The 54938-nt window shown below is 67.7% G+C and carries 60 protein-coding genes and 1 pseudogene (2 of these 61 running past the window's edge); 33 read left to right on the top strand and 28 right to left on the bottom strand.

Features of this window, described 5'->3' with window-relative positions; translation table 11 throughout:
• Positions 1 to 766, top strand: partial view of a protein kinase gene (locus tag AB0F17_RS38155; RefSeq protein ID WP_358033111.1) — the 3' portion only. It extends 695 nt beyond the left edge of the window; the window shows 766 of its 1461 coding nt (coding positions 696-1461); its start codon lies off the left edge, out of view; its stop codon occupies positions 764 to 766.
• A 36-nt stretch (positions 767 to 802) separates the two neighbouring features.
• Here AB0F17_RS38155 and AB0F17_RS38150 read toward each other — a convergent pair whose 3' ends face one another.
• The gene (locus tag AB0F17_RS38150) at positions 803 to 1276 is read right to left on the bottom strand and encodes a MarR family transcriptional regulator (protein WP_358033108.1); all 474 of its coding nucleotides are present in this window, start codon (positions 1274 to 1276) and stop codon (positions 803 to 805) included.
• 127 nt (positions 1277 to 1403) lie between these two features.
• Here AB0F17_RS38150 and AB0F17_RS38145 point away from each other — a divergent pair, with 127 nt between their 5' ends.
• Positions 1404 to 2792 (top strand): DHA2 family efflux MFS transporter permease subunit, encoded by a 1389-nt coding sequence (locus AB0F17_RS38145; RefSeq protein ID WP_358033104.1) that lies wholly within the window; start codon positions 1404 to 1406, stop codon positions 2790 to 2792.
• A gap of 23 nt (positions 2793 to 2815) precedes the next feature.
• On the opposite strand, the gene AB0F17_RS38140 is transcribed toward AB0F17_RS38145, so the two are convergent.
• Positions 2816 to 3646 carry a helix-turn-helix transcriptional regulator gene (locus tag AB0F17_RS38140; protein WP_358033102.1) on the bottom strand — a complete coding sequence of 277 codons (831 nt, stop codon included), beginning with the start codon at positions 3644 to 3646 and terminating at the stop codon, positions 2816 to 2818.
• Between the two features lie 25 nt (positions 3647 to 3671).
• On the opposite strand from AB0F17_RS38140, the gene AB0F17_RS38135 reads away from it, so the two are divergent.
• Positions 3672 to 4535 (top strand): NAD(P)-binding domain-containing protein, encoded by an 864-nt coding sequence (locus AB0F17_RS38135; protein ID WP_358033098.1) that lies wholly within the window; start codon positions 3672 to 3674, stop codon positions 4533 to 4535.
• A gap of 27 nt (positions 4536 to 4562) precedes the next feature.
• On the opposite strand, the gene AB0F17_RS38130 is transcribed toward AB0F17_RS38135, so the two are convergent.
• The 7 genes from AB0F17_RS38130 to AB0F17_RS38100 all read right to left on the bottom strand — a co-directional run bounded on the left by AB0F17_RS38130 (position 4563) and on the right by AB0F17_RS38100 (position 9751).
• Positions 4563 to 5096 carry a hypothetical protein gene (locus tag AB0F17_RS38130; protein ID WP_358033095.1) on the bottom strand — a complete coding sequence of 178 codons (534 nt, stop codon included), beginning with the start codon at positions 5094 to 5096 and terminating at the stop codon, positions 4563 to 4565.
• A gap of 85 nt (positions 5097 to 5181) precedes the next feature.
• Positions 5182 to 5526, bottom strand: coding sequence for a PadR family transcriptional regulator (locus AB0F17_RS38125; protein ID WP_358033093.1), 345 nt, complete (start codon positions 5524 to 5526; stop codon positions 5182 to 5184).
• Positions 5523 to 6632 carry an NAD(P)/FAD-dependent oxidoreductase gene (locus AB0F17_RS38120; RefSeq protein WP_358033090.1) on the bottom strand — a complete coding sequence of 370 codons (1110 nt, stop codon included), beginning with the start codon at positions 6630 to 6632 and terminating at the stop codon, positions 5523 to 5525. The genes AB0F17_RS38125 and AB0F17_RS38120 overlap by 4 nt, the downstream gene beginning before the upstream one ends.
• 112 nt (positions 6633 to 6744) lie before the next feature.
• Positions 6745 to 7842 (bottom strand): CU044_5270 family protein, encoded by a 1098-nt coding sequence (locus tag AB0F17_RS38115; protein WP_358033088.1) that lies wholly within the window; start codon positions 7840 to 7842, stop codon positions 6745 to 6747.
• The gene (locus AB0F17_RS38110) at positions 7839 to 8378 is read right to left on the bottom strand and encodes an RNA polymerase sigma factor (protein ID WP_358033086.1); all 540 of its coding nucleotides are present in this window, start codon (positions 8376 to 8378) and stop codon (positions 7839 to 7841) included. Before AB0F17_RS38110 ends, AB0F17_RS38115 begins: the two co-directional genes overlap by 4 nt.
• Positions 8379 to 8599: 221 nt before the next feature.
• Positions 8600 to 9031 carry a hypothetical protein gene (locus AB0F17_RS38105; protein WP_358033083.1) on the bottom strand — a complete coding sequence of 144 codons (432 nt, stop codon included), beginning with the start codon at positions 9029 to 9031 and terminating at the stop codon, positions 8600 to 8602.
• Positions 9032 to 9103: 72 nt separating this feature from the next.
• Entirely contained in the window at positions 9104 to 9751 is a 648-nt protein-coding gene (locus AB0F17_RS38100) for an SDR family NAD(P)-dependent oxidoreductase (RefSeq protein WP_358033080.1), read from the bottom strand.
• Positions 9752 to 9850: 99 nt separating this feature from the next.
• Between AB0F17_RS38100 and AB0F17_RS38095 the strand changes: the two genes are divergently transcribed.
• Positions 9851 to 10252, top strand: coding sequence for a MerR family transcriptional regulator (locus AB0F17_RS38095; protein ID WP_358033077.1), 402 nt, complete (start codon positions 9851 to 9853; stop codon positions 10250 to 10252).
• Here the strand turns inward: AB0F17_RS38095 and AB0F17_RS38090 are convergent.
• Positions 10236 to 11687: a DHA2 family efflux MFS transporter permease subunit gene (locus AB0F17_RS38090; RefSeq protein WP_358033075.1), complete on the bottom strand. Its 1452-nt coding sequence runs from the start codon at positions 11685 to 11687 to the stop codon at positions 10236 to 10238. The two genes, AB0F17_RS38095 and AB0F17_RS38090, sit on opposite strands and share 17 nt — an antisense overlap.
• A 56-nt stretch (positions 11688 to 11743) precedes the next feature.
• Between AB0F17_RS38090 and AB0F17_RS38085 the strand changes: the two genes are divergently transcribed.
• Genes AB0F17_RS38085 through AB0F17_RS38070 form a run of 4 tightly spaced genes read left to right on the top strand, consistent with a single transcriptional unit; the run spans position 11744 to position 14494 of the window.
• Entirely contained in the window at positions 11744 to 12256 is a 513-nt protein-coding gene (locus AB0F17_RS38085; RefSeq protein WP_358033073.1) for a MarR family transcriptional regulator, read from the top strand.
• Positions 12246 to 12434: a hypothetical protein gene (locus AB0F17_RS38080; RefSeq protein ID WP_358033071.1), complete on the top strand. Its 189-nt coding sequence runs from the start codon at positions 12246 to 12248 to the stop codon at positions 12432 to 12434. Before AB0F17_RS38085 ends, AB0F17_RS38080 begins: the two co-directional genes overlap by 11 nt.
• A 22-nt stretch (positions 12435 to 12456) precedes the next feature.
• On the top strand, positions 12457 to 13368 hold the full coding sequence (locus AB0F17_RS38075) for an NADP-dependent oxidoreductase (protein ID WP_358033068.1): 912 nt from the start codon (positions 12457 to 12459) through the stop codon (positions 13366 to 13368).
• Between the two features lie 40 nt (positions 13369 to 13408).
• Complete coding sequence (locus tag AB0F17_RS38070) at positions 13409 to 14494, top strand: hypothetical protein (RefSeq protein ID WP_358033066.1); 1086 nt, start codon at positions 13409 to 13411, stop codon at positions 14492 to 14494.
• Between the two features lie 43 nt (positions 14495 to 14537).
• Here AB0F17_RS38070 and AB0F17_RS38065 read toward each other — a convergent pair whose 3' ends face one another.
• Positions 14538 to 15422 (bottom strand): NAD(P)-binding domain-containing protein, encoded by an 885-nt coding sequence (locus AB0F17_RS38065; RefSeq protein ID WP_358033063.1) that lies wholly within the window; start codon positions 15420 to 15422, stop codon positions 14538 to 14540.
• A gap of 49 nt (positions 15423 to 15471) precedes the next feature.
• Here AB0F17_RS38065 and AB0F17_RS38060 point away from each other — a divergent pair, with 49 nt between their 5' ends.
• On the top strand, positions 15472 to 15879 hold the full coding sequence (locus AB0F17_RS38060; protein WP_358033060.1) for a MerR family transcriptional regulator: 408 nt from the start codon (positions 15472 to 15474) through the stop codon (positions 15877 to 15879).
• 40 nt (positions 15880 to 15919) lie between these two features.
• Here the strand turns inward: AB0F17_RS38060 and AB0F17_RS38055 are convergent, their stop codons facing one another.
• Positions 15920 to 16621 (bottom strand): GntR family transcriptional regulator, encoded by a 702-nt coding sequence (locus AB0F17_RS38055; protein ID WP_358033058.1) that lies wholly within the window; start codon positions 16619 to 16621, stop codon positions 15920 to 15922.
• A gap of 54 nt (positions 16622 to 16675) precedes the next feature.
• On the opposite strand from AB0F17_RS38055, the gene AB0F17_RS38050 reads away from it, so the two are divergent.
• From AB0F17_RS38050 to AB0F17_RS38035, 4 genes are read left to right on the top strand one after another with little or no spacing between them, the layout of a single operon-like run.
• A complete protein-coding gene (locus AB0F17_RS38050; RefSeq protein ID WP_358033055.1) occupies positions 16676 to 18055 on the top strand; it encodes an alpha-L-fucosidase in 1380 nt (459 codons plus the stop codon).
• Positions 18042 to 19394: an extracellular solute-binding protein gene (locus tag AB0F17_RS38045; protein WP_358033053.1), complete on the top strand. Its 1353-nt coding sequence runs from the start codon at positions 18042 to 18044 to the stop codon at positions 19392 to 19394. Before AB0F17_RS38050 ends, AB0F17_RS38045 begins: the two co-directional genes overlap by 14 nt.
• Positions 19394 to 20317, top strand: a complete 924-nt coding sequence (locus AB0F17_RS38040; RefSeq protein WP_358033051.1) for a sugar ABC transporter permease — start codon at positions 19394 to 19396, stop codon at positions 20315 to 20317. Before AB0F17_RS38045 ends, AB0F17_RS38040 begins: the two co-directional genes overlap by 1 nt.
• Positions 20314 to 21186 (top strand): carbohydrate ABC transporter permease, encoded by an 873-nt coding sequence (locus tag AB0F17_RS38035; RefSeq protein ID WP_358033048.1) that lies wholly within the window; start codon positions 20314 to 20316, stop codon positions 21184 to 21186. Before AB0F17_RS38040 ends, AB0F17_RS38035 begins: the two co-directional genes overlap by 4 nt.
• A 70-nt stretch (positions 21187 to 21256) precedes the next feature.
• Here the strand turns inward: AB0F17_RS38035 and AB0F17_RS38030 are convergent, their stop codons facing one another.
• The 5 genes from AB0F17_RS38030 to AB0F17_RS38010 are packed head-to-tail and all read right to left on the bottom strand — an operon-like array spanning position 21257 to position 26565.
• Positions 21257 to 22429: a hypothetical protein gene (locus AB0F17_RS38030; RefSeq protein ID WP_358033046.1), complete on the bottom strand. Its 1173-nt coding sequence runs from the start codon at positions 22427 to 22429 to the stop codon at positions 21257 to 21259.
• Positions 22430 to 22456: 27 nt separating this feature from the next.
• Positions 22457 to 23542: an enolase C-terminal domain-like protein gene (locus AB0F17_RS38025; RefSeq protein ID WP_358033043.1), complete on the bottom strand. Its 1086-nt coding sequence runs from the start codon at positions 23540 to 23542 to the stop codon at positions 22457 to 22459.
• A 17-nt stretch (positions 23543 to 23559) separates the two neighbouring features.
• On the bottom strand, positions 23560 to 24444 hold the full coding sequence (locus AB0F17_RS38020; RefSeq protein WP_358033041.1) for a carbohydrate ABC transporter permease: 885 nt from the start codon (positions 24442 to 24444) through the stop codon (positions 23560 to 23562).
• The gene (locus tag AB0F17_RS38015; protein WP_358033037.1) at positions 24441 to 25286 is read right to left on the bottom strand and encodes a sugar ABC transporter permease; all 846 of its coding nucleotides are present in this window, start codon (positions 25284 to 25286) and stop codon (positions 24441 to 24443) included. The genes AB0F17_RS38020 and AB0F17_RS38015 overlap by 4 nt, the downstream gene beginning before the upstream one ends.
• Positions 25273 to 26565 (bottom strand): extracellular solute-binding protein, encoded by a 1293-nt coding sequence (locus tag AB0F17_RS38010; protein WP_358033035.1) that lies wholly within the window; start codon positions 26563 to 26565, stop codon positions 25273 to 25275. Before AB0F17_RS38010 ends, AB0F17_RS38015 begins: the two co-directional genes overlap by 14 nt.
• 107 nt (positions 26566 to 26672) lie before the next feature.
• On the opposite strand from AB0F17_RS38010, the gene AB0F17_RS38005 reads away from it, so the two are divergent.
• The 6 genes from AB0F17_RS38005 to AB0F17_RS37980 all read left to right on the top strand — a co-directional run bounded on the left by AB0F17_RS38005 (position 26673) and on the right by AB0F17_RS37980 (position 34891).
• Complete coding sequence (locus tag AB0F17_RS38005) at positions 26673 to 27329, top strand: GntR family transcriptional regulator (RefSeq protein ID WP_358033032.1); 657 nt, start codon at positions 26673 to 26675, stop codon at positions 27327 to 27329.
• Positions 27330 to 27627: 298 nt separating this feature from the next.
• On the top strand, positions 27628 to 28251 hold the full coding sequence (locus AB0F17_RS38000) for an NADPH-dependent FMN reductase (protein WP_358033028.1): 624 nt from the start codon (positions 27628 to 27630) through the stop codon (positions 28249 to 28251).
• Between the two features lie 175 nt (positions 28252 to 28426).
• Positions 28427 to 30355, top strand: a complete 1929-nt coding sequence (locus tag AB0F17_RS37995; RefSeq protein WP_358033025.1) for a hypothetical protein — start codon at positions 28427 to 28429, stop codon at positions 30353 to 30355.
• Positions 30352 to 32220 carry a GTP cyclohydrolase II RibA gene (gene ribA, locus AB0F17_RS37990; RefSeq protein WP_358033022.1) on the top strand — a complete coding sequence of 623 codons (1869 nt, stop codon included), beginning with the start codon at positions 30352 to 30354 and terminating at the stop codon, positions 32218 to 32220. The genes AB0F17_RS37995 and ribA overlap by 4 nt, the downstream gene beginning before the upstream one ends.
• Positions 32217 to 33920: a WD40 repeat domain-containing protein gene (locus AB0F17_RS37985; protein WP_358033020.1), complete on the top strand. Its 1704-nt coding sequence runs from the start codon at positions 32217 to 32219 to the stop codon at positions 33918 to 33920. Before ribA ends, AB0F17_RS37985 begins: the two co-directional genes overlap by 4 nt.
• Complete coding sequence (locus tag AB0F17_RS37980; RefSeq protein ID WP_358033017.1) at positions 33917 to 34891, top strand: SUMF1/EgtB/PvdO family nonheme iron enzyme; 975 nt, start codon at positions 33917 to 33919, stop codon at positions 34889 to 34891. The genes AB0F17_RS37985 and AB0F17_RS37980 overlap by 4 nt, the downstream gene beginning before the upstream one ends.
• Positions 34892 to 35146: 255 nt before the next feature.
• Here the strand turns inward: AB0F17_RS37980 and AB0F17_RS37975 are convergent, their stop codons facing one another.
• The gene (locus AB0F17_RS37975) at positions 35147 to 36364 is read right to left on the bottom strand and encodes an MFS transporter (RefSeq protein ID WP_358033015.1); all 1218 of its coding nucleotides are present in this window, start codon (positions 36362 to 36364) and stop codon (positions 35147 to 35149) included.
• Positions 36365 to 36393: 29 nt separating this feature from the next.
• Here AB0F17_RS37975 and AB0F17_RS37970 point away from each other — a divergent pair, with 29 nt between their 5' ends.
• Positions 36394 to 36990, top strand: coding sequence for a CGNR zinc finger domain-containing protein (locus AB0F17_RS37970; RefSeq protein ID WP_358033013.1), 597 nt, complete (start codon positions 36394 to 36396; stop codon positions 36988 to 36990).
• A 17-nt stretch (positions 36991 to 37007) separates the two neighbouring features.
• Here AB0F17_RS37970 and AB0F17_RS37965 read toward each other — a convergent pair whose 3' ends face one another.
• Entirely contained in the window at positions 37008 to 37829 is an 822-nt protein-coding gene (locus AB0F17_RS37965; RefSeq protein WP_358033010.1) for a nitroreductase/quinone reductase family protein, read from the bottom strand.
• 207 nt (positions 37830 to 38036) lie between these two features.
• Positions 38037 to 38813: a TetR family transcriptional regulator gene (locus AB0F17_RS37960; protein ID WP_358033007.1), complete on the bottom strand. Its 777-nt coding sequence runs from the start codon at positions 38811 to 38813 to the stop codon at positions 38037 to 38039.
• 91 nt (positions 38814 to 38904) lie between these two features.
• Between AB0F17_RS37960 and AB0F17_RS37955 the strand changes: the two genes are divergently transcribed.
• Genes AB0F17_RS37955 through AB0F17_RS37945 form a run of 3 tightly spaced genes read left to right on the top strand, consistent with a single transcriptional unit; the run spans position 38905 to position 40854 of the window.
• Complete coding sequence (locus AB0F17_RS37955; RefSeq protein ID WP_358033005.1) at positions 38905 to 39231, top strand: sulfotransferase; 327 nt, start codon at positions 38905 to 38907, stop codon at positions 39229 to 39231.
• The gene (locus AB0F17_RS37950) at positions 39228 to 39617 is read left to right on the top strand and encodes a hypothetical protein (protein ID WP_358033003.1); all 390 of its coding nucleotides are present in this window, start codon (positions 39228 to 39230) and stop codon (positions 39615 to 39617) included. The genes AB0F17_RS37955 and AB0F17_RS37950 overlap by 4 nt, the downstream gene beginning before the upstream one ends.
• On the top strand, positions 39604 to 40854 hold the full coding sequence (locus tag AB0F17_RS37945; RefSeq protein ID WP_358033001.1) for an FAD-dependent oxidoreductase: 1251 nt from the start codon (positions 39604 to 39606) through the stop codon (positions 40852 to 40854). The genes AB0F17_RS37950 and AB0F17_RS37945 overlap by 14 nt, the downstream gene beginning before the upstream one ends.
• 177 nt (positions 40855 to 41031) lie before the next feature.
• Here the strand turns inward: AB0F17_RS37945 and AB0F17_RS37940 are convergent, their stop codons facing one another.
• The gene (locus AB0F17_RS37940; protein ID WP_358032998.1) at positions 41032 to 41391 is read right to left on the bottom strand and encodes a hypothetical protein; all 360 of its coding nucleotides are present in this window, start codon (positions 41389 to 41391) and stop codon (positions 41032 to 41034) included.
• A 104-nt stretch (positions 41392 to 41495) separates the two neighbouring features.
• On the opposite strand from AB0F17_RS37940, the gene AB0F17_RS37935 reads away from it, so the two are divergent.
• Together AB0F17_RS37935 and AB0F17_RS37930 are read left to right on the top strand one after the other, a co-directional pair.
• Positions 41496 to 42431, top strand: coding sequence for a Clp protease N-terminal domain-containing protein (locus AB0F17_RS37935; RefSeq protein WP_358032996.1), 936 nt, complete (start codon positions 41496 to 41498; stop codon positions 42429 to 42431).
• 49 nt (positions 42432 to 42480) lie between these two features.
• Positions 42481 to 42648: pseudogene (locus AB0F17_RS37930) on the top strand (FAD-dependent monooxygenase); the annotation flags it as partial.
• 144 nt (positions 42649 to 42792) lie between these two features.
• On the opposite strand, the gene AB0F17_RS37925 reads toward AB0F17_RS37930, so the two are convergent.
• The 3 genes from AB0F17_RS37925 to AB0F17_RS37915 all read right to left on the bottom strand — a co-directional run bounded on the left by AB0F17_RS37925 (position 42793) and on the right by AB0F17_RS37915 (position 44606).
• Positions 42793 to 43170 (bottom strand): hypothetical protein, encoded by a 378-nt coding sequence (locus AB0F17_RS37925; RefSeq protein ID WP_358033392.1) that lies wholly within the window; start codon positions 43168 to 43170, stop codon positions 42793 to 42795.
• 422 nt (positions 43171 to 43592) lie between these two features.
• Entirely contained in the window at positions 43593 to 43970 is a 378-nt protein-coding gene (locus AB0F17_RS37920) for a hypothetical protein (RefSeq protein ID WP_358032994.1), read from the bottom strand.
• A gap of 216 nt (positions 43971 to 44186) precedes the next feature.
• Positions 44187 to 44606, bottom strand: a complete 420-nt coding sequence (locus tag AB0F17_RS37915; protein WP_358032991.1) for a hypothetical protein — start codon at positions 44604 to 44606, stop codon at positions 44187 to 44189.
• Positions 44607 to 45264: 658 nt separating this feature from the next.
• Between AB0F17_RS37915 and AB0F17_RS37910 the strand changes: the two genes are divergently transcribed.
• Complete coding sequence (locus AB0F17_RS37910) at positions 45265 to 45516, top strand: hypothetical protein (protein WP_358032988.1); 252 nt, start codon at positions 45265 to 45267, stop codon at positions 45514 to 45516.
• 488 nt (positions 45517 to 46004) lie between these two features.
• On the opposite strand, the gene AB0F17_RS37905 is transcribed toward AB0F17_RS37910, so the two are convergent.
• The 3 genes from AB0F17_RS37905 to AB0F17_RS37895 form a co-directional block, all read right to left on the bottom strand.
• Positions 46005 to 47501 (bottom strand): FAD-dependent monooxygenase, encoded by a 1497-nt coding sequence (locus AB0F17_RS37905; protein ID WP_358032985.1) that lies wholly within the window; start codon positions 47499 to 47501, stop codon positions 46005 to 46007.
• A gap of 82 nt (positions 47502 to 47583) precedes the next feature.
• Complete coding sequence (locus tag AB0F17_RS37900; RefSeq protein ID WP_358032981.1) at positions 47584 to 48186, bottom strand: TetR family transcriptional regulator; 603 nt, start codon at positions 48184 to 48186, stop codon at positions 47584 to 47586.
• A 9-nt stretch (positions 48187 to 48195) separates the two neighbouring features.
• Positions 48196 to 48525 (bottom strand): NUDIX domain-containing protein, encoded by a 330-nt coding sequence (locus AB0F17_RS37895; RefSeq protein ID WP_358032979.1) that lies wholly within the window; start codon positions 48523 to 48525, stop codon positions 48196 to 48198.
• 188 nt (positions 48526 to 48713) lie between these two features.
• Between AB0F17_RS37895 and AB0F17_RS37890 the strand changes: the two genes are divergently transcribed.
• From AB0F17_RS37890 to AB0F17_RS37865, 6 genes are all read left to right on the top strand, one after another.
• Positions 48714 to 49142 (top strand): hypothetical protein, encoded by a 429-nt coding sequence (locus AB0F17_RS37890; RefSeq protein ID WP_358032976.1) that lies wholly within the window; start codon positions 48714 to 48716, stop codon positions 49140 to 49142.
• A gap of 225 nt (positions 49143 to 49367) precedes the next feature.
• Entirely contained in the window at positions 49368 to 49901 is a 534-nt protein-coding gene (locus AB0F17_RS37885; RefSeq protein ID WP_358032974.1) for an NUDIX domain-containing protein, read from the top strand.
• Positions 49902 to 50376: 475 nt separating this feature from the next.
• A complete protein-coding gene (locus AB0F17_RS37880; protein WP_358032972.1) occupies positions 50377 to 50961 on the top strand; it encodes an RNA polymerase sigma factor in 585 nt (194 codons plus the stop codon).
• Positions 50961 to 51995 (top strand): CU044_5270 family protein, encoded by a 1035-nt coding sequence (locus tag AB0F17_RS37875; protein ID WP_358032970.1) that lies wholly within the window; start codon positions 50961 to 50963, stop codon positions 51993 to 51995. The genes AB0F17_RS37880 and AB0F17_RS37875 overlap by 1 nt, the downstream gene beginning before the upstream one ends.
• A 96-nt stretch (positions 51996 to 52091) precedes the next feature.
• A complete protein-coding gene (locus AB0F17_RS37870) occupies positions 52092 to 52964 on the top strand; it encodes a hypothetical protein (RefSeq protein ID WP_358032967.1) in 873 nt (290 codons plus the stop codon).
• Between the two features lie 119 nt (positions 52965 to 53083).
• The gene (locus AB0F17_RS37865; protein ID WP_358032964.1) at positions 53084 to 53359 is read left to right on the top strand and encodes an oxidoreductase C-terminal domain-containing protein; all 276 of its coding nucleotides are present in this window, start codon (positions 53084 to 53086) and stop codon (positions 53357 to 53359) included.
• Between the two features lie 128 nt (positions 53360 to 53487).
• Here the strand turns inward: AB0F17_RS37865 and AB0F17_RS37860 are convergent, their stop codons facing one another.
• On the bottom strand, positions 53488 to 53745 hold the full coding sequence (locus tag AB0F17_RS37860; protein WP_358032961.1) for a hypothetical protein: 258 nt from the start codon (positions 53743 to 53745) through the stop codon (positions 53488 to 53490).
• A 566-nt stretch (positions 53746 to 54311) separates the two neighbouring features.
• Here AB0F17_RS37860 and AB0F17_RS37855 point away from each other — a divergent pair.
• Positions 54312 to 54938 carry the start of a S8 family serine peptidase gene (locus tag AB0F17_RS37855; RefSeq protein WP_358032959.1) on the top strand. The gene runs 2517 nt beyond the window's last position, so 627 of the gene's 3144 nt are visible here — the first part of the coding sequence; the start codon lies at positions 54312 to 54314; its stop codon lies off the right edge, out of view.

Below are 54938 nucleotides of genomic sequence, written 5' to 3'. Positions count from 1 at the left end.
CGTCGATCCCGATCTGTCCGGGGTACCCGCGCAGATCCGCGACCTCGTACGGAGCGCGCTCGCCAAGGATCGGGCGGCCCGGCCCGCCGCGCCCGAGTTACTCGCCCGCGTCACCGCGCTCAGGGCGGGCACCACGATCCCCTTTCCGCCGCGCGACAAACGCCTGGTGGTGCCGCTGTGGTCGGCCGCGGCCGTCATAGCGGCGGTCGTAGCCGTCGGCGCGGTCTTCGCGGCGAACTCGGCGGGAACGCCAGAGGCATTCCGGAGCCCGAGCGACTCTCCCTCGTCCACACCCGCGGAAACCCAGACCCCGGACACGAGCGAGGACCCGGTCGAGACGCCAACGGCGAGCGATCCCCCCAGCACGAAGGAGACCCCCGAGGAGACGCCCAGCACAAAGAAGACCACCGAGAAGACGTCCCCCACGAAGAAGAAGGCGAGCGCGCGCCCGAGCCCGCGCCGCTCGGCCACCGGCGTACCGTGCGCGTCCGACGACTCGATACTCCGGCAGGCCTCCGTGCTGAACCACGGCAGCATGCCGGAGGACGCGGTGGTCGCGCGCAAGCGGTGCGTCGGCTTCTGGGTCGCGGCCGAGATCAACTCTTCGAGCGTCGGCGGAGTCGAGCTGATCGCGAAGCGGAACGCGACGCGATTCCTCAACGCCGAGATCGGCAGCAACTTCTGCTCGCTGGAGGACGGCCCGGCACTCCTCGCGAGCGCACCGGCCAGCATCAGAACCTTCCTCTGCCCCAACGGCTTCAGCTGAACCGAGGCGGTCGCGGCACTGGCCCAGCGCATCCGATCATCGCCCTCGCTGCTGGATCAGGTGATCACACTCTTCGGTGGCGTCTTCGTAGCTGCTCAGCAGGAACGCGTGGATCGTCGCCAACTGGTCGCCGGAGAAGGTGGCCATCAATCGGCGACTGCGGGCATCGAGCCCTTCGTAGAACGAAGCGATTCGTTCGAGTCCCGGGGCCGAAGCCTCGACGAGGACGCGGCGACGATCCGTCGGGTCAGGTTGGCGCCGGACATACCCCGCCTTCTCCAGGCGGTCGATCATGTGCGTGACCGCGCCAGTAGTCCGCCCGAGTTGCGAACTGAGCGCGCCGGCCGTGGAAGCTTCCGCGCGGTTGAGCGCGTGCAGGCAGAGCAGATCGGTCTGGGCGATGCCGAGGTGCTGGGCGATCAGGTCGTTCAGACGTCCAAGGGCTCCAGCGAGGTCCGTCATGGACGCGACGATCCGGTCCGCGTGGTCGTCATGCGGTTTGACGGGCATGCGAGACTCCATTTATCTTCGCGGTTCAGATACTTAGCGATGCAGCTAGTGTATCCGATGCCAACTTCTGCGAACTGGAGAGCCTCCGGTGTCTACCGACGCGCCAACCACACCCAGAGCTCGAACAGTGGCACTCGTCATCATCCTGCTGGCGAGCTTCATGGACCTGCTCGACGTCACCATCGTCAACATCACTCTGCCCTCCGTCAGAGCGGAGCTCGACGCCTCGCCCGCGCACCTGCAGTGGATGCTCGCCGGCTACACGCTCGCGTTCGCCTTGGGCATCATCACCGGCGCCAGGCTCGGCGACCTGTACGGCTACAAGCGCGTCTTCCTCGCGGGGATCGCGGGCTTCACCGCCGCTTCCGCTCTGTGCGGCGCCGCCCCCACCGCGGAGGTGCTGGTAAGCGCGCGCATCGTCCAGGGCCTCTTCGCCGCGGCGATGGTTCCCCAGGTGCTCTCGCAGATCCAGCTCATGTACGCCCCGCACGAGCGCGGCGGAGCCATGGCGGCCTTCTCCTCCCTGTCCGGGCTGGCGGCCGCCACCGGGCCGATCCTCGGGGCGGCCCTGCTGGAAGCCGACTGGTTCGGCCAGGGCTGGCGCACCGTGTTCTGGCTCAACGTCCCCGTAGGCATCCTCGCATTCCTCACCGCCGCCGCAGTCCTGCCGGAAGCACGGAGCACCACCCGGCCGCGCCTTGACGTCGCCGGCGTCCTCATCTCATCAGCAGGTCTGATCCTGGTCCTCTACCCGCTCATCAAGGGCAGCGAGGAGCTCCCCTGGCCTCTATGGGCATATGTGAGCATGATCCTGGGCGTCATCGTCCTGGCAGGATTCGTCCGGCATCAGCAGCACCTCTCTGGCCAGGGGAAGTCCCCTCTGATCGAGGTTGCGCTCTTTCGGGTGCGGTCGGTCGGCGGTGGCCTCCTGATCCAGTTCCTCTTCTTTCTCCCGGTGATGGGCTTCTTCCTCACCTTCATGCAGCTCCTTCAGCCCGGTCTCGGCATGACGCCCATGAGCGCCGGTCTGACGATCCTGCCGTGGCCGATCGCCACCACCATCGCCGCCGGACTCGGAGCAGCGGTGCTGCTTCCGCGCCTTGGGCGCACCACAGTGCAGATCGGGCTGGTTGTGCTGGCTGTCGGTTTTGTGCTCCTCGCGGCGGCCGCAGGCACGAACTGGATCAGCTTCCTGCCCGGTGTCGTCGTCGGTGGCCTGGGGATGGGGCTGACCGTGGCACCCCTGGCCCAACTGACTCTGGAGAAGGTCCCCGCCAGGCACGCGGCTTCCGGATCCGGCCTGTTCAACACGGTCGCCCAGCTCGCCGCGTCCGTGGGCGTGGCCCTGTTCGGCACTGTCTTCTTCGCTCAGCTTTCCGCACACAACGGCGGATACACCACGGCCTTCACCGCCACCATCTGGGGCAGCCTCCTCTTGCTCGCCATCACCTTCGCCGCCAGTTTCCTGCTGCCGCGAAAGGAGACCGCATCCACAACCGCACCCGCGAAACCCTGACGAAGGCGGCCGAACCCTCGGCGCTACATGCTCCCGAGCTTCCGCAGCGCCCGCTCAGATGCCGAGCCCGGCTCGGCGGCGAACAGGTCCAGCCCGCAGCACGACGGCCCGTCGGGCAGCGCGATGAGCTCGCCGTGCAAGGTCAGTTCGCCGACGACCGGGTGGTGCAGCACGTACACCCGGGACCGGACCCGCGCGACCGGGTGCTCCGCCCATATCCGGGCGAAGTCCGCGCTCAGCTCCCGCAGGTGGTCAATGTGCGCCGCGAGTCCGACGTCCCCGCGATAGCGCCCGAGCAGTACGCGTAGGTGCGCCACGTGCTCGCGGGCCGCCCGCTCCCAATCGGTACGGTGCAGCTCACGCAGGTAGGGCTCGGCGAACAGAAGGTGCGAGAACGTGCGGCGGTCCTCCGGCAGCCCGGTGAAGTCGCCGAACACCGCCACGGCGAGCTGATTCCAGCCGACGATCTGGGTGTGCCGGCCGACCACCAGCGCCGGCGTCATCACGAACGACTCCAGCAGGTAGCGCAAGCCCGCGGGCACATCGGACGAGGCCGCGGCCCCCGCGCACGCCTGGGGACGCCGCGCGATCCGGTGCAGGTAAGCCAATTCATCCGTGTCCAGGCGCAGCGCTACGCCGATGGCGTTCAGGACCTCGTCGGAGACGCTGTCGCCCTTGCCCTGTTCCAGCCGCGTGTAGTGGGCGATGCTCACGCCCGCCAGCTGGGCCAGCTCCTCACGCCTCAGGCCGGCGACCCGGCGCATTCCGCCGTAGTCGCGCAGCCCGACGTCCTCCGGGCGCAGGCGGGCGCGGCGTGACTTGAGGAACCCACTCAGCTCGGCCCTGTCGTCCACCCGACAACCCTACGGTGATCACGCCGTGAGTACGCAGAACACGGACCTGGCCGGGCGGCCGCGACGACTCCACGCTGTCAGGCGAGCCACCCACGCGCGACCTGCGCTCGCGGCTCTCCACACGAACGTACGGAGACAAGCCATGCCCCAAACCCTCGGACTCATCGGCAGCGGAATGATCGGTTCTTCCGTTGCCCGCCTGGCCGTCGCGGCCGGCCTCGAGGTTGTCCTCAGTAATTCGCGAGGCCCTGAGACACTCGCCGACCTTGTCGCCGACCTGGGCGAGCTTGCCCGAGCGGCCACACCGGCAGAAGCGGCACGCGCCGGAGACCTGGTGGTGGTGGCCATCCCGCTGAAGGCCTGCGAACACCTCCCCGCCGAAGCTCTGGCCGGCAAGACGGTGCTGGACACGGCGAACTACTACCCCGAGCGGGACGGCCACCTGGCCGAACTGGATGCGGGCGAACTGACCTCCAGCGCTCTGCTGCAACGCCACCTCGCGGCCTCCCAGGTGGTCAAGGCCTTCAACAACATCACCCCGCACCAGCTGTTCTCCCTCGCCCGGCCCACGGGCGCGCCGGACCGCAGCGCCCTGCCCATCGCCGGCGACGACCCGGGGGCCAAGGCAGGGGCCGCCCGGCTGCTGGACGTCATCGGTTATGACGCGGTGGACATCGGCACACTCGCCACCAGCTGGCGCAGCGAACCGAACACACCGGTATACGTCCAGCCCTATCTCGGTGAAATGCCCGCCATGAGCATGGAGGACTTCTTCCGCTGGACTCTCCAGACACCCGGCATCGTCGTTCCGGCAGCGCAGGTCGGCAAGCTCATCGAGACCGCGGTCCGCCGGCCGGCAGGCGAGGCCAGGATCCCGAACGACGACTGACCCTGGAACCTGGCCGGGTCACCATGCTCACCGACTGGCGCGGGCGTCCCGCCGCAGCCAGAGCGCCGCGGCGACGGACAGAAGAAGGGCCGCGAGGAGGACGTGGTAAGCCAGCTCCTGCGAAACCGGTGTCTTATAGACGACGGCGGTGACCTGGATCGGCAGCACGTACATCGCGGCGGCCATGATCCAGCGCGGGCTGCGGGCGACGGCTGTGGCCCACACCGCCAGGAGCAGGAGACCGGCTTCCAGCCCCGCCCGCATGACCTGCGCCAGCACGCCGTACGGCGCATCGAGCACGTAGGTGACGAGCACGGCGGCGACCGGGATCGCGGGCCAGACCCACGAGCGGCGCCGGAGGTCTCGCGGCCGGCGGACGGCGAGGACGGCCGCACCGGCCGCCAGCAGCCCGTACGGGATCAAGGACACCCAGTTGTGGTAGGACGGGCCGAGCAGGCCGGTGCCCCACGCGGTCACGTCCCCGCCGAACATCATGACGCGGCCCGTCGACACAGCGACGGCCACGGCGAGCGGCAGGGACACCCGTGCCCAGCCGCGCATCAAGGGTCAGCAGCAGCACAGTGGAGGCAGTCCTTGGGGTACGTCAGCAGGACGAACTCGTACCAGCGCTCCGCGAGCGAGCGGCTCATGCCTGCGCCGTCCCGGCCCGGAACGCCGCGCGGTGGGTGACGACTCTGGCCGCCTGTTCCATCCGCGCCGCCTCCTCGGACAGGGCTCGGTGACCCTCCTCGGTGATGCGGTAATAACGGCGGGGTCGTCCCTGTACGGTCTCCTCCCGGTCCACGACGACCAGCTGGCTGCCCGACATGCGGTTGAGCGCGCCGTAGAGGGTACCGACGGCGAGTCGCACCCTCCCGTCGGACAGCTCCTGGGCCCGTTTGATGATCCCGTAACCGTGCAGGGGACCATCGAGCAGCGCGGCCAGCACGAAGTAGGCCGGCTCGCTCATCACGGATGAGTCTTTGATCATACGCGCCACGATATATCGGGAAACGAGCCGTCACCGAACAGGATCCGCGCTGCCAAGGCACGACCGGCACGACCACGGAGCATGGCCACCGCCGCCTCTGCCGCGGCTGGGGATCGGATGCCGCCGAACACGCGGCGCAGCAACAGCCGTCCTCGGAACCGGGACCGCAGCGCGCCCCCGTCGTACTGGCTCAATACGCGTTCGTCGCCAGTACGCAGGTACCTGGCGGCAAGCCCCGCGGCCAGTTCGGACATGCGTAAGCAGGGGTCCAACCCGCCGGCCGTCAGCGGCGACACCGCGCCCGCCGCGTCCCCCACGAGCAGCCCGGCGGGGCACGCCAACCGTCGCAGCACGCCGCCGACCGGGATCGGGCCACCTCGACGCTCGACCGGACCGGTCGGCACCGCGCGGCCGGGCGCGTCCGCGGCGAAAGCGTCCAGCAGGTGGCGGATGCCGGCGCGCATCGCGGCCGGATATCCCGCGACGCCGACATGGGCGTGCCGGCCGTCGTCGATGACCCACCCCAGGTACCCCGGAGCGACCCGGGGATCCAGCACGCAGTGGAACACCGGGGTGTCCGTGCGCGACGCGATCGGATGGACGATCTCGGCACCGACCAGGAAGCGCCGGTTGACGTCGAGGCCGAGATCACGGGCCACCTGGGAACGGGCGCCATCCGCGCCGACGATGAACCGGGCCGTCACCGGTTCCGCACCCTCGAACCGCACAGAACCCATCGACGCGCCGACATACCGTACGCCCAGGAGGACCCGTGCCCCGGCCGACTCCGCCGCGCGATGCTCGTGCTCGTAGACGGCCGCCATGTCCGCCACGCGATACTCGTCCCGGTCGCTGGTGAGCCGGATCGGTGCCCGCCGCGACGGCGGATACAGCAGCACGTCCCGAATACCAGGCCCGAGCAGGTGGTCCGGCAACTCGAAGTCGTCGAGCGTGCGCCGCACGAAGATGCCCGTCGTCCGGATGCCCGCCGACAGCGACCTGCGGCGGTCGACGACCATCACCTTCAGTTCCCGTCCCGCGAGCAGGCGGGCTGTGCGCAGGCCGGCCAGGCCCGCGCCCACGACCAGTACATCAACGGTCCGCATACTCTAGGACGGTAGAAGCGGCATTCCACCCATGCGACCGTCTGCACGGTACCCGCCCCTTATCTCTACACCGCTGCCACACTCGGGACCGCCGGCTGCTCGTCCGCTCTCATCAGTCGCCGCCCACGATCGTGTTAGGCAGCTTCGGGCGTACGTCCGTCCAGCCGGATGCGGTCACAGCGGTCCACGAGCTCAGCGTTCCCGTACGGTCAGAGGATCGCTCTTGTACGGCAAGCAGCCGACCTGAGGACTCATCGATGATGATCTGCTGTGCCCCAGCGAATTCGATCCCTCTTCCAACCCGCCCCAGGGGATCGGCAATGGTCCCGATGCTCTTGACGCTCGAAAGACTCGCGAGCACGCGGTAGAGCGCGGCGCGTACTTGAGGAGTCGTCGGCAGTTGGGCGAGCAGGCTGACGGCCTGGGCGTACAGAGACTCCTCATCGGCCGGGTAACCACCTCGCCGGTCCCACGCCTGGAGGACTTCCCTGAGTCGCACCGGGTCCGCCGGCAAGGCCATGACCTCTTTTGTCGTGACGTGTATGGCCCCGACCTGGGGATAGGAAACCTCGGCGGCATGCTGGTCGTCGATTCGCAAGGCGAACGGCGGTTGCGGCACCACACCGCCGATGCTGGGAACGCCGGGCCCCTCACAGGCGCCGAGCCGGTACGCACCCTCTTGGCGCCAGATCGCCTCATCGGCCTCGGCAAGCGGCTTGCCCGACTGAGCGGTGACCAGAAGCCAGCTCGGCTCCCGCTCCGACTTGGCCATCCAGACTTCATGCGTGCATGTCACCTGATATTCGAGCAACTTGGGTGTCATGCCGGTAGGTGCGCGTCCTTCCTTTCCCGTTGCCATGCTCTGGCCGACAGAGTGCCAGTAGCGACCCGTCGCCGCGCTGGTGGTCTCGATCCGATCTGCGGCGGAGAGGAGGACGGTACGGGCGGATACGGGCTGAGACGTCAGGGACTCAGTGCCCGGACTCCGGACCAGCATGGCCGTCACGACCGTGACGGCCATCGCGACGGCAGCGATGCGAATGGCGGTCATGACGTTCGACCTCGGCCGTGACGGCCTGCGCGCCGGTCTTCTCGCCGGCTCGTCGCCGGCCTTGATCAGCAGGTCATCGGCGGAAAGGCGCGATCCGCGATCCAACGAGTCCGGACGGGCCATGGCGAGTAGTCGCATCGCGTCGGGCTTGCGGCTCATCGAAGTTTCCCTCCGGGGATGATCACGGGCTTTGGAGATGGGGTGGTACCTGGGGTGTCGATCGCCGATCGCAGCCGGCGGCGTGCGCGATGCAGCCGGACGAAGAAGGTGGCCTTCGTACAGCCCAGCACTTCGGCCGCTTCCGCGGCAGACAGGCCGTGCCAGGTGGTGAGGGTCAGGATCTCTTTGTCGTCTTCGGAAAGGGTGGCGAGCGCGCGAAGTATGGTGAGTCGTTCGGTGGCGTGTTCGCCCACGTCGGTGACGGCCTGCTCCATCCACGTACGCAGGTCGGCTGCCAAAGATTCACGACGGGCGATCTGCCGGAAGTTGTCCCGCAGGATGTTCCGGGCGACGCGGAAGAGCCATGGCAATTGCGCCTGCTCAGGGATGTCGTCGAGTCGTCGCCAGGCGACGAGGAAGGTCTCGCTGACCACTTCCTCCGCGAGTTGATGTCCGGCTCGACTCACCGCATAGCCGTACACCCGCGCCTGGTAGGTGTTGTAGAGCGTGGTGAAACGCTCGTGAGGGTTGGGCAAGCCGGTTCCTTCGGTTGGGAGGCACGTTGTCCATGGAGCATGTGGTCCGCCGGAAGGCTTTCTTACATCTCAATTTCGCCTTTTCCGCGCAGAACCTGCCCGCGCCACAGGCAGCCGCCAAGTCGACCGTCCTCCCGCCCACACCCGCCGGGCTCACAGGCTGATCCCAGCCGCGGCCTGCCCTCACTCCTGAAGTCGTAGCCCGGGTGGTGGGGTAGCGGTTATTTCTCGGGGCCGAACAGTTCGGCCACGACGTACAGGTCGTCCGGCGCCGCCGTCAGCTCGAAGTCGTCGAGCTCGGGGTGGACGCAGAGGAGCGCCACGTACATCGAGTACGGGCGCACCTCTTTCCGTTCCGACTTCTCGAGTTCGCGCCAGGACCTAACGGACGCGCCGGTCAGGTCGAGCTCCTCGTAGGGGCCGCGCCAGGTGATGCGGCGCTCGACGTGCCGGAAGGTGCCCGTCTGCCACAAGGCTCCCTCCCGTACGGCCACGGCGACGACGAGCCTGAGCGAACCGACCTCGGCACCGATGGCCAGCGCGCCCTCAACCTTCGCTCTGGTGGCGGCGGCGCGGCGGCGCACAAGTACCGGCATCACGAATGCGGTGAACAGGACCGCCGTCACTTCAAGGGCGCGTAACGCCACATCCATCCGGCCATCGTCGCACCCGCCTCCACAACTGAACAGGCCAGGAATGCGCAACGTCTGTGGCCCCGGCGCCGGTCATCGCGGGGAACCCGCGTGCAGAGCCTCCCGCGTCCACTGGTGTCGTGGCTGCGTGTGCAGCTGCCAGTAGTGCTCGGCGATGTCGTCAGGGTCGAAGTCGGTACCCGGGGCGACCGGACCGGCCACGGTGACGCTCGCCACGTGCACCCCGGCAGGTCCGTACTCTTGGTCGAGCAGCGTCACCAGGGTACGGACACCTGCCTTGCCCAGGGACAGGCTCACATACTGCGGCTTGGGCTCGGGCATGCCGCCCGTGATGATGATCGTTCCATGCCCGCGTGCCGCCATGGCGGGTGCGACGTGAGCCGCGGCGTTGAGCGCGCCGACCACGTTCACCGCCCATGCCTCCATGTGACCGCGTACCGACAGCTCGCCCGGCGCGTCCGCCTGGATGATCGCGGCGTTGTACACGACGACGTCCGGCACGCCCTGCTCGCGGACAACCTCGTCGAGCGCGGCGTTCAGCCCGGCCTGGTCCGTACTGTCGGCCTCCAACGTGACAACGGGGACTCCGCTGGGAGCAACCGCCTTGGCCGCGGCACGCAACGTCCGGTCGCTCCGGGCGATCAGCGCCATCGGCAGCCCTTCCCTGGCGAACCTACGAGCCACCGCCTGCCCGATCCCCGGCCCTGCACCAATGATCACGGCACCCGACATTGACATACTCCTTGCTTTCCAGATCAGTGATACTCGGGACGCTAAGGCATCACATCCATGTGAAGGTCAAGGGGAGGAAGAAACCGAATGCGGATCGGCGACCTGGCTCACAAGACCGGGGTGAACAGGCGGCTGCTGCGCTACTACGAGGAGCAGGATCTCCTCAGGCCGGTCCGCCTGGACAACGGCTACCGCGAGTACACCGAGGCGGACATCTCGGCAGTACGCCATATCCGTGCCCTGCTCGCCGCTGGGCTTTCCACCGCGGTCATCGCCCGGGTTCTGCACTGCGTACACGGAGATGACGAACTGACAGTGCCGTCCGGCTGCCCGACCTTCATCGAAAACTTACGGCGCGAACGCGCTCACATCGCCAAGATGATCACTCAGCTCCAGAGTTCGCAGGGGATCCTGGACTCGATTCTCGACGCGGCGCTACAACAGGCAGCAGGTGTGACCGACCTGCCGACGCTCAGCGCCCGTGTCTGACGGCTTTCCGGGGCAGGAGGGCGGCGAGCGGGAGGACCAGGACGGCGAACCCGACGGCCCACCAGAACGTCCGCACGTAGGCGTGCGTCTGGATCTGGGCGGAGGCGGCGCTGATCACCTGTTCGCCGGCCTGCTGCTGGAGGATGACCGCGACCACGGCGGTTCCGAAGGACGCGCCGATGCGCTGGACGACGTTGGTGGCGCTGGTCGCCCGGGGGATCGCGGCGGGCGGGAGTTCCTGGTAGGCCGCCGCCATCGTCGGGATGCCCACGACGCCCAGGCCGATGCCGCGCACCAGCAGGGACGCACCGAGGAGGACGTCGTCCGGGTGAGCGGGCAGCTGGGTGTAGGCGAAGGTCCCGGCGGCGGTGAGCAGCGCACCGAGGGCGACCAGTGGCCTGGCTCCGATGCGGTCGGTCAAGGGCCCGACGACCGCGAGGGCGAGCGCGGTGCCGAGTCCTTGGGGGGCGAGCGCGAGTCCCGTGGTCAGCGCGTCGAATCCGCGAAGCTGCTGGTAGTAGAGCGGCAGCAGGAACAGGGGACCGTAGAGCGCCGCGCCCGACAAGAACATCAACGCGGCGGAGGCGCTGAACGACCTGTACCGGAAGAGGCGTACGTCGATGATGGGCGTCTTGACGGTACGCAACGCGTGCGCGACGAACGCGCCGAGCAGTACAAGACCGATCGCGACAGGCACGGCCACGCCGGTGGCGGCGAGACTCGACTTCTCACTCCCCTGGGCCAGGCCGTAGATCATGGCCAGCACGGCCGGTGAGAGCAAGGCGAGGCCGAGCACGTCGAGAGCCTGCTCACCACGGAGCGAGTCGGCGGGCAACCTCCACCAGGCCAGCACGATCGCCAGCACGCAGACGGGCACGTTGAGCAGGAAGATCCACCGCCACGACAGCTCGTTGAGCACGACACCACCGAGCACCGGCCCGACGATGGGGATGAGGTTGCCGGGAACGGCGACCAGCGCCATGGCCCGGCCGAAGCGGCGAGAGCCGGCGGCCCGAGCCAGGATGATCTGCGCCAGAGGCAGGATCATGCCGGCGCCGGTTCCCTGGACCACACGGAAGGCGATCAGGCTTCCCGTCGACCAGGCGCCGCCGCACAGCACGGAACCGGCGAGGAACAGCGCCAGGGTGGCCAGCCAGGTCGCTTTGGCCCCGAACCGATCGACGCACCATCCGGCGAGCGGGATGACCAGGGCCATCGCGAGCAGGTACGCCGTGGACACCCACTGCACGGTGGAGACGGGCGCCGCGAACTCCTGGCAGAGCCGGTCGAGCGCGACGCTGACGATCGTGGTGTCCAGCAGCGCGGCGAGCGCGCCGACGAGCACGATTCCGGCGAGCTTGAGCAGGGCTGGATCGAGTCGCTCCGCCGTCCCGGCGGAACCGGGCAGGGGGTGTCCTTCTGTCTCGCTCGTCATGTCCTTGCCATCCCGTCATCTTGTTGGCATACCAACATTATTGATACTTTGTTGGCATGCCAACAAATGAGCGCACCCCTCACGTGGGAGTGAGCGTCGCCCAGGCCCCGCTGAGCTCACTGCTGCTTCAGCTCGTCCGGGCGCACGCCGCGCTCGCGACCGCGATGTTGCAGCGGCTCGACCTGGTCGCTCCGCAGGAGCTGGTTCTGCTGTTCCTGGAGGAGCACGGGCCGACCCCGCAGTCGAAGCTCGTCCACTTCCTCGGACGTGACCGCTCCACCGTCACCAGCACTCTGCAGACGATGGAGCGCGCCGGCCTGATCACCAGGGCTCCGTCCACTGCCGACAGGCGAGCGGTGATCATCACGTTGTCGGACAAGGGCCGCGGCCTGTGCCTGCCCATTCGCGAGATCTGGTCGGAGCTGGAGCGCCGGACGTTCGGTGGCCTCACCGACGACCAGCGCGCCGGCCTGGCCCGGACTCTGGTGGATATCCGACAAGGGCTGACGGCAGCGGCGATCCACAAGACCGATGACGACCATGAAAGAGCAGCGGCCGATGAACGCTGAGGCCGTCGGGATCCGCGAGAGCGTGAGCTTCCACATGGCACACGGCCAGTTCGACGCCTCCGGAAGGCTGCTCGACCCAGGCCCGGCCGACACCGCCGCTGCCGCCCTTCTGCGGCAACTCGCCTGGTGGGCGCGGGCGCTGCGGACCGCACGCACTGCCCAGACGTACCCCGCCTGACCACCATCCACAGGAGCCGCTCATGGCCATGGCAATCGCGTTCTCCGCCTACGGCGGCCCGGACGTCCTGCATCCCATCCACATAGACCCACCCGCCGTCCAGGCCGGGCACGTCCGCGTACGGGTCAGGGCCGCAGGGGTCAACCCCGTCGACGCGAAACTCCGCCGCGGCGACTTCGCCGCCACCATTCCGGCGACCTTCCCCTGCCGCCTCGGCAACGAATACGCCGGGACCGTCGAGCACGTCGGCGAGGGCGTGACCGAGTTCGTGGTCGGCGACGAGGTTCTCGGCTCGGCCACCGCCCAGAGCTACGCGGAATACGTGGTCGCCGACGCCGCCGACGTGGTGCGCAAGCCCGCCGCCATGCCGTGGACGGCCGCCGCCGGTCTGCCCGCCGCGGGCCAGACCGCCTACACGGCGCTCCGCCAGATCGGCGTCGCCGCTGGTGAGACCGTACTCGTCCACGCCGCCGCCGGGGGCGTGGGCACCCTGGCCGTGCAGCTCGCCCGCCTCTGGGGCGCCACCGTCATCGGCACCGCGAGTGACCGCAATCACCACCATCTCCGCTCGCTCGGGGCCATCCCGGTCTCCTACGGAGACGGGCTCATCGACCGGATCCGCGCACGGGCACCCCGGGGAGTCGACGCCGCACTCGACGCGATCGGCGGCGAGGCGATCACCGCCTCTCTCGCCGTCGTGGGCGACCGGCGGCGCATCGGCACCCTCGTCGACGCCCAAGCGGTGAAAGACCACGGCATCCTCCGCGTCGGCGGCCGATCGACCGCCGCCCTGCGCGAGCTCGTCGCCCTGTACGAGCAGGGCAGCCTGCACATTCCCATCCACGCGGTCTTCCCTCTGAGCGAGGCCGCCCGAGCCCACCTTGAAGTGCAGACCGGACACGTCCGAGGCAAGATCGTGCTGACGGTCGGCTGACGGGCGGAAACGCTCGCCTGTACCGTTCTAGGCTGTGCGGGTGATCAACGTGGTGGAGTGGACCAGGTTGGAACCGTGGCGGGTCGCCCGTGCTCGTACCGATCGCGATGAGACGGTGATCGTCAAGTGGGTGGGCCCTCATGTTGATGACAGCCACACCGAGGCGTGGCGGTTACGCACGGAGGTAGCCGCGCTGCGGTTCCTGGCCGAGGATCTCCGAGTCGATCTGGCACCACGCGTGTTGGCGGAGGATCTTCTCGCGGGGCGCGTCATTCTGGAGGATCTGGCGCCGCGGGTCGCGCTGGACGGGCTGTTGCGCAGGGACGGCGTCGCCGCGCATGCCGTACGCCTGGAGGCTTTCGCTCGCGCCCGTGGCGAGCTCGGCGCGTTCACCGCCGGACGGGTGGAGCTGTATTACCGGCGGCGAGAGCGCCTGGGGCAGGTCGATCCGGAGGCTGACCGGCTTGGGCGTGTTGCCCGGCTGCGCGAAGAAGGGCTGTCGCAGGCCGAGGTGCTGGGAGTGCCGATCAGTGGGGCGGTGGAACGCGAGTTCGCCCTCGCCCTGGCGGAGTTGGCCGATCCAGGGCCGTTTCTGGCGCTGAGCAATGGCGATCCGGAATCCAACAACATTCTGGTTCGTGCGGACGGGCCGCCTGATGCGCGTCTGATCGACTTCGAGTTCGCCGGGTTCACCCATGCCCTGCACGATGCCGTCTGCCTGTATGTTCCAGGTCCGGCCTGGATGCGGGTGGCGATGTCCGCACGGCCTGCCGGTTCCACGCCGCTGCCGCAGGTCGGCGAGGTCTACCGGCGCGCTTTGGCTGCCGGGGTGCCGCAGGCCGAGGACGAGCGGCTCTATGGGATGGCTCTGGCGGCGGCGTGTGTGGCGTTCGCGCTGACCCGTCTCTGGCGTCTGCCGGTGTTGGATGGGCGTCCGACAGGTGACGGCAGCCGCGCCCAACTCGTCGCGACCCTGGAGGCGGCCGCCTCCGCCGCCCGGGAACACCATGCCCTGCCGCAGCTGGCGGGCCTGTGCCAGCGCCTGGCCGCGGCGCTACGCCGCCGCTGGCCCGATGCTGACATGGACATCGCCGCTCTGGCGCCCTATACGCCGCGCCGGCGGTGATGGGTGGGACGGACAACGAGTTGGGCAGGGTGCCGCGTGACGGTCAGTCGTTGCGGGGTTTGCCGAACTCTTCGATCAGCACGGGATACTGCTCCCCACCGTGTCCGGCGGCGATCGAGCGGTCGGCCATCGCCTTGATCAACTTCGGCAGTTCGGCGTTGACGCCCACCGCCTCGCTCTCCTCGATCAGGTGTGCCATCGCCCGCGCGTCGGTCTCCAGGGCCGACACCCCGGCCGGGAAGGAGCCGCTGTCGATCTGCTCGGCGTACCCAGGCAGCCATTCGGCCACAACGGTAGCGATCTGCCGCGCGAACGGCGCATACGTCGCGGCGTCAACGCCGGCCGTCCTGAGCAGAGCGGTGCCCTGGAGCCAGGCGTTCAGGACGCTCCACATCATGGCGAGGCCGGCCACGTCATACAGAGACGCCAGCCCATGGTCCGCACCAAGCCAGGTGGCGGTGCCGAGCGCGTCGAGCGTTGACTTGTGCGCCTCGAAGTCCGGCTGCGGCCCGCTGTGCAGAATCACCGCCTCCGTGGTCCCGATCGCCGGCGGGATGGCCATGATGGCGCCGTCCAGGTAACGGGCGCCGCGCTGCTCGGCCCATTGGGCGGCTTCCCTGGCCTGGGCCGAGTCGCCCGAGGTCAGGTTGATCAACATCTTGCCGTCCAGCTCGCTGTCGCTCGCGCCGAGCAGCTCACGCACGGCCTGGTAATCGGTGACGCAGATGATCGTCAGGGGGCTCGCCTTGAGCGCGTCGCCAACCGTTGGCGCCAGCCGTGCACCCTCGGCCACCAGCCGGTCGGCCTTGGAGGTCGTACGGTTCCATACGGTTGTGGGATGTCCGGCTTTCAGGAACGCGCCGGCGAGCGCCTGGCCCATCAGTCCGAGTCCGATGATGGTCACGGGTGTATCGGTTTTGCGGTTCATGGAAGCATCGTCAACGTTGATACCGGTGTGAAGGTCAAGTGAGGTTTCGATGCTGATCGGGGAACTGAGTCGTCGGACGGGCGTGAACGCCCATCAGTTGCGCTACTACGAAGCCCAGGGCCTGCTGGAGGCAGACCGTGGCGCGAACGGTTACCGCGAGTACGACGAGAACGCCGTGCTGCGGGTGAAGCAGATCCGGCATCTGCTCGGTGCAGGTTTGTCCTCTGAGGACATCGCCTACCTGCTGCCCTGCGCGATCGGAGAGACGCCGGAACTGCTCGGGTGTCCCGAGTTGCTGGCCGCGATGCGGTCACGGCTGCGGCGGCTGGACGACCAGATGGACAGGCTCGCCCAATCCCGCGACGCTCTTGCCGACTACATCGACGCGGCCGATCGCATGGCCGGCGAGAGCTATCCGCCCTTCGACCATGTCGACCAGGAGCCCATCCCCGCCTGAGCCGGCCGCCGCCGCCGCATTCTCCGCGGACCTGGCGGGGTCAAGCTTGGTAGGCGCTCGTCAGCCGTGACCGCGACGCCTCGAGGTGGGCGGTCATGGCGGTCGCCGCCGCCTCGGGGTCCTTGCGGCAGATGGCGTCGAGCACGGCGCGGTGCTCATCGGCGGCCTGAGTGGCGATCCCGTGGCGGAAGTAGAGGCGGTAACCATGGGTATGCGCGCGGAACCTGCGCAGCGTGTCGGCGATGAGCGGGCTGCCACTGGCCTCGGCGATCGCGTTGTGAAACAGGGCGTCCAGTTCCGCGAAGCCGCGGTACGCCTCGTAGGTGTCGCCCAGCAGCGGTGACATCATCTGCTCCAGCGACTCCCGCATGGCGGTCACCTCGGCGGCCGTGGCGTACCGTGCGGCACGCGCGGCAGCCGACGGTTCGAGGAGCAGGCGAACGTCGTACAGGTCATCAAGGGCGGCCCGGTCGAGCAGTGGGGCGACCAGATAGCCGGTGTTCGGCCGGCGGACGACGAGCCCCTCCGACTCGCAGCGCGCGAGCGCTTCGCGGACCGGCGTCTGCGACACGTCGAGTTCGCGGGCGAGCCCGTCGATCGACAGCTTCGTCCCGGGCTCCAAGTCGTGATCCATGAGCCGGGCCTTCAGCGCCTGGAAGACCGATTCGCGGACGCTGATCTTGGCCGGCTCGTCGGAACCCGAGCCGCTGGACGCGCCTGCCACCGGCGCTGAGTCACTCATCGCCCCTCCATCTGAGGCCACCGCGGACCCATCGGTACCGGACATTCACTACTCGTGGTTGACACATGCCCGAAACGCCCTGCATTCTCATGCAAATCGTATCGTATCCGATCTGGGCAAGCCCGCCCGCAGAAGGATGAGCTCGTGACCTTTCCCGACTGGTTCGGCGACGCGGGTTTCGGCCTGTTCGTGCACTGGGACCAAGCGAGTCAGCAAGGCGTGGAGATCGGCTGGCCGCTGGTCGGCCACTCGATCCTGCCGGGCCGGACAGAACCCGAAGCCGACCTGACCATCACGCAGTACCAGTCGAGCGCGGCCACGTTCGACCCGCGACGCTGGGATCCGCGAGGCGTCGCGCGGCTCGCCCGCGACGCGGGTGCCCGCTACGTGGTCTTCACCGTCCGCCATCACGCCGGGTACTCGATGTACCACACGAGGCAGTCCGAGTTCTCCATCGCGGCATCGCCGTACGGGCGGGACATCACCCGGGAGTTCTTCGACGCGCTGCGCGCCGAGGGCCTGCGCGTCGGCGTCTACTACTCGCTGCTCGACTGGAACCATCCCGACTACCCGGCGTTCACCGACGCCGATCGTCCCTACTCGCAGGACCATCACCGGCGGCCCTCGCCGGAGCAGTGGGCGCGATACCTCGACTACGTCAAGGGACAGCTCACCGAACTGCTCACCGAGTACGGGACGATCGACCTGCTGTGGTTCGACGGGGAGTGGGAACGCACCGCGGCGGAATGGCACGCCGCCGAGCTCCGTGAGCTGATCAAATCCCTGCAGCCGGACGTGATCATCAATGACCGGCTGCCGGGCCAGGGCGACTACGCGACACCCGAGCAGGGCATGCCGCGCCGGCCACCGGGCGGACCGTGGGAGCTGTGTCTCACGATGAGTGAGAGCTGGGCCTACCGCCCCGACGACCTCGACTACAAGAGCCCGCGGCTGCTCGCCTCCTACCTGAGCGAGGTCGTCTCCCGAGGCGGCAACCTCCTGCTGAACATCGGGCCGCGGGGTGACGGGTCGCTGGTGCCGACCGAGGTCGCCACGCTCAAGCAGCTCGGCAGCTGGCTCGCCAGTCACGGCGAGAGCATCGTCGGAGCCGCGCCCGCGCCGGAACGCCTCGACTTCTACGGCCCGGCCACGCAGCGCGGCAACAACATCTACCTCCACCTGCTGCTGCGGCCACAGGACGTGCTCGTCGTCAGGAACGTTCCCATCGGCTCGGTCGTCGGCGTTCGCCTGCTCGGCACCGAGCAACCGCTGCAGTACAGCGTCAACGAGGAAGTGCACAAGGCGAACGGCGCGGACGACGAGCCACTCGGCGAACTGTTCATCACCGTGCCACCACCGACCGGCGCCCTCATCGACGTGATCGCCATAGAGCTGTCAGCCCCCTGGAAGGACGTATCCCGTGCGACTCTCTAGAACTCTCAGAGCGGCCAGGCCAGCCCTCGCCGGCGTCCTGCTCGCGGCCGCCGTCGTCGCCTGCGGCACCGGCACCGGACCAGGCGGCGGCGACGGCAAGACGCTGCGGATCCAGATCCCCACCGGACCGCTGGCCAGCGCCATGCAGCAGGTCGGCAAGGACTTCGAGAAGGCCAATCCGGGCACGGTGGTCACCTTCGAGGGCGTCGACTCCGGCAGCTCCCGCGGCCCCAATGTGGCACTGCTCAGCTCGTCCGGCACCCCGGACATCGGCTACCTCCAGCGCAGCACGGGTGTCTGGTCGGCACTGCTGAAGAACAAGCAGCTGACCCCGCTGGACGACGTCTGGAAGGCCGCCGGCCTGGCGGACAAGTACTCCAAGAGCCAGGTCGACTACTACACGACCAACGGGCAGCACCACGGCGTCCTCTACGAGCAACTGCTGATCAACCCCGTCTACTACAACAAGGCGGCCTTCGCGAAGGCCGGCGTCACCGACCCGCCCGACCACCAGGTCGCCTCCGTCGCCGACTTCGAGTCCATGGTGGCCAAGGTCAAGGCCGCCGGTTACGAGGGATTCGGCGTGGGCGGTTCGAGCCCGTACGACCTGGGGCACACGCTGGACGCGCTACTGCCCACCGCGGTGTCGGCCGACGACTACGCCGCCATGCTCACCAACTTCAAGCCCGGATCCCCCACGAACGTCAAGTACACCGACCCCGGCTTCGTGAAGGTGCTCCAGACGATCCAGGACTGGCAGAAGAAGGGCATCTACCAGAACGGGATGCTCGGCATGGACACCGACCAGGCCCAGGGGTTGTTCACCAGCGGAAAACTCGCGATGCTGCAGGGCGGCAACTACAGCTACGCGAGCCTGAAGGAGGCCAAGCCGGCATTCGAGATGGGTTGGTTCCTGCTGCCCCCGCTCACCCCGGGCCGGAAGACGCCGTTCGACGCCTTCAACGGTGACACCCTGGTGGTCCCGGTCAAGGCGGCGAACCCGGATCTGGCCAAGAAGTTCCTTCAGTTCTTCATGACCGACAAGTACCAGGTCAGCGTCGTCGCCGCCACCGGTTCGCTCCCGGTGTTCAGCTCGATCCCCGCATCGAGCCTGTCGAATCTCGGCGACCTGGTGCAGCAGCAGTTCGAGCTGTCGCAGTCCGTCGGATTGGTCAACATCTGGGACTCCACCGTGCCGTCCACCCTCGGGCAGGCGTTCTCGGTGCCGGTGCTGCAGAAGCTCGTGGCCGGCAAGCTGACCCCGCAGGAGGCGGCGCAGCAGTTCCAGTCCGCGCTGGAGGATCTGCAGTCCGGCAAGGTGTCCGGGGCGTCCGACTGATGACAGCCGACAAAGTCGTTCTGGCGATGGCCGCCACCCGGCGGCCGCCGCGCCGGAGGGCACGGATCTTTCCGATCGCGGTGCTGCTCCCGGCCTTGGTGCTGCTGCTCGTGCTCGTCGCCTACCCGATCGCCGGATCCGTGCGCATCAGCCTCGGTACGTGGGACGGCGTCGGCGCGGTCGCCTACCACGGCCTGGACAACTACCGGCGGCTGCTGCACGATGCGCTGGTCTGGGAGTCCATCGGGACCAGCCTGCAGTTCTTCATCGGGACCGTGGTGTTCACGGTGACCTTCGGCTGTCTCCTGGCCAACGCGATCAGCCGGAAGGTCCCCGGCGCCCGGATCTTCAAGGTCGTCTGGTTCCTGCCGGTGATCATCCCGGTCAGCATCGCCGGCATCTTCTGGTCGAACGCCTTCCAGCCCACGACCGGTGTGGTGAACTCCCTGCTCGGCCTGATCGGGCTCGGCGACGATCACGCCTGGCTGGCGTCGTCCTCGACGGCACTGTACGCGGCGATCTTCGTAGCGGTGTGGACGCAGACCGGGTACGCGATGCTGATCCTGCTGGGCGCGATGGAAGCCATCCCCGAGGAGGTGCACGAGGCGGCCACGCTCGACGGCGTCGGAGCGGCCGGCCGGCTGTTCCGGATCACCTTGCCGAACATCGTACCGATGCTGGGCACGATCACGACGTTGACCTCGGTGTTCTCGTTCAACGCCTTCGGCATCATCTACGCGATGACCCGAGGCGGTCCAGGCAACTCCACGAGCATCCTCCCGGTGCTGGTCTACAAACAGTCCTTCGTCGACCAGGACTACGGCTACGGCTCGGCCACCGCGGTCATCACGACGCTGATCGTCGCCGTCATCGGGGTCATGGTCATGCGGATCTTCCGTCAGCAGACCTTGGACGCGCGATGAAGGCGCAGCGGCCGGCCGTACGACGACGATCGGTCTGGCGGCACGGCCCGCTCTGGTACGTCGGCTATACCCTCCTGCTGATCTGGACGGCGATCACGGTCGTGCCGTTCGTGTCGATGCTGCTGCTGTCGCTGCACTCGACCAGCGACATCTACGCCCACCCGTTGGGGCTGGGCGGCGAGTGGGTGCTGTCGAACTACGCCGACGCCTGGCGGGGCGTGGTCGGTGGCGCGCCGCTGTCGACGTACATCATCAACAGCCTGCTGGTGGCGCTCTGCAGCCTGGCCGTCGGCGTGACCTGCGGCAGTCTCGCCGGCTACGGCCTGGCCCGCGCGACCAGGGGCCTGTCGAACGCGGTCAGCCGCGTCATGGTCCTCGCCCTGAGCGTCCCGCTGGTCGTCGCGCTGATCCCGACGTTCGAGCTGCTGGGCAGGTATCAGATGCTCAACAGCGTGCCGGGCATCTCGCTGGTCTATGCGGCGTTCATGACGCCCACCATCGCCCTCATCATGCGGTCGGTGTTCGCCGCCGTACCGAGGGAACTGCTCGAAGCAGCCAAGATCGACGGTTACGGGGAGTTGGCCGCGCTGCTCCGCGTGGTCCTGCCCATCAGCAAGGGCGGTTTCGTCTCGGTCACGATGCTCGGACTCATCTTCGTGTGGAGCGAGGTCCAGTTCGGAGTCGTCCTGCTGTCCCGCCCGCAGGACCGCACGCTCTCGGTCGGCCTGCTCTCCTTCCAGGGCCAGTTCGTCAGCGACCAGGGGGCCTTCTTCGCCGGTCTTGTCATCGCGACGTTCCCGATCGTCATCCTCTTCCTGATCTTCCAGCGCTACGTCACGAGCGGCATCACCCTGGGTGCGCTCAAGTGAGACCGTCATCTCCGGCATCGGGATCGACTGGAATCCCGGTGCCGGGGATGAGGAGTGTCGATCAGCCGCTTCAGGCAAGGAGCGGGGCGAGGTGGTTGGTTCGCGTTCCCTCGGCGGAGATCAGGTAGCCGCGTAGTCGCGCCGCGATGGTGCCCAGTTCGCCGGACAGCGCGTACGCCGGGCCGTACAGAGCGGGTGGCCGGATCGCGGCGACCTGTGCGTTGAGGTTGGTGACCAGGCCGGCGCTGGTGCCGCCGTTGGGCGCGATCCGGATCGTGTAGTCCAGGATGCTGTTCGCTTCCCCACCGATGATGTGGGCGCCGGGCAGGATGCCGATGCCGGTGTCCCAGTCCATCGAGTTGCGCACGTTCTCGAAGACGGCCGAGGTGGCGTACTTCGTGCCCGGGTTCTTGGAGAAGACCACGGCCACGTTGGGCGTGGTCCTGTGCGCGCCCTCCTTGTAGACCATGGCGTAGCCGCTGGTGCCGCCGGTCGGCGTCCACGGGTAATAGGGGATGTTCTCGCCTGCCCGATACCACTCGCTCGGGTCGCCGTTGGCGTCGAGCCGCAGGGCCAGGGCGGTGAAGGCGTCGGCGGAGCGCAGGAACGGCAGCCAGTTCTCCAGGTAGAACTCGACGTTGGCGACCGTCGCCCCGGCGTTGACGACCTTGGGCAGCCGGATGACGCGGCGGATCTCCAGCGCGCCGCTGGACAGCCTGGTGTAGCGGGTGAGCTGTGGGACGGCGTCCGATCCCGCGAAGTCGGCGACGAGTTCGGCGTACCACTGCCTGTCGGCGATGGTCCACACGTCGGTGGTGGCGGAGTTGGTCCGCTCGACGCGCACCGTGCGCTGGTAGGCGCCGGGACGGGTGCCCGCCTGGTTGACGTTCCAGCGCCGGTCGAGGACGTTGGTCGCGGCTTCGACGTTCAGGCCCCACAGGACGGCCTGCATGACCCGGTCGGTCTCTTCGCCCTCGTAGGTGGGCGAGAGCAGCGGCCGGTAGCCGGTCGGGCAGTGCCGCATCTGCGGGACAGAGCCGCCACCACCGAGCCGGAAGTCGAACTGCTCCCCGCCCTTCCAGTAGTTGCGCTGCCACACGTCGGCGCCGTCGGTCAGCAGCTTCCACGACCAGCCCTTGGCCTTCGCCTGGGCGGGCGCCGCCGCCGCCGCGATCAGGGGTAGCGCGGCGGCGGTCGCCAGGACGGCACGTCTGCTCGGGCCGGTGCTCCGTTTGTCGCTCATGTCGATAATCTCCTTTGTTGGGGGGTTTCAGGAGGCGTAGGGTTCCAGCCCAGCCGGTACGGACGTGCGCTCCCATTCGGCCTCGTAGCCGATGCCAGGCGCGGTTCCCGCGTGGACGAGCCCGTCGGCGTCGACCGCTTCCTCCCTGGTGACGGGGTTGGCGGGGACGAACGACTCGTAGTAGGTGGTGTTCGGGATGGCCATGCACAGGTGGGTGTGCACGATGCCGCCGCCGTGGACCTCGGCGCGCATCCGGTAGGCGTCGGCCAGGTGCGCGATGCGCATGGCCCCGGTGATGCCGCCACGCAGGCCCGCGCTGGTGCGTACCGCGGTGGCGGAGCCGTTGGCGATGAAGTCGGCGGTGTTCATGTGGGCGCCGTCGCTGGTCTCGGCGACGATCAGCGGCACGTCCACCTTCTCGGCCAGGCGCTGGTAGGCGGTCGCGCTGAACTCGCGCATCGGCTCCTCGTACCAGAGGTATCTCGCCTCCGACAGGACTCTGCCCAGCTTGATCGAGTCGAGCAGGTCGAACCCGGCGGATCCGTCGTACATCAGCGGCACCGAGTCCCCGACGTGCTCGCGCAGGGCCGCGCACAGGGCGATGTCGCGGTCGACGTCCCCCCAGGCGTGCAGCTTGATGGCCGGATAGCCCAGTTCCAGGCACTGGTCGGCGACATCCAGGTACTCGCTGATGGTGGCGAAGGTCGCGGTGGAGGCGTACGCGGGGATGGCGGAGCGGTACCCACCGAGCAGTTCGTGCACCGGCAGCCCGGCCGCCTTGCCCGCGATGTCCCACAGCGCCACATCCACCAGACCGTGAATGTAGAGCGGCATCTCCTCGATGCGGTCCAGTTCCCAGACGCGGTGCCACAGCCATTCGCGCCGCAGCGGGTCGGCGCCCAGCAGTTCGGAGCGCAACCGCCGGTCGGCGATGTCGGCCAGGATGACGCCGCGCTGGCAGTAGGCGTAGCCGGTGTACCCGTCGTCGGTGGACAGCACGAGCCAGCCGCCGGTGTGCGCGGGCTCGGACCCCGGCAGGCCGTCGCGCCAGCGGAAGACGGGCGTGACGGCGGGCTGCGCGCACAGGACGACGTCGATAGCAGTGATCTTCACATTCACTCCGTTGGGGTTCAGTTCTTGACGGCGCCGTCGAGCAGCCCGCGCACCAGGTAGCGCTGGGCGAACAGGAAGACGAGCGCCACGGGCACCACGGTGAGCACACCTGTGATCGCTGCTTCCGGCCGATGGATGGGGAGATCGCTGCCCCCCAGTGCCGGATTGAGCGCCGGTGAGCCGGAGATGAGCACGCCGAGCCCGACTGGGAGGTTGAAGGTCTCGTCATCGCCGAGCATCACGAACGGCAGGAAGTAGTTGTTCCAGTTGCCGATGAAGGCGAAGAAGGTCAGCAGCGCGATCAGCGGCTTGCCCAGCGGCAGGGCGACCCTGCCGAACAGCGCGGCCTCCGAGCAGCCGTCGATCCTGGCCGCCTCCAGCACCTCGCGCGGCAGCATGGTGGAGAAGTAGATGAAGGCGAGGTAGACCCCGAACGGGTACAGACTGGCGGGCAGGATCACTGACCAGACGGTGCCGGCGAGCTGGACCGCGTTCACCTCCAGGAAGAGCGGGAGCACGAGCGCGGCCGGTGGCACGATCATCGCCAGCAGCGTGGCGATGAGGATGACTCGCCGCCCGGCGATCCTCGTCGCCGCCAGCGCGTACCCGGCCAGCAGGGAGGTGGTCACCGACAGCAGCACCGCGCCGCCGGTGTAGAGCGCCGAGTTGACGATCCACTGGTAGATGACGCCGTCGTTGAAGGTGGCCAGGTTCCGCCAGGCGGACAGGTAGCCGCCGAGCGAGCCGAAGGACAACGGATGCCCGCCGGTGATCTGGGCGTCGGACTTGGTCGGCGCCAGCACCAGCCACACCAGCGGCAGCGCGCAGGCCAGGGCCACCAGGCCGAGGACGACGGACACGGACATCCGCCAGACCCACGCCCCGCCGAGCCGTGCGGTCATCGGTCGATCTCCGTCTCGAAGAACCTGGCCTTGAACACCAGGAAGCAGGCGGCAACGGTGCAGACGGCCAGCAGCATCAGGCAGAGCGCGGCGGCCGCGGCGAAGTCTCCGTTGTCGAAGGCGAACAGCAGGCCGAGCTGGTTCAGCGACCACGACTTGGAGCCGGTGAAGGCGACGCCGTACAGCAGTTGCGGCTCGATGAAGATCTGCAGGCCGGCGGTGAAGGCCAGGATGACCATGTAGACCACGTACTTGGAGATCAGCGGCAACTTGATCCGCACGGCTGTCTGCCACCAGGAGCAGCCGTCCATCCTGGACGCCTCCAGCACGTCGCGCGGCACTCCCTGCAGGGCGCCGTACATGATGACCACCCATTGGCCGAACCCGGTGGCGAAGGCCATCAACGCGAAGATCACCACCAGGTACGACGGTTTCAGCACGTCGTTGCCGGTCCGCATGCCCAGGCCGTGCAGCAGTGGGGCGAAGGGGCTGAGCGCGGGCTGAAGCATGACGTACCAGAGCAGCACGCTGGCCGAGCCGGTGACCGCGCCCGGCAGCATGTAGACCAGGCGCAGCGCCGTGCCGTACAGGGGACGCTGCTCCTGGACGAACAGCGCCAGCAGCAGCACGCCGATCACCATGACCGGCAGGTACAGCGCCATGAACAGCGACACGTTGCCGACCGCGGGCAGGAAGCGGAAGTCGGCGACCGCGTGTACGTAGGCACGGGGGTCGCTCAAGGACTCGTAGAGGGCATACAGAACGGGGCCGATCCCGAAAACCGCGAGCAGGACCAGATACGGGGCCACGCACAGCCAGCCGAACAACTTACCCGACGTCATAGCCCTGGGCCTTCGCCAGGTTCACCAGCTCGGTCTGCAGCGCGTCCAGACTGGCCGCGACGGTGCCGCCGGAGCGGATCGCCGGGACCACCGTCTGGGTGAACGCCCCCTCGACGTCGTAGCGGGTGGGCTGCTGTACCGGGTTGACCTTGGCCGCCTGCTCCCGCATCACCGGGAACGGGTCGGCGGCGTAGAACGGGTCACCGGCCAGCCGCTTGGCCCACGCGTCAGCCGAGGGGCCGTAGGCAGGGTAGGTCGGCGCGCCCTTCTGGTAGCCGGCGTCGGTGGTCATCCACTGGATGATCTCGGCGGCGCCCTTCATGTTCTTGGAGTGGCGCGAGACCAGGTAAACGCCGCCGCCCGCGCTGCCGGACCAGTTGGTCGTCTCGCCGTCCCACGACGGGTACGCCGCCGCGGCGATCTGCCCGTTGGGCGTGGCGAACAGTTCCTTGGGCTTGAACAGATAGTCGCCGAGCCAGGAGGCACCGGGCAGCATGAGGACCTTGCCCTCTTTGCCCAGCTTGGCCATCTCCGGGTCGAAGAGCCCCGCCTTGGTGACCGAGCCGTTCTTGATCAGGGGGTCGAGTACGTCCGCGACCCGGGTGCACTTGGCATCCTTCAGGTCGATGTGCGCTTTGTCCGGCCCGGTCACCTGCTGGATCGGGCAGCCGCTGGACCAGAAGTAGTCGTAGTAGGTGAAGAAGCTGCCCGCGCTGCCGATGACGTACCCGGGGTGCTCCTTGGCCACTCGCTCACCCAACGCCCGGTAGTCGCTCCAGGTCTTGGGGAGCTGGTAGCCGAAGCGCTCCATGAGCGGCTTGTTGTACCACAGCACGGTCTGGGCCAGGTCGTTGCGCAGGCAGTACAGCTTGCCGCCGACCTCACAGGGCGCGTTGGCCGTACCGAAGCCCTTACGGATCTGCTGTGACACCAGCGAGTCGAGGGGCTGCGCGTAGTTCAGCTTCCCGGCGAACTGCGAGACCACGTTGGGCTGCCCCGCGAAGATGACGTCCGGCCAGCCCTTGCCGGTGCGGTTGAACAGCTGAATCTTCGTCAGCAGGCTTTGCCCGTCGTAGGTCTCGACCTTCGTCTTCAGGTTCGGGTGCGTCTTCTTGAACTGCTCGAACCCGGCCAGCCGGGTGGGGTCACTCCACACCAGCAACGTCGCGTCGCGGTCCTCGGTGATGGCCCCGCTGACGGCGGTGGGCGCGTTGGACGAACATGCGACGAGCAGGGCGCCTGCGAGGCACGCCGTTAAGGGGATGCGAAATCTGATCACAGCTGCCTCGGAAAAATCGTGTACGATGTCTTCAGTCAGATGTTGCATGCACGTTACGAAGACGTCAACCCCCATTTGCCGCTATGTTGTGAACACAGGAGGCTTGGATGACCGACACCCCCGCGCCGGCACCGGCGCTCCCCCGGCGGCAGGTGCTGGCCGACGACGTGTACGACGTGTTGCGGGAAATGCTGCTCAGCGGTCACATCCCGCATGGCAGCCGGGTCAAGATCGACGCTCTGGCGACACAGCTGAAGATCTCCAACACGCCGATCCGCCAGGCCCTGGGGCGGCTGGAGGCCGACGGCCTGGTCAGCAAGCATCCCTACCGCGGCTTCGTCGCCGCTGACCTGCCCAACGGCAAGACGATCTCCGACCTGTACGAGTGCAGGCTGCTGCTCGAACCTCCCACGGCCGCCCGCGCCGCCCAGGAGTTCCGCACGGAGGACAGGTCGTTCCTGCGCCGGCAGGTCGACGTGCCCGGCGGCGATCTCACCCTGCTGGCCAAGGCCGACGAGCTGCTGCACGGCAAACTCGCCGAGATGTCCGGGAACCTGGTCGTGGCCGAAACGCTGGAGCGGTTGTTCGTCCGTTCGCGCGCTTTCCGGATCTTCTACGCCCGGGAAGGCGCCGCCGAGCTCACCCGGGACGAGCACGAAGCCATCGTGCGGGCAGTCGTGGCGGGCGACGGCCCGGCCGCGGCGGACGCGATGACCGCCCACCTGCGGGCGGCGGGGGAGCGAATGCTCGCGGCACTTCCGTAGGACTCGGACGCCCCGCCCACAGCGCTGCCTGATCTGCCAGGCGCGGAGCGGCCTCGAACTGCTCAAGCCGATCGCGTCCCCAGACGGACGACGGTCGCCGTCCCGACCACCGTGGCCAGGACCGCCCGTCCTTCAGGTGGCCGAGCCTGGGCCTGGTGGCTGGGCTGAAAGAACTCGGCTCACATCCGCCTCCATTTCCCCAGCGGTTATTCACCCGGAACAGGGATGGAACGGAGCGGAACGCCTTAAGGGCAGGACTGCGTCGCGGGGGGATCCGCGCAATTCGCCGGGGGCTTTCATGTCTGAGTTTCGCGTCATGTTGATTTCGGGGAGCCTTCGCCAGGGGTCATTCAATTCAGCCATGATCCGCACCGCGGGGACGCTCATCGAACAGCGGGGCCTCCAAGTGTCGACCCTTGGACTGCGGGATTTCCCGCCGTACGACAGCGATGTGGAGATCGCCGGAGTGCCGGCGATGGTGCGTGCCGCCAAAAAGGCCGTGGCCGCGGTGGATGTGGTCGTGGTCAGCACACCGGAGTACAACGGCGGTCCGTCGGGGGTGCTCAAGAACGCGCTCGATTGGCTGTCCCGGCCATACCGCCGCAGCGTACTCACGGACAAGGTCTTCGGCATCGCGAGTGTGGCACCCGGGGGTCATGGCGGGCGGCTGGCTTTGACGCGACTGCGCGAGACGTTGGTTCATTGTGGCGCGCGCGTGCTGAACCCCGACCTCGCGCTGGCTTTCGACGCGGACGACCATCTTGACGACGCGGGCGAGATCAGCCATCCAGATGTCGTCGCAGAGGTCGATGGGTGGATCTCGGCCCTGTTCGGACCCGTCACCGCGAACAGCGGGACCAGGACATGTTCGCCGCTGCTCCTGGCGAACCAGACCCCCGCACCACGAGCTGGGAGGAGGTGAGGGCTCATGTTCCGCAAGCCGGTTCGCAGGTTCGCTCGTCCGATCAACTAACACTCCGGTTCCGCGCCGGCCCGGCCGTGGCTGGGCCGGCGCGGAACTCCCCTCAGCGAACGACATCGTGGATCGGATCCGCGTGGAAGCGAGATCTGCTTAGAAGCGAAAGGAAGCGCCACAAATGGAGATCACCAATCGACTCGTGCGGGTGCTGTACGTCGATGGTGTCGGGTTGGTCGTGAGCGATCTCGTCGGCAGGGTCCATCTCTTCGACGAAGACCTCAACATCGTACGTTCGTCACCCGTTGTGGGTGACTCGACCCAGACCAGCGGCCGTCCGCTCCTGACGCTGGCGGTCGCCGACCGCTGGATCATCGGGAAGGACAAGCTCGGCAACATCAGCCGGTGGGACCTCGGCACTCTCGACGTCCTCGACGTCCTGCCCGCCGCGGCCTACCGCGATCCCGACCCGCTGCTCGAGGATGAACAACCGTCGCAGACCGCCAGCCGCGGTATCGCCGTGTTCGACGGCAGGGTGTACGTCAACAACGGCTTCCGGCAGCTGGCGATCATCGACCTTGAGACGTTCAAGGTCGAGCGGGTCGTCGAATCGTTCAGCGGGGACGACCCGCTCGACTGGATCTGCGCCGAGCACCCGACCGTGCACGCCGCGTCGGACAAGACGGGCCGGGTGTACATCGGCTCGCTGGCCACCCTCGATTTCCCGACCGCACTGCAGTTGGACAGCAGCAACGTGCACCGAATCCGGTACGACGTCCGGCACGATCGCTTCTGGGCGATCCAGGACCGCGGTACGGGCGCCGGCGACGGCATCGCCAACGGCGTGATGCTGCTCGGACTGGACGGAGCGGAGCTGCAGAACATTACGTTCGCCCGCAATGACGTTGAGATGCTGACGTTCTCGCCGGACTACGACCGGGCGTACGCCGGCGGGTTCGACGGTGAGTTGCAGATCTTCGACAACACCGAGCCGGAGGCCCGGATCATCGCGACCGTGTCCGGCTTCACCCACCAGCTCGTCGACGCGACGGTCGGCGCCGACGGGTCGGTTTACCTGCTGTCTCAGGACGGCGAGCTGGTCAAGGTCGACCGGGACGGCGCCTTCCTGGCCAGGGCCGACTTCCGGCGCCAGTGCGTCTGGGACATCCAGCACTCGCTGGAGCGGACCGAGCGGCTCTACGTCGCGACCGACGACGGGGTGACGGTCGTCGACTTCACCGAGACCGCGGGCGACCTCACTCTCGACGTCGTCGCGCATCACGTCGCCGGGTTCGGCTTCACCCGCCGGGTCGTCGCTCTTCCGCACGGCTTCGCCGCGGTCACCTGGGACCGGAAGGTGTACGTGGCCGACGCGGACGGCCGGCAACGCTGGGTGCGCGACCTCCCGGCGTTCGGGCACGCCCTCGCCGTCTCCCCCGATCACCACCGGCTATTGGTGGCGAGCAACACGGGCGGGCTGGAGTTCGACCTCGCCTCCGGCGATCAGGTGGACCGGATCGAGGTCGAGGGCACACTCGGCTGGGCCTGCACCTACCTCAGCAGCGGTGAGCGGGTCCTGGCCAGCCGGGACGGACGGATCCGGGTGCACGCGGCGGACTCGCACGAGATCCGGTGGGGCCTCGACATGGGCAGCGACTACTACCCGAAGCGGATGTGGGCAACGGACACGGCCCTGTACGTGAGCGGTGGCTGGGGCATCAAGGAGATCCCGTTCGAGGCGCGGAAGATCGCGCGGCAGTGGTACGAGCTGCTGGACAACACCGTCGAGAACGGCCTGCTCGTCGACAACCTCATGGTCGCCGTCTGCTACGGCATGCAGATGGCCGCCTACGACTACCTCACCGGGGAGATCGTCGGGCTCGTCGAAGATCTCGCCGACTTCCCCAAGGGGCTGGCGGGCCTGCGGACCGCGGACGGCCGGCCTTTGGTGATCGTCGGCGGGCGCGGCGGCTACCTCGGGCTGTATCGGCTCGACATGGGCCCGAGCAAGGGCACCTTCGCCAAGGTCAAGGACGTGTACCTGCCTCGGTCCGGGGTCAGCGAGGTCGTACTGCGATCACTGGACGCCGAACGGGCTGACGCGCTGTGAGCCCGCCGGGCACCCGCCAGGCAGGCCAGGAGCCGTCACCCTGGCGGTACCGGCGGTTCGTCATGTTCGCCACCGGCAACACCGTCAACAACGTCGGAGAGGGCGTCTACACCGCGGCGCTGCCGCTGCTGGCGTTCGACCTGACCGGCTCAGTGGTGCTGATGTCGCTGCTGGCCGCGTTGGTCCCGATCGGCTTGCTGCTCGGGCCGTTGTTCGGCGTCGTGGTCGACCGGTGGGGTCCGCGGGTGCTGGTCGTGCCGGGTCTGGTGGTTCAGATCATGGCCGCATCGGCACTCAACGTGTTCGCGCTCGCCGACGGCGCGCCGATCGTCCTGCTGTTCGTCCTGGGCGGCATCATCCAACTCGCCGGTGCCGCGTACCGCGCCGGCTGGATGGCCGGCGTGCCGACCATGTTCCCGGAGTGCCCTGTCCGGTCGCGGGGAACGCTGAAGAGCCTGTTCCTCGCCACTCTGGTGATCGGTCCGCTGCTGGTCGGACTCCTGCTGCCGGTGGTCGGCTACCTGGGGCTGCTGTGGTTCAACGTCGCGACCTGTGTGGTGCCCATCCTCGTGTGGGCCATGAGGATCAAGCCTCCGCGAGTGGCGCGGCAGGCGCCGGCCGGGGCGCGGGCTCTCGGCGCGGATCTGATGGACGGCTGGCGGATCTTCCGCGCCGACCGCGCGGTCATGATCGCCACGGTGATCAAGTTCCCGCTGGTGTTCATCGGGTCGTCCGGCACGATGACGCTGGCGCTGTTCATCCTCCAGGACCGATGGGAGATCCCGGCCGACAAGGTCGGACTGATCATGACCGGCTGCGCGGTCGGCGGTCTGGCCGGCTCGCTCGCCCTGTCTCAGCGGCGCGAGTTCCGGCTGTACCCGACCCTGATCGCGGGCGCGGCCGGGCTCACCGTCGCGCTGTTCGCGATGGCGGTGCCGGTTCTGGCCGCCCTCATCATGGCCATGGTGCTGCTGACGGCGGTGAACGGGATGCTCGCCGCCTCGCTGGAGATGATGATCGTCAAGCATGTGCCTCAGGCGGGCATCGGCCGGGTCAGTGGGATCCTCCGGCTCTTGGGGGGCATTCCGGCGTTCGTCGGACCGTTGCTCGTCCCGGTCGGCGTCGCCGCGATCGGCGCTCAGCCGACGTTCGCGCTGCTGGGTGTGATCGGCCTGGCGGCGGCCGTGTGGTTGCACCGCACCCGTCTCATGTGGCGCGAGACAGCCCCTGACGCAGGCGAACGGGTAGCAGTGCGGAGCAGCGTCCTGGTCCCGCTGGCGGCAACGGAGAACGCGGCGCTCGCCACCACCATGGTCACCTTCAGCGGGCTGGTCGACGGGTTGGAGCACCTCGCGGTCCTGTTCGGCAACCCGGCCGCCCAGGACTCGCCACTTGTACGACTGCACTCCGAATGCCTGACCGGGGACGTGTTCGGCTCAGCCAGGTGCGACTGCGGACCACAGCTGCACCATTCGATCGACCTCATGCGCTCGGCCGGCGGCATCATCCTTTACCTGCGTCAGGAAGGGCGTGGCATCGGGCTGTACAACAAGATCGACGCCTACCGGCTCCAGGAACTCGGCTATGACACGTACGAGGCCAACCGGAAGCTCGGCTTCCCTGACGACCTGCGCAACTTCGGCGTCGCGGCGCAGATGCTGACGGCCATCGGCGTGAGCGAGATCCGCTTGCTCTCGAACAGCCCCGACAAAGCGGCACAGCTGGCCGCCAACGGCATCACGGTTCGCGTCGTCACACCGACCACGGCATTCGTGACCGAGGCGAACCGCGAGTACCTCCGCACCAAGATCCGGCACGCCGGACATCTGATCGATCTCGATGAAAACCTCAGGAGAAACGCGTGATCACGCACACTGCACCTATCAGTGGAATCGCGGCGTTCCAGGACCAGATGATCGCCACCGCGGGCTACGACAACCAGATCGTGCTGTGGGAGCTGCCGCAGCGCACGCCGATCAGCCGAGCGTTCCATGACCATCTGGTCAATCAGTGCTCGTTCAGCCCGGACGGCACCCGCCTGGTCACGTCGTCCAGCGACTACAGCGCCCGGCTCTGGTCCGTACCCGACCTTCGGCTGACCGCGGTGCTCGGCGACCACGACGACGACGTGGAGATGGCGGTGTTCCATCCGACCAGGCAACTGGTCGCGACCGCGTCCCGGGACAGCCTCGTGCGGGTATTCGACTTCGACGGCCGCCTCCAGCACCGGTTCGCCGGCCACACCGCTGACGTGATCTCCGTCGAATGGGCCCGCGACGGCGACGGGTTGGTGACGTCCAGCGACGACGGCACCGTCAAGCGGTGGTCCATGGCTCAGGCGGGACTTGTGGACGACATCGATCTCGGTGGGGTGGAAACCGACACGATCGTGGTCGGTGAGGACGAGATCATTTTCGCCGGCAACGACTCCGGCGAGATCCTGATGGTCAGCAACGGCACGCGGACGGTGACCAGCGCGCACAAGGCGGGCGTGAAACGACTGGTGCTCAACACCGAGCTCGGGCTGCTGGCCAGCCTGAGTTACGACCGTACGATGGCGCTGTGGCGGATCGGTGGCACCGGAGATCTGACGCGCCTGAGCACCGCCGACCTCCCCACTGATGTGTGGCCGCGGTCCGCCGCGTTCACCGGCTCGTCGCGCCTGGTGTTCGGCACCTTCGGCGCGTCGTACCGCACCTACGACTACCAGGAACACCGGTGGCTCGACGAGGACGTACCGACCACCTACGGCCTCAACGCGGCGTGCGCCCACGGGGACGCGGTGCTCTCGGTCGGCGATGCCGGCATCGTCTGGCGGACGCTCGGCGGGGTCCACGACGAGCAGTCCCGCCCCGGCAGCCTGTGCAACTTCCTCATGCCGGCAACCAGCGTCGTCATCACCGGCGGGCAGCTCGGCACGGTCTTCGACGCTCTCAGCGGGCGTCGGCTCCACCAGCATCACTCACCGCTGAACACCGCCACGATCCTCCACCGCGATGGAGCGGAGTACGTGTTGATCGGCGCCTACACGGGCGAGGGCATCCTGCTGCGCACCGGCACCGAGGGCTGGGCCGAGCAGGTCAGCACGTTCCCGATGCACGCCAACGCGATCAAGGGAGTGGCCGCGTCCGACGACGTGATCTTCTCGGTGTGCGCCGACGGCAGCGCCGCCTGGCATTCGGTCGCCACTCTCGAACTGATCCACCGTCAGCCCAGAGCGCACGACAAGATCGCCAACGGCTGTGTCCATCTGGGCGGATCCAGGTTCGTCAGTATCAGCAGGGATCTCATGCTGCGGATCTGGGACGCCGACCGCACCGTCACAGTGGTGAACACCCCGCATCGCCACTCGATCAAGTGCGTGTCCGCCGACGTGACCGGGCGGTTCGTCGCGACCGGCAGCTACGACGGTTCGATCGCGGTGTACGACCGGCAGACGGACACATGGCCCGTGACCGTCCGTCCGACCGCGTCGGGGATATCCTCCATGGCCTACGACACCAAGCGGGACGTCTTCCTGGCCAGTTCCTATGACGGCGCCGTCTACGAGGTGCCCACACCGTGACGGCGGATCTGGTGCGCAATCCCAACCACATGACCGATCGCGACGCCATGGGCCTACCGGGCCGGTTCGTCGACGGACTGCCCGCTGACCTGTTCACGGCCAATGCCGACCTGGTCGGCGCGGCACCGGCGGCGCTCGTCGGCATCGCGCACGACCGTAAGCTCCCGTTGCCACGGCGCGTTGCCGCAGCGACGATCCTCGGGCTGGTAGGTGACCCCAGAATCAGCACGTTCGAACCGCTCATGATCGACATCCCGGACGGCCGGGTGCGCCTCGGGTTGCCACCAGAGCGGGTCGGCGCCGTTGTGGACACGTGGCAGCGGGTCGGAGTCCGGGCCGAGTGGATCGAGAAGGAGTGCCCGGACCATGAGACGTACGTTGCCGCGTTCCGGCTGGCCCGGTTTCCCGTCACCAACCAGGAATACCGTGAATTCCTGGTGGACACCGGAGCCCGCTGGCTGCCGACGTCCTGGCGCTTCGGGACGTATCCACACCACCACGCCAACCATCCGGTGTGGACGGTGCCACCGGCGGCTGCCGACGCGTACGCGACATGGCTCGCGCATCGGACCGGCCGCGCGTTCCGCCTGCCCACCGAGGCCGAATGGGAGTACGCCGCCGCCGGGTACGACGGCCGGGAGTTCCCGTGGGGCGACGACTTCGACCCGACCCGGCTCAACACGATCGAAGGCGGCGTTCTCGACACCACTCCGGTCGGCGTCTTCCCCCACGGCAGGTCACCGTTCGGCGTGGACGACATGGGGGGCAATGTCGAGGAGTACGTGTCAGACCTGTACCGCCCGTACCCCGGCGGCAACGTGGTACGGGACGACTTGAAGACAGCGGCCCCCCAATACCGCATCGCCCGCGGCGGAAGCTTCACGAGATACGGAGACCTGGCCAGAACCCGGCGCCGCCACGGCTGGCTGGAAAGACCGCTCTACGCAATCGGCTTCCGATTGGCGTGTTGACCCAGAGCAATACCCGGCAAGTCGCCCGCTGGGGACGGTGCTTTCGGAGCCGCGGTCACTGCCAGGTGATGCAGGATCGAGCGCATGACGATCGACACGTTCAAGCGCTTCGACGCAGGATCGACAGTGGTGCGCCGCCACGTGTGGCAGGGCAAGGTCTGGTCGGCGGTGCCCTACCGCGTTCTCCACGACACGGGGTCCTCTGAAACCGACCTGCGACAGCGAAAGCTGATCGGCGCCGTCGAAATCTGCGGGTCAGCGGGGGGTTGCGCTCGCGTCAGAGGGTTGGCGGCCCGGCGGGACGATCCAGAAGGCGAGTGCCGCGAGGACCGCCAGAGTGGCCGCCAACGCCAGGGCACCGGGAAGTGACCAGGTGGCGATCGGCCCCGCGGTGGCCGCCCCCAGGGCGAAGCCGGTGATCTTCAGGCTGGCGCCGGTGGTGAAGATCTGGCCGCGCAGGTTTTCCGGGACCTCCCGGTGGCGCACCGCGAACAAGGCGGTGAGCTGGGGCCCTTGACCGATTCCGGCAAGGAGCATGGCGACGATGAGTACGGCTGGTTGATCCATCGCGGCCAGGGCCAACGCGGCGGCCTGGGTCAGGGCACTGACCCAGATGATCGTGTCGGGGCTGACGGAACGAGGCACCCGAGCGAGCACCGCATTGGCCGCCAAGGCGGAGATGGCCGCACACGAAAGCAGCAGCGCGCCGCGACCGGCACCACCGAGAACACGTTCGCCGAGGAGCGGGATACAGGCCGTCAGCATTCCTTGGGCAATGCAGGAGATGACCGAGGTAAGTGTCGCTCGGGTCAGACCCGCGCTTCTGACGATGACCCGCGCTCCGGCGGCGAGGTCGCCGATCATCGAGTTCGTCTGCGACTCTCGCGCTGAACCGGAACGCGCGGGCAGCGTCCACGCGGCGGCCACTGCCATGCCGATGAGCACCACGGAGACCGTCACAGCCATCGGCGCCCCCAGCAGCTCGGCGACGCCGCCGGCGAGAGCCGGTCCGGCCAGGCTCGCCATGCTGAAGGTCATCGCATCGAGTGCGTTCGCCCGGGGCAGTTCGGCGCGCGACACCACTCGAGGCAACTGAGCCGTCCAGCCACCCGACAGCGCAGGCCCCAGCAGCCCGGTGAACACCGCGATCAGGACGTTCACGGCGATCGGAAGGTGACCGAGCCCCAGCAGGATCATCCCCAGGCCCGCAGCGTAGAGCACGAGCGCGCCGGCCAGCAGACGACCTGGTCGCGCCGCTCTGTCGAGGAGCACACCCAGCACAGGGCCGCCGACTGCCGCGGCGACCGTGATACCCGCGAGCAGCGACGAGGCTTCCGTGGTCGATCCGGCAAGGGCGAATCCCGCCAGCATCAGCGCCGGTCCCGACATTTCATCCCCGGCACGAGCTGCCACAGCGCCGGCGAGATAGGGCCTCAGTCTTTTCACCCGGGAGACGTTACGGAAGTAACGCAAAACACCGCAATATGCGTTACATTTCGTGAATGTCCTCCATCGCCGACGACTGGTCCACCCGGCACTCCGTGCTGACCACGGCGCGACGCACCGCCGCCCTCATCAACGCCGTCGCCGACGACCGCGCCGACCCCAGCACCGTCGCCGAGGTACTCCGCGCATACGGCGAGATGGACCCCATCGACCTGACCCCCCGCGATGTCGCCGCGATGCGCACAGCCGCCGCTCAACTGCGGGAGGTCTTCGCCGCCGACAGCGCCGCCGACGCCGCCACCACCCTCAACCACCTCCTACGGGAGCACACCGGACCGCTCCGCCTCACCTCACACGGCGGCAGCACCCCGTGGCACCCACACCTCGATCATGAGGACGACGCCCCCTGGGAAGAATGGCTCCTGGCCTCGTCCTGCATGGCACTGACGGTCCTCCTCTGGGACCACCAACGCCCGCCCGGCCGGATCTGCGCATCACCCGACTGCCAGAACGTCTTCATCTCCCATGGCAGCGGTCCGGAACGCCACTACTGCTCACGCCGCTGCGCAACCCGCGAACGGGTCAAAGCGCATCGACGCTCCCGCTCAGCCGAACAACATCAAGACGTGCGCCCAGGATCCAATGCGACGTGACTCAAGCTCCTCGGACTTCAGGCGAGGTCGAGAACCGGGATCAGTTGCTCCTCCTCGTACGTCAGGTGCGCTTCGAGCTCATCGACGAGCCGTTCGATCTCGGCCCGTACCTTCAGCGGATCCCCACCGGAAAGGACCTGCTTCAGCTCTTCCAGGAGTACGGTGATGCGCTCGTGCTCCTTGGCCAGCCGCTCCAGGGTCGGAGCGAGCGAGGGATGCTGCTCGGCCAGGCCGGGGAACATCATGGTGTCCTCGCCCGTGTGGTGATGGTGCAGCCCCTGGCAGACGGTCAGGCAGTTGATCCTCAGCTGTACGCCCAGGCCTGGCCGCCCTGAATCGGACAGCTCCTTGCGGATCAGCGCGAGTTCGCGGCGGAAGCCGTCGTGCACCAGCTTGAGGTACGCACCGACCGACGGTGCGCTGTCCCGGGGCGGACCGGTCACGCGCAGTGCGACGACCGGGATGGTGCGCGTCGTCTTGGCCTGGTAGTCGGCCCAGCCGGGGTCGCCTTCCGCCGCGCGGGCGAACGCCGCGTCACGTTCGGTGCCCTCCAGGACCTCCGCCTCGACATCGAAGATGAGGACGCCGGTCTCGACGGTGGCGCGCGGGCTGGCCTTCAGATTGTGGTACCAGGCCGGGTTGTTCGGCGCTCCCCCGGCGGAGGCGATGACCAGCATGCCCTCGGCGCCGTCGGGCAGGTAGGCGAGCGGGGTCGTGTGTGGCTTGCCCGAGCGGGCGCCGGTGGTGGTGAGCAGGAGCAGCCTCGCTCCCTCGAAATAGTTACTGACTTGGCCGTTGTTGGCACGGAACTCGTCGATGACCTGCTTGTTGAAATCCACTCTTCTCCATTGGTGGTTCTGGCTGTGCCGTACTGAATGGAGAAGAAGACGGCGGGCCACGGGCCCGCCCGGCGATCAAGCGTCAGCCGGGCTGCTCTCTGGTGCGTGGCCCAAGGCCGACCCGGCAGTCACGCAGGTCACGCTACTTCATCAAGATATTCTCCGCAAAAGTGGCACACCTGAGTGCCGGCGGTTTAACCCTCGGCCTCACAGGGCGGCAGCGCGGAGGAATGCTTCGGCGAACGTCCGCGATACCTCCCCCACCGGAGGCAGCACGTCGTCGCCCAGCGCCTCCCGCAGCGCGGGGCGGAGCAGCATGTGCCCGGCGAGCGGGCCGATCATCAGCTGAACGAGCAACGGCAGCGGGATCGGCCGCAGTCGGCCGGCCTGGATCTGCGAGGTCAGCAGGGCACTGAGGCTGGCGAACATCCTCGGCAGGTTGGCCTTCAGCATCCGGGCGGCCGTACCGTCGGGACGGCTGAACAGGTCGCCGAAGATGGCCGGTAGCACCCGTGGCTCCCGCGAGAACGCCTCGACCAGCGCGCCGTAGACGGCGTGGACGGTCTCCTCGATCCGCTGCGGAGGATCGGCGGCCAGCGCCTCCAGGCTAGGCACCGGGACGTACCGGTCGAACATGCACGCGAGCAGGCCGTCCCGGCCGCCGAAGACGGCGTGCAGGCTGGTCGGCGAACACTGCGCGGCCGCCGCGACGGCATCCATCGTGACCGCGCCGAGCCCGTCGCGGGTGATCAGCACGGCCGCCGCCTCGATCGCCCGCTCGCGGACCGGCGGCCGGCCGCCGGGATCGACTCCGGCTTGCCGTACCGCCTCGTCCAGCCGGGCCCGGGAGCCGCCGAGCCGCCGGAGCAGGGTGCTGCGGGAGATGCCCGCGGCCGCGGCGATCGTGCTGAGCGGCACTTCGGCCACGTCCTTGCCGAGTTGCGCGGCGGCCGCCAGCGCGGCATCCACCAGAGCTTTGTCCACGGCGTCCCATGGTACTGCTTCCTATTTGAACCTCATCTGTGTATCGTCCCAAGCAGAGTTTCATCCAACGATGAATTAAGGAGGAGTCGACATGATGAATGTGATCGGCGCGGGATTACCACGCACCGGGACCACGTCACTGAAGGCGGCGCTGGAGCGGCTCGGCTTCGGCCCCTGTCACCACATGCGGGAAATGGGCGCCCATCCGGAGCAGGCGCAGCGGTGGCAGCAGACCCTGGACGGGCCGACCGACTGGACCGGCGTGCTGCGGGGCTACCGGACCGCGGTGGACTGGCCGAGCGCCGGGCAGGGCTGGGAGCCGTTGTGCGACTTCCTCGGCGTGGCCGTACCGGACGAGGCCTACCCGCGCCTCAACGACCGGCAGTCCGCCCTCACCTGTCTACGGGAGCCGAGGTGAACCTGCGCAGGCTGCTCACCCTCCACGCCCTGATCACCTTCGCGGCCGGTGTGGTGCTCATCGCCGCGCCCGGCCTCATTCCCGGCGCCGTCGGCGTGCGCGTCCCGCCGGACGCCTACCTGGTGTGTTACCTCCTGGGAGCCGCCGAACTGGCCCTGGCGTTCCTGTCGTTCGCGGGCAGAACCCTGCGCCGGCCCGACGGGATGCGGCTCGTCATCTGGACCGTGATCGTGTTCCACGGTTGCACCGCCGCGGTCGAGGCATACGCGTTCGCGCGTGGCGTGGTGAACCCCGCGATCTGGGCCAACGTGGCACTACGCCTGGTGGTCATCGCCTTGTTCATCCAGTACGGACTGCGCCGGAAGGACGGTCATGATGATCACTGAAAGCACCGGAGTCCTGGTGTGCGGCGGCGGTCCGGCCGGCATGATGCTGGGCCTGCTGGTGGCCAGAGCCGGGATCGAGGTCACCGTACTGGAGAAGCACGGCGACTTCCTGCGCGACTTCCGCGGGGACACCGTGCACCCCGCCACCATCCGGCTCATGGACGAGCTCGGCCTCGGCGCGGGCTTTCGCGCCCTGCCGCAGAGCCGCTTGGGCAACCTGTCGCTCCCCGCCGCCGACGGGAGCATGGTGACCTTGGGCGACTTCGAGGCGCTGCCGGGGCCGTACAACTACATCGCGATGGTGCCGCAGTGGGATCTGTTGTCCTTCCTCGCCAAGGCGGCCGGCGAGGAGCCCGGGTTCTCCCTGCGCATGAACGCAGAGGCGACCGCGCTGCTGCGAGACGGCGAGAAGATCACCGGGGTCAGGTATCGCACGGCGGACGGCCGCGATGGGGAGATCCGCGCCGAGCTGACGGTCGCCTGCGACGGCAGGCACTCCACGCTGCGCCGCGACGCGGGGCTGGTGCCCAAGGAGTTTCGGGTGCCGTTCGACGTCTGGTGGTTCCGGCTGCCCAGGCCAGCCGGCGACCGGGAGGCGCCCGCCAGCGTGACGCCTGTCGCACGGGGCCCCGAGGCGCTGATCTCGCTGGCCCGCGACGACTACTACCAGGTGGCGTACTTCACCGCCAAAGGCTCCGACGCGCGGCTGCGGGCCGAAGGGATCCAACGGTTCCGCCAACGCATCGCCCGCCTGCGCCCGGACTTCGCCGACCGGGTGAGCGGGCTGGCGAGCATGGACGACGTGCACGTGCTCGACGTGCGGCTGAACCGGCTCCAGCGGTGGTACCTCGACGGGCTGCTGCTCATCGGCGACGCCGCGCACGCCATGTCGCCGGCTGGCGGGGTGGGCATCAACCTGGCCATCCAGGACGCGGTGGCCGCCGGCACCATCCTGGCCGAGCCGTTACTCCGGCACGCCGTCACCCTCGCAGATCTTGCAGCCGTGCAACGGCGCAGGTATCGCCCCACCGTGATCGTGCAGAACGCTCAGCGGCTGCTTCAGCGGGTCATGTTCGAGAAGCAGTTCGCGGGCAAACGTTCCGGGCCGCCGAAGTCCATGCTCTTCCTCAGCCGGGTGTTCCCGGGGTTTCGCAAGATCCCCGCCCGCTTCGTAGGCTTCGGGCCCCGCCCCGAACATGCCCCAACCTTCGCCCGTCCAGAACGGAAGAGTCCATGACCGCGCTCATGTCCGCCATCGAGATCGACGTCTCATAGAGGAGGTCTTCCCGCACATCAACGACCCAGCCACCGCAGTCGACCTGGCCAACACCCGATGCGCACGAGCCAGATCCGGAAGCGCCCACGGCCACGGTGGCACCGTTCCGGGCCGATGGCACGGTGCTGCTCTCGCCGGTCACTTCCGCTCCAGCGCGGCCAGCCGCAGCTCAAGCTGGTCAACCCGGTGCCGTAGCAGGGTGACCTGGGCTTCCAGGCTGACTTCCCGTTCCGCCCTGCGCTGAATGCGCGGTGACGCGCCGGCGCGCTCGATCACCGCGTCCAGCTGGACCAGGCGCTGCGGCCCGTTCGGGCCGTCCACCAGCCGGGACTGGATCTCACCGTTGCGGTACCAGGACCGCAGGGCCGAGCGGGAAACGCCGGTCTCGGCTTCCGCCTTGGCCAGCGTGACCCAGGGCGTCTCGTCCAGCTGCTCGAACAGCTCCAGCTCATTCTGCCAGCGCGCGAGCCGGTCCTCCCAGTCCGACGGTGTCTCCATCACACCCTCCCTTCGGCATGGTGACCCTATCAATAACAGTGTATTGACATGGCTGTAACCATGGAACCATGCCATTTGAGAGATTTACGGTGAAAGCCCGCCAGGTGGTCGTCACGGCCCAGGAGGAGGCGAGGCTGCTCAAGCACAACTACATCGGCACGGAGCACATCCTGTTGGGACTGCTCAACGCGCCGGACAGCACGGCGGCGAAAGTTCTGCACCAGCTCGGATACAACAAGGAGACGGCGCAGGTCGATATCGCCGCGGCGGTCAAGCCCGGCACGGAGGAGCTGCGCGGCCATATCCCGTTCACGCCGCGCGCGAAGAAGACGCTGGACCTCGCCCTGCGCGAGGCAACGCAGCTGCACCACAACTACATCGATACGGAACACATCCTGCTCGCTGTGGTCAGGGAAAGTGAGGGCGTCGCCGCGAAGGTGCTTGCCGAGCGGATCAATCCGATCAGCAAGATCCGCGCCGCGGTGCTGGCATCGTTGGAGGGATCGCAGGACGTCGCGGCCGGCCCATGGCCGGCCGGCACACCTGCCACCGAGGACACCGTGTCCGCCGCCAGCGCGCTGGCCGGTGGCGCACCGGTCGGCAGCCATCACCTGCTTGAGGCGATGCTGCGGGTGGAGAACAGCATGGCGGCCAGGGTGCTGCGCGAACTCGGGGTCGACCCGGACGCCGTCGCCGACAAGATCGACGAACTGGATCCGGAGACGACCACGGACGCGAACCCGGAGGAGACCGCCGCGCGCAAGATGGAAATCCGGCTGGTCCACGATGAGGTGCACCTGATCCTGCGGGACCCGGCAACGGTCACGATCGCCAAAAAGGTCACCGAGCTGGCCGAGGGCCCGATCCAGGGCGTCGGGCCGGTCGCCGGCATGTTCGTCCCGCTCTGGCGGTCGACCAACCAGCTGCTGCTGCAGATCCAGCGCGTGCTGGAACCGGAACCCGAAGAAGGGGACGGATCCGCCACGAGCAAGGTGGCCAAGGTCGTGCGCACGGTGCTCGCGCCCCGGCTCCGCCGGTGAACCGGCTGATCAGCGGGCCGAAAACTGTCACGGCGAATCGGAGGCAACCATGACCATCACCATCGTCGGAGCCGGCTTGGGCGGCCTGGTCCTTGCCCGTGTGCTGCACGTGAACGGCATCGACGCCGTCGTGTACGAACGTGAATCGTCGCGCGGCGCGCGCGGTCAGGGCGGCATGCTCGATCTGCACTCCGGGACCGGGCAGCGGGCGATGCGCGAGGCCGGCCTGATCGACCCCGCGCCCGTTGACGCCGCGGGCGAGGGTGCTCGCCGGTGCACCGTCCTCCCAACTGCGGGCGAGAGGACGGTGCACCGAGCGTGCCCACCGCCTGCGTGTCAACCGGCGGCACCGCCTATGCGATCAGGAAAACGTGCACGTTTGGAGGTTCGGCCCCTGGTTGGGCACCACGTAGCACTGCCGTGTGCCCAGCTTGTTGTCCCTGTCGTCCCAGAAGTCCACGTCGATCGTGCCTCGCCACCACCAGCCGTCCGTCGTGTAGCAGCGCGTCTGGTTTCTGTCACCTTCAAGGTTTCTTTTCGGGGTGGCGACGTAGTTGCCGTTCTGATTCCATCCGTTGATGGTGAAGGCCTTGATGTCGGGGTGTCCGCCGGCGACACACGTTCGGACGATCTGCCCGTTGGCGCCGGTGGCGTTAAGCGGGTTGTCGACCGTCGCCGCCGTCGCCGGCCCTGCGGCGAGAGCGCCGGTCAGCCCCGTGATCACGGCCAGGGTGATCACGGCCCGCCTGGCCACCTGCTTTGTCGATTGGCACAACACTGAGAACTCCTTTGACATGAGTAGCGAGATTGGGGATACCACTGGTGTCGGCGTACAGGTAACTCCGTACGAGCAGACGTACTAGGGGTTTCCGCGCCATTTCGCCGGGATCACCCGACGACTCACCAGCCCACGGGGCAGGGTGCGCGCACGGTGAGCGAAGCCCATCGCGCAACGACGCCGCAGGCGCCCTTGACGGCGGCCTCTGTCTCGCACCCTTGCTGAGTGGGTGGCCTCGGCCCGCCACACCCGGTCTTCATCTGAGGCGCCGAGCCCCGCACGTCCGCGTGTACATGCCTGTGGACGTTTACCTGCACCTCGGCACCTGGCGAGGGTGGCTCGCACACCGCCTGCTGGATCAGCCGACTGCATCCCCTACGCGATCAGGCGAAGTAGCATTCGTAAGTCGGGCGTTGCTGGCTGGTCGGCACCTCGCACTGCCGGGTGCCCAGCTTGTTGTCGTTGTCGTCCCAGAAGTCCACGTCGAGCCAGCCCTTCCACCACCAGCCTTCGAGGGTGTAGCAGCGCTTCCCATTTCTGTCCCCCCAAAGGTCTCTTTTCGGGCTGGCGACGTAATTGCCGTTCTGATTCCATCCGTTGATGGTGAAGGCCTTGATGTCGGGGTGTCCGCCGGCGACACACGTTCGGACGATCTGCCCGTTGGCGCCGGTGGCGTTAAGCGGGTTGTCGACCGTCGCCGCCGTCGCCGGCCCTGCGGCGAGAGCGCCGGTCAGCCCCGTGATCACGGCCAGGGTGATCACGGCCCGCCTGGCCACCTGCTTTGTCGATTGGCACAACACTGAGAACTCCTTTGACATGAGTAGCGAGATCAGCGAATCGCGTTGGGGGATTCCGGGAACGGTCCGGCCGGTAGACGTCAAGGCGGGAGGCGCCTCAATCGGCATCACGACTTCATCGTGCTCGAAAAGGTCTCGATGCCTTGCCGTATCAGCCGTCGCACCGCGTCCTGCGCGAAATCAATCGAAGGTGCATCGCCACACCCTGGCCGAGGGGTCGCCGCCCTCCCTGACCCAGCATTGCCGGGTGCCCAGCTTGTTACCGTTGTCATCCCAGAAGTCCACGTCGAGCCAGCCCTTCCACCACCAGTCAGAGATCAGGCTGCAGCGTTGCCCTGCTCTGTTTCCGGGGAGATCGGTCCTTGGAGAAGCGACGTAGTTGTTGTTCTGGTTGAACCCGTTGATGGTGAACGCCTTGATGTCGTAGTGTCCTCCCGCGACACACGTGTTTACCTCCCACGAGTTGAGACCGCGGGCAACCGGGTCGTCGACCGTCGCCGCCGTTGCCGGCCCTGTGGCAAGAGCGCTGGTCAGCCCGGTGACCATAGCCAGGGTGACCATGGCCCGCCTGGCCACCTGCATCTTGGAGCGATGCGGCATCGAGATCCTTCCTTTCTTGAACCAATGGAATGCGGCGGAGGCTCCCGCCTTTCTCCAAAATTAGAACACTCAAAATATTGACAAGATGTATATAAAACCTTGACGATGTTCAATCCAAACAGTTCACAGGTTTTCGGATTTCCGAAATTCGCGGACCTGCAACAACGCAACCCGGCGAGTCCGGGAATCCACGATCTCCTTCAATTAGGGGCGTTCACGAATAGGGCTGGCGTGGGACACAAGAGGGGTTGAGAAGATCGCTTCCCACCTGCAGCGTGATCGTTTCCCCGCCGGTTCCGTCAGATGTTGTGACGGTCGTCGAAATGCCTTCGCGTCGAGGGTGTCGTCGTCTCTACCCTGGCCGGATGACGTGGCGTACCGTGCTCGACGACTGGCCTGAGCCGACCGCTCGTTGGCAAACCAACTGGCCGAACTGCCCGCCGGTCGGTCATGAGCTGAAGCAGTGCTACACCTCACGCTGGGTTCGCTTCCACAGCCTTCCGGGGTCCAAGCGGTACGCAGACACCCCAGCCGAGTACGACACCCTCTTCAACCGCCTCGGCGCCCCCCAGCCGCGCAGAGGCGATCTACTATGCTCAACACCAGCCGACGACGCCCTAGCAATCAACCCCGGCGAGCTCGGCCACCTCAGCCCCTCGTGGCGAGGGACGTACTCCACCGCCAGGGCCATGACCTCGACCTGAGTGACCCGAAGAGCCGACTCGCCCACGGCCGCGTCGCCCAGATCGTCCTGGTCGCGCTGCTCGTCACCGTCGCCAACGATCAGTGGCGCCACACCCAGCAGCCCCCAGACGAAGCCATCACCTCCGCTGCCGTCCCCGAAACTCCAGAGAAGCACGTCGACCACACACCACTCACGGGGCGGAGCAGGCCACCACCCGTCCCATAAGCCGCAATTCAGGTCACCGTGTCGCAGCAACCAGCCCGGCGCCGGCTTCGCCATGCCCAACGACGTGATCGCGGTCCTCCACCAGCGGCCTGACACCACCTGGATCTTCCCCGGCACCTACTCCGCAGGCCCCAAACCAGGACGAACCCGATTCTGAACTCCCTGAAACGACAAGATCCCGCCCGATCGCGATGATCAGACGGGATCCCGTCAACTTCAGTCCAGCCGTCTTGGGGTGTTCACGAGTGCTCATGACCTGGGGCGCAGCACAGCTTTCTAAGATCGCTTCCCGGACAGGAATTGCTCGTTTCCCGAGCTGTCGGATACGGCCGAACGTCATCGGCGAGTCCTGCATGAGGGTTTCGCCCGGGCCGCCGCAGGCCAGGCCGCAACCGACGTCGCCGCATTCCAGACTCCTTTCCGATCAAACGGCCAGGACCACAAAAGCCCAGCTCAGGTGCCCACTAGGACGATGTGTACCTATCCATTCACCCCAGCCAGCGTTGGATCGCCGCCCTGAGCGATGCGCGGGACTCCGCGTCCGACTGCGGAACGTCGGTGGCCCATGCCACGTATCCGTCGGGCCGCAGCAGCAGCGCCGTGCACGGCACGGCGGAGCCGGGCAGCCCCGCGGTTGCGGGGTATCCCCAGTCCCCGCCAGTGAAATCGATCAGGTGCGGGCGGCCGTCCCTGGTCAGCTCGGCGAGCCGGACCCCGTCTTTGAGATCCAAGTCGGGAGCCCACCGACCGGCCAGCGGATGGTCGCTGCCCACCTCGTAGCGGATGTCGGCGCCCGACATCAGGTCGGCGATACGGCGGACGTTGCGCGGGTCGCCGAGCAGTTCGGTGAACAGCGCGCGCAGGCCGGTGACCTCGCTGCCAGGGGCGATCAGCGCGGATTGGGCGCGCGAGGACATCACCACCCGCTCAGCGACCGGGCGTCGTTCGGACTCGTAGGTGTCGAGGAGACCGGCGGGGGCCGTGCCGCGCACGTCGGCCGCGAGTTTCCAGCCAAGGTTGACCGCGTCCTGGAGGCCAAGGTTGAGCCCGGGCCCGCCGATCGCCGAGTGCACGTGAGCGGCATCGCCGACCAGCAGCACCCGGCCGTCTCGGAAACGCTCAGCCAGGCGGGTGTTGCCGCCGTTGAGCTTGCGCATCAAGTGCGGCCCTTGGCCGTCGGGCGGGCCGAAAGCGATGTTCACACCGAGCACGCGGCGGGCGCTGGCTTGCAGTTCCGCGAGCGTGAGCGGCCCCTCGGCGTCCTGTCCGTTCCACTCCTTGGTGGAGATCAACGGTGCGGGGGCGCCCGGCAGGGGCGCGTACACGAACAACCCGCGCTCGGTCCGGTGGTGCAGGAATGGCGGGATGGGTCCGTACCCGGGAATGTCGAGTCCGCCGGTGGCCGGATCGACGAACTCGGCCGGCACGACGGCGTGCGCGGTGCGCGCGATCGTGTGGTCGGTCGTCACACCGGGGAAGGCGATGCCGGCCAGCTTGCGTACGATGCTGTGCCCGCCGTCGGCACCGATCAGGTAGCGCGTTTCGATCGTGTACGGCCCGGCCGGCCCGCTGACCTGGAGGGTCACGCCATCAGCGTCCTGGGTGAATCCGGTGAGCTCGTGGCCGCGCCGGATCTCGACGGCGAGTTCGACGGCCCGTTCCTCCAGCATCTGCTCGATCCTGCGCTGCGGAACCTGGAGGATGTAGAAGGGGTTGTCGTCCAGCACACTCAGGTCGATGGGCAGCGCGCCGAAGACGAACCCGGGAGCGGGCCGCGGTGGGTCCTGGTCACCAGCGAGCCGCTCGTACAGGCCTCGCCGGTCCAGCATCCGTACCACCTGGCCGACCAGGCCGTTGGCGCGGCTGTCCTGGGTGCGCTCCGGCAGGCGCTCCAGAACCAGGGGGCGGATTCCAGCCAGGCTCAGCTCGCAGGCCAGCATCAGGCCGTTGGGCCCGGCTCCGGCTATGACGATATCGGCGATCATGGTGGTCCTTCCGAGCATGACGGATCGACCGGCGGCAGGCCGGCTGATCTTCGATAGGGAAAATGGGAGAGGTCTGGAAGGGTCAAGGCGTGGGCAGACCGGCGGCGACCTGACCGAGGGCGTCGCGCAGCAGTTCCTCGAAAGGTGCCGGCGCATCGCCGTGGAGCCACAGATGGATGGCCGCGAGTATGGCGGCGCCGACCGCCCCCGCGACCAGGTGAGGATACAGATCTCGATCGACATTGGTGCCGGTGCGCTCGGCGACCGCCGCGGCCAGCGCTTCCTGCGCGGCCGTGTGGGCCTTGAGGAACTCGCCCCGGTGCTCCGGATGCTGGCTCATCAGCTTGACACCAGCGATCCAGCGATCGTCGGCCGGACGCTCGGCCTCTTGCATGCCAAGCGCGAACCGGGCGAACACCGCGTTAGTGATGGCCTCCCACAGGGGTTCGCCGTCCGGCCTGGACCTCAGCTCGTCGGCGATCTGCACCGCTCGGTCGAAGTGCCTGGCCGCGATCGCCTCGCCCTTGCTGGAGAAATAGTTGTTGAACGTGCGGTGCGAGACACCCGCCTCGGCGGCGATCTCCTCCACCTTGACGTTGTCGAAGCCACGCTCGACGGTCAGCTTGATCGCCGCCCAGCTCAGCGCGATCCGGGTTTCTTCCCTCTTGCGCTCTCTCAGCCCCATGCGAACACTCTACATAAATGTGCGAGACACGCAAATATGCGAGCCACGTAAAGATGCGCGGCTCGCATGTATGCGGCGGCCTTGCTCGATATCTCTTCCTCGCGCCACCAATCGAGCGGCTCGGCCGCGCAGTCGCCCGCCCGGCACCTCGATGACTTCCTCACCGATCTGGTCACTGACATGTGGACGGGCTCCCTCCACGTCGCGGGTCCATAGACACGGGCCCCAGTCGACGTCGATCAGGCCGGTTTCTTCGAACAGCTCCCGACGTGCGGTTTGGAGGAAGGTCTCGCCGGGTTCAACACCGCCTCCCGGCAGGATCCAGAACAGCTCCGGCACGGAAGAACAGGGACGATGGCGCCATCGTCACGGACTTGCATCACGGCAAGACTTAGATCTTGCCAGCCAGGTGGGTTGCTCAGGCGTCGCTGCCAGGAATCCTGACGACTGGGCCGCTCCGATCTTCAACGCGGCAGTGACTACCAGTGCCATGCCGTTTGCAGTGTGGAGTTGTTGGGCTGCATGGCGTGAATGCGGCAGGCGGGTACGACTGCTTCTCCTGTCGGGAGGCGATGGTGACGTCACTGTGGGAACGCGTGGCCCAGGCCGAGACGGCTGCGCTACGGCAGGCCGAGGACTTGCGGGCGCAACTGGCCGCGGTCGAGGAACGACTGCAGCGCCTGGCCATCACGCGCGAGACCCTGACGGAGTTCGCCGGCGCTCACTCCGGCGACACCGGCATGACCGAAGGTGACGGCGCGGTCGCCGAAGAAGAACCGTCCGACGTGGCTCACCTCACCCCCGAAGCAGAACCGCCACAGTTGCCACCGCTGTGGGGGTTCCGGCAGCAGGTGGTGGCATTGCTGTTTTCTTCCGATGCGGTGGTGAGCTGGGCGTTTGAAGACCTCGCCGGTGGCCGGACGCATCTGCCTTCCTGTTGGCCGACCTGCCGGTAGAGATCCTGAGACGGATGCGCTCGGATCGGGCACTGCGCGCCCGATTGGCGCCCATCGACTCCCAGGCAAGGGAAAAGGGGCCCCGGATCAACTCCGAAACCCCTTGTCACCTGCAACATCCTGGTGGGCTGCTCACGAGTGGGGTTGGCCTGGGGGGTAAGAGGAGGTTGAGAAGATCGCTTCCCAACGCCTATGGACTGCGCGGACCGCCTTATGATCTCGCTCATGAGCGAACCGATCTTCCGGTCAACCGCTCGTGTGCTGCTGGTAGATGCCGTCGATCGGCTCCTCGTCTACCGCGGGCTGCTGCTTCAGGTTGAGGAGCCTTTCTATGCCTGGTTCACGCCGGGGGGCGCCGTTGATCCTGGTGAAACCCTGCATCAGGCCGCCGCACGCGAGCTTGGAGAGGAACTGGGGTATGTCATCGCCCCTTCGGTTCTTGGGCCGGTCGTCGCGACCAGTTCGGGAACATGGTCACTAGGCGGTGAGACGTTCAGCTCGGTGGATTCCTACTTCTTCCTTCGCGTCAGCGGCCTGGAGGTGGATACCTCCGGTATGGACGATGAGGAACGGCGGGTGACTGACCGTTTCGAGTGGTGGACAGTTTCGCAGCTGAGGTCGGCGGCCGAGCTTGTTGTTCCGGCGGGCTTGGCCGCGCTGATGGAGCTCCTGCTACCGGGGGATCTTCCAGCTCAGCCGATCGCGCTGTCATGGCATTTGCCAGGTGCGGGCGCGGCGGCAACGTCTGAACGACCGTGACTTCCCGTCCCTCACCGTTTCGGATAGGGATCTTGCAGTCTTGGGGGTCAGCGATCGACCGCTCGCCGCTTGCGGGCCGGAGCAGGCCACCACCCGGGCCTTCCCGGCCACTGCTCCGCGGCTCCCAAACCAGGACGAACCCAATTCGGAAACTCCTGAAACGACAAGATCCCGCCTGATCTCGATGATTGGTATCTTCTCGCAGGTCAGAGCGAGATGATCTTTCTGTCACGCCAGGCACGTTGCCCCGCCCTTACGGCATATTGCAACGCACGTGCGCCGACGCGGATGAGGGTTGCCCGATCGGCCAGGCACCACGCCGATCTTGGGCGATTTCGGTGTGGGCGGCCTTCAGCGCGTCCTCGGCGATGAGGGCGCGTTCCCGCCAGGTCGCTTCGAAGGCGGACGGAAATTGGCGTGAAGAAAACGTGCCGAGCGGCGAACACTGGACGACAGTTGCCTTCGGAAGGACGCCATGACTGCACCACCTGACGCCGACGAGGTGATGGAAGACGTCACCGTGGTCGAGCAGTCGCTGGACGATCCCGAGCTTTTCTCCCTCCTGTACGACCGGTACTTCAAGGAGGTCTACCGTTATCTGGCCGCCCGGCTCGGCAGCGAGCAGGCCGAGGACCTGGTCGCGGACGCCTTCCTGCTCGCGTTCAACGGCAGGCGCGGCTTCGACCCGCAGCGAGGCACCGTGCGGTCGTGGTTATTCGGCATCGCCACGAATGTCGTGGCCCGGCACCGCCGCAGGGAGGGCCGCCGCCTGAACGCGCTCAGCAAGATCGCGGCTGAGGACTTTGCCGACGGGCACGAGGACCGGGTGACCTCGCAGCTCGCGGCGCGGGCCAGCCGGCCGGAGCTCGTACGGGGGCTGAAGGGCCTGGCGAAGGGCGATCGCGACGTGGTGTTCCTGCTGGTGTTCGGCGGGCTGGGCTACGAGGAGATCGCCACCGCCCTGGACATACCGGCGGGGACCGTCGGGTCCCGGATCAACAGGGCACGGAAGAAGCTGCGCAAGATTCTGGGCGACGTCAACCCGATCGGGGAATGGTGATGGACGAGCTGAAGCTGATCGAGGCCGTGTTCGCGGAGCCCGAGCCCACGCCGGAGGCGGCGGCGAAGGGGCGTGAGCGCCTCCTCCGCACCGCACAGGCGTCACGGTCGCACCGTCCGCGCCGCAGGTGGCCGGCCGCGCCGCCGATCCGGCGTGTCGCCCTGGTCGGCGCCATGGCGGTGATGCTCACCGGCGGAATCATCGTCACCCAGGTGAGCCTGGGTGGCTCCGACCCGCGTACCCCCGGCTACCTGATCGCTGCCCCTCCGGCCGACGCTCAGGCGCTGCTCACCCTGGCCGCGCGGGCCGCCGCCGGCCGGCCCGACACGGTGCCGGCCCGCGGCCAGTACGTCCACACCAAGATGCTGGCCCAGCACAGCCTGTACACCAAGGACGAGTCGGGCCGGACGCTCTACACCAAGGTGCTGGTCAGCGAGGAGCGCTGGGAGGCCGCCGACGTGGGCAAGCCCTGGCTGAGCCGCCGCCAGAACCTGTCGGCCACGGGACCGGCGCCCCGGAAGTACTGGGACCACGGCGTCGAGGACATCGTGTCCGAGGCGGGAGCCTGTCCCGGCCAGCCGGCGTACGCGCGGCTGGGCGCCTGGCCGACGGACCCCGCCCAGGTACGCGCGAAGATCGTGGCCGACACGGGCGAGGAGCCACTGCGCATCTGGCGCTCCCTCCAGAACCTGGTCCGCGAGTCCGTGGTACGGCCCAGCCTGAGCGCCGCGCTGTACCAGGTCGCCGCTGGGCTGGACGGCATCGTGCTCATCCACGACGCCGTGGACACCGCCGGCCGCCCCGGCCTGGCCGTCGCCATGGACGACGGCAACGGCACCCGGTCCGAGCTGATCTTCGATCGGAAGACCTACCGCTACCTGGGCGAGCGCACGGTGAACACCAGGGATCGCTCCGGCGGCGAGTACACCGAGAAGAAGGGCGCGGTGAACGGAACCGCCGTGCTCGCCGTCGATCTCGCCCCCAGCTTGCCCGAGGTGTCGCCGAAGGCGTCCCGCATGAAGATCCCCTGCTGAGACTTTTCCCCACCTGATCCGGCCGTTCCGGCCGTGAGTTCTGTTTCGCATGCCCTCAATCGATTCGGCATGCCCTCAAGAAAAAGGAGAACATCCATGTTCATCGCCAAGGCGGTCGCGGCCACCCTGCTCGCCGGCTCGTTCGGCGGCCTCACCTCGCCGCCGTCGGGGGACGCCGCCGCGTACGAGAAGCGGACGCAGCTGGAGACCAAGCGCGTCGCCTGCATGACGGAGCAGGGCCTGGACTACGTGGCCTCGGCAGAGCCTCAGTACACGTGGCAGCCCGGGGAGCAGAAGCGGTTCGCGGGTGACCTGGAGGCGCTGCGGGCGTTCCGGACCAAGTACGGCTTCGGTGTCTGGTCTCCGAACGTTTATCCGAAGGACAAGGTCGTCAACCCCGTCCAGCACGACAACCCGAACAACAAGATGCTGATGTCGCTCTCGGCCGGCCAGCTGAAGAAGTGGCGCGCCGCCGATGACTCCTGCTTCTCTCAAGCGGTCAAGGAGGTGCTGGGCAAGACCGTTACCTCCCAGGAGGACTACTACGACCAGCTCGAAGCGGCGGAGCGGAAGTCGTTGAGCGTCCTCGACCAGGACAAGCAGCTCGTCCAGCTGGGCAAGCAGTTCGCCGCGTGCCTGGGCGTCAGCCGGACCGAGCCGACCGCGCTGGACGGTCTGAGCCACACGAAGATCGTGCGGCAGGCTTCGGACGTCGCCAAGAAGGCGTGGAAGGGCGAGCTGCCCAAGGGCAAGACCGTCATCTTCCGGCCGAACCTGAAGCCCGCCGAGGCCAGGCCGTACCTGGACAAGGAGATCAAGGCGGCGCTGAAGGACCTGGAGTGCGGTAAGGACTTCTATCCCGCCTACTCCCCCAAGGCCATGGAGATCACGTCGCGGGTCTACCAGGAGTTCGGCCGGGAGGGCGCGGCCCAGGCGATCCCATCCCGGATCTACCGCAAGCTCGTCTGACGCAGCGCTCCCGGGGTGCCGCTCGTGACGCGCGAGCGGCACCCCTCGCGACGAGTGACGAGTGACAAGGATCGAGTTCGGAAAGGCATGAGCATGATCAGAGTTCTGCTCTCGCTACCGTGCCACTTCCGTCGTTCTGGAGCGACCAGTTCGGCATGCGTATCCAGTCGTTCGGCGCGGTCGGCATGGGCGTGGAAAGCCACATCCTCGAAGGGGATGATCCGCACGGCGACTGTGTCGTCGGCTACCTTCGCGACGGTGTGCTCATGGGGATCGCCATGATCGGCCATGCCGATCGGGCCCAGCACTACCGGAACACGGTCTCGCGCACCAACGCAGGCGTTGCTGAACCCGAGCCGGCCATCCTGACGATGAGACCTGAGGGGTCTCCGTAGTCATCGAGCACAAAGCAGCGAACCCGGCTCCGACCTGCAGGAACGTGGCGTCGCGTACCGAGACAGAAGAGGTATCCGCCTTGTCTGTGAGCGCTGATCCACAGGTCAGCGAGGTGAGAGTTCTGCGCTCAGGGCGGCGTAATAGGCGCGGGCCTGTTCGACGGCGTCGGGGGGCGCTGAGTCTTCTCGTGCTCTGCGAGGGCGCGGATGCGCAGGACGTAGGCCCGGCCGTGTTCTTCCAGGAAGGTGCGCAGCTTGGTGCAGGCGCCGTAGACCTCATCCCCGGCCACGAAGTCCAGGGCGCACATCGTCGGGTGCGAGGGGGCGGCGATGGGCGGGTCTCCAGAAACTGGCCAAACGAGGGCGACACCAACGAGAAGTCGCATGACAGGCCGACGAGTATGGAAATAAGAGGCTTGCCCAGGCTTGCGCTTTGCAATGAATCGAGCGCTAGTGATGGTGAGAAAATATTGGAAGATCAAGACTTTCCTGTATGGCGTTGCGTTTTAATCATTGTTTTGACCGTTCTATCGGTTGCCATATTGCTGCTGATCGCCGGCTTTGTGTTTCTGCTGTACTTCAATGGGCCAAGATGACGGGCGGCAGAGTTGCTTCCCAGGCCATCAGCGTCTCTGCCTCATCGGAGGACTTCCGTGGGCGAGAGCGGTGGTGATGATCGCGGACTCTCCTGATCCAGCCATTGCCCCCGCCACCAACCGGTGATGATCGCCTTCCCGCGACATGATGATCTTGCGCCTCGGTGCCGGGCTCGACGAACCATCCGCCCGGGGATCGGGTCAAGTGCTATGAGCCCCTTCCCGGCCCGCATATCCCGACCCGGAGATGGCGCGTGAACCTATCGAGCCTGCGGCGTCGAGAACTGATGTCAACTCTCCGCACATCGACAACGAGAGAGCAGATGAAATTAACCCACGCAACATTCGCCATGACTATGGCGGTATCTGTCATCGCAGGCGGCGCCACGAGCGCCGCGCAGGCGGCCGAGCCGGTAGCTCCCGTGTCCGGGGTGTCGGGCTCGGTGACGCTGCTGACCGGTGACCGGGTGACCGTCACAGCGAACGGTTACCGGATCGAGCCTGGGCCGGGCAGAAAACAGCGCTTCGACGTTCAGCGCCGTCAGGGCCACCTTCACGTCATTCCGGAGGACGCCAAACGGCTGCTGGCTCAGGGCCTGCTGGATGAGCGCTTGTTCGACGTCACGCAGTTGCTCACCTGGCGGTACGGTGACGCCTACAAGGCTGAGATACCGCTGATCGTCCAGTCCGTCGAGGGGAAGGCGGCACAGGCGCTCAGCGGAACGCGCAAGGCGAAGGAGTTCGCCGGGCTGGGACTGGCCGGCACGAGCGTCTCCAAGGCGACGGCGGGCCAGACCTGGCAGAGTCTGGTCGGCGGCGCCCGATCACTGGCCGCGGGCAAGTCGAAGATCTGGCTGGACGGGAAGCGGCCCTTCGTCCTTGACCAGAGTGTCAAGCAGATCGGGGCCCCGCAGGCGTGGCAACAGGGGCTGACCGGAGCCGGTGTCACGGTCGCCGTGCTGGACTCCGGTTACGACGCCACC

This window comes from Nonomuraea sp. NPDC026600 (genome assembly GCF_040638335.1).
In the GTDB taxonomy this organism is placed as follows: Bacteria; Actinomycetota; Actinomycetes; order Streptosporangiales; family Streptosporangiaceae; genus Nonomuraea.
The sequence above is the reverse complement of the archived record's forward strand: the minus strand, read 5'-3'. Positions and strand labels throughout refer to the sequence as shown.

Coding starts and splice junctions, on each gene's coding strand:
- AB0F17_RS37945 (WP_358033001.1), top strand. CDS start 39,604: ATGATGATCACTGAAAGCACCGGAGTCCTGGTGTGCGGCGGCGGTCCG.
- AB0F17_RS38015 (WP_358033037.1), bottom strand. CDS start 25,286: ATGACGTCGGGTAAGTTGTTCGGCTGGCTGTGCGTGGCCCCGTATCTG.
- AB0F17_RS37860 (WP_358032961.1), bottom strand. CDS start 53,745: ATGCGACTTCTCGTTGGTGTCGCCCTCGTTTGGCCAGTTTCTGGAGAC.
- AB0F17_RS38030 (WP_358033046.1), bottom strand. CDS start 22,429: ATGAGCGACAAACGGAGCACCGGCCCGAGCAGACGTGCCGTCCTGGCG.
- AB0F17_RS38005 (WP_358033032.1), top strand. CDS start 26,673: ATGACCGACACCCCCGCGCCGGCACCGGCGCTCCCCCGGCGGCAGGTG.
- AB0F17_RS37915 (WP_358032991.1), bottom strand. CDS start 44,606: ATGCCGCATCGCTCCAAGATGCAGGTGGCCAGGCGGGCCATGGTCACC.
- AB0F17_RS38150 (WP_358033108.1), bottom strand. CDS start 1,276: ATGCCCGTCAAACCGCATGACGACCACGCGGACCGGATCGTCGCGTCC.
- AB0F17_RS38060 (WP_358033060.1), top strand. CDS start 15,472: ATGCTGATCGGGGAACTGAGTCGTCGGACGGGCGTGAACGCCCATCAG.
- AB0F17_RS38125 (WP_358033093.1), bottom strand. CDS start 5,526: ATGATCAAAGACTCATCCGTGATGAGCGAGCCGGCCTACTTCGTGCTG.
- AB0F17_RS38120 (WP_358033090.1), bottom strand. CDS start 6,632: ATGCGGACCGTTGATGTACTGGTCGTGGGCGCGGGCCTGGCCGGCCTG.
- AB0F17_RS38020 (WP_358033041.1), bottom strand. CDS start 24,444: ATGACCGCACGGCTCGGCGGGGCGTGGGTCTGGCGGATGTCCGTGTCC.
- AB0F17_RS38055 (WP_358033058.1), bottom strand. CDS start 16,621: ATGAGTGACTCAGCGCCGGTGGCAGGCGCGTCCAGCGGCTCGGGTTCC.
- AB0F17_RS37970 (WP_358033013.1), top strand. CDS start 36,394: ATGTCCTCCATCGCCGACGACTGGTCCACCCGGCACTCCGTGCTGACC.
- AB0F17_RS38095 (WP_358033077.1), top strand. CDS start 9,851: ATGCGGATCGGCGACCTGGCTCACAAGACCGGGGTGAACAGGCGGCTG.
- AB0F17_RS38090 (WP_358033075.1), bottom strand. CDS start 11,687: ATGACGAGCGAGACAGAAGGACACCCCCTGCCCGGTTCCGCCGGGACG.
- AB0F17_RS37880 (WP_358032972.1), top strand. CDS start 50,377: ATGACTGCACCACCTGACGCCGACGAGGTGATGGAAGACGTCACCGTG.
- AB0F17_RS38000 (WP_358033028.1), top strand. CDS start 27,628: ATGTCTGAGTTTCGCGTCATGTTGATTTCGGGGAGCCTTCGCCAGGGG.
- AB0F17_RS38080 (WP_358033071.1), top strand. CDS start 12,246: ATGAACGCTGAGGCCGTCGGGATCCGCGAGAGCGTGAGCTTCCACATG.
- AB0F17_RS38105 (WP_358033083.1), bottom strand. CDS start 9,031: ATGGATGTGGCGTTACGCGCCCTTGAAGTGACGGCGGTCCTGTTCACC.
- AB0F17_RS38075 (WP_358033068.1), top strand. CDS start 12,457: ATGGCCATGGCAATCGCGTTCTCCGCCTACGGCGGCCCGGACGTCCTG.
- AB0F17_RS37995 (WP_358033025.1), top strand. CDS start 28,427: ATGGAGATCACCAATCGACTCGTGCGGGTGCTGTACGTCGATGGTGTC.
- AB0F17_RS38065 (WP_358033063.1), bottom strand. CDS start 15,422: ATGAACCGCAAAACCGATACACCCGTGACCATCATCGGACTCGGACTG.
- AB0F17_RS38040 (WP_358033051.1), top strand. CDS start 19,394: ATGACAGCCGACAAAGTCGTTCTGGCGATGGCCGCCACCCGGCGGCCG.
- AB0F17_RS37905 (WP_358032985.1), bottom strand. CDS start 47,501: ATGATCGCCGATATCGTCATAGCCGGAGCCGGGCCCAACGGCCTGATG.
- AB0F17_RS37875 (WP_358032970.1), top strand. CDS start 50,961: ATGGACGAGCTGAAGCTGATCGAGGCCGTGTTCGCGGAGCCCGAGCCC.
- AB0F17_RS37955 (WP_358033005.1), top strand. CDS start 38,905: ATGATGAATGTGATCGGCGCGGGATTACCACGCACCGGGACCACGTCA.
- AB0F17_RS37870 (WP_358032967.1), top strand. CDS start 52,092: ATGTTCATCGCCAAGGCGGTCGCGGCCACCCTGCTCGCCGGCTCGTTC.
- AB0F17_RS38085 (WP_358033073.1), top strand. CDS start 11,744: ATGCCAACAAATGAGCGCACCCCTCACGTGGGAGTGAGCGTCGCCCAG.
- AB0F17_RS38130 (WP_358033095.1), bottom strand. CDS start 5,096: ATGCGCGGCTGGGCACGGGTGTCCCTGCCGCTCGCCGTGGCCGTCGCT.
- AB0F17_RS38115 (WP_358033088.1), bottom strand. CDS start 7,842: ATGAGCCGCAAGCCCGACGCGATGCGACTACTCGCCATGGCCCGTCCG.
- AB0F17_RS37940 (WP_358032998.1), bottom strand. CDS start 41,391: ATGGAGACACCGTCGGACTGGGAGGACCGGCTCGCGCGCTGGCAGAAT.
- AB0F17_RS37885 (WP_358032974.1), top strand. CDS start 49,368: ATGAGCGAACCGATCTTCCGGTCAACCGCTCGTGTGCTGCTGGTAGAT.
- AB0F17_RS37900 (WP_358032981.1), bottom strand. CDS start 48,186: ATGGGGCTGAGAGAGCGCAAGAGGGAAGAAACCCGGATCGCGCTGAGC.
- AB0F17_RS38035 (WP_358033048.1), top strand. CDS start 20,314: ATGAAGGCGCAGCGGCCGGCCGTACGACGACGATCGGTCTGGCGGCAC.